This window comes from Granulicoccus phenolivorans DSM 17626 = NBRC 107789 = JCM 15570 (assembly GCF_000423085.1).
Classification (GTDB): domain Bacteria; phylum Actinomycetota; class Actinomycetes; order Propionibacteriales; family Propionibacteriaceae; genus Granulicoccus; species Granulicoccus phenolivorans.
The window spans coordinates 115,344-172,006 of sequence record NZ_AUHH01000002.1 but is presented as its reverse complement, the minus strand read 5'-3'; the positions used below and the strand labels follow the sequence as shown (position 1 = coordinate 172,006).

53 protein-coding genes, 1 tRNA gene, 1 other RNA gene and 1 pseudogene (2 of these 56 cut by a window edge) are annotated in these 56,663 nt (G+C 68.3%); 36 read left to right on the top strand and 20 right to left on the bottom strand.

The genetic code is table 11. From position 1 onward, the window contains the following. Together G531_RS0102130 and G531_RS0102125 are read right to left on the bottom strand one after the other, a co-directional pair. On the bottom strand, positions 1–403 hold the start of the coding sequence (locus tag G531_RS0102130; RefSeq protein ID WP_026925990.1) for an acyltransferase domain-containing protein. The gene continues 815 nt to the left of window position 1, outside the view; only the first 403 of its 1,218 coding nucleotides appear in the window; the start codon lies at positions 401–403; the stop codon falls past the left edge of the window. Between the two features lie 150 nt (positions 404–553). Then, a complete protein-coding gene (locus tag G531_RS0102125) occupies positions 554–1,684 on the bottom strand; it encodes a PucR family transcriptional regulator (RefSeq protein WP_373277276.1) in 1,131 nt (376 codons plus the stop codon). Between the two features lie 122 nt (positions 1,685–1,806). Here G531_RS0102125 and G531_RS0102120 point away from each other — a divergent pair, with 122 nt between their 5' ends. From G531_RS0102120 to G531_RS0102110, 3 genes are all read left to right on the top strand, one after another. After that, a complete protein-coding gene (locus G531_RS0102120) occupies positions 1,807–2,247 on the top strand; it encodes a hypothetical protein (protein WP_026925988.1) in 441 nt (146 codons plus the stop codon). Further along, positions 2,247–3,266, top strand: a complete 1,020-nt coding sequence (locus G531_RS0102115) for a PHP domain-containing protein (RefSeq protein WP_026925987.1) — start codon at positions 2,247–2,249, stop codon at positions 3,264–3,266. The genes G531_RS0102120 and G531_RS0102115 overlap by 1 nt, the downstream gene beginning before the upstream one ends. An 83-nt stretch (positions 3,267–3,349) precedes the next feature. After that, positions 3,350–3,829 carry a hypothetical protein gene (locus G531_RS0102110; protein ID WP_026925986.1) on the top strand — a complete coding sequence of 160 codons (480 nt, stop codon included), beginning with the start codon at positions 3,350–3,352 and terminating at the stop codon, positions 3,827–3,829. 110 nt (positions 3,830–3,939) lie between these two features. Here the strand turns inward: G531_RS0102110 and aceE are convergent, their stop codons facing one another. Next, entirely contained in the window at positions 3,940–6,711 is a 2,772-nt protein-coding gene (aceE, locus tag G531_RS0102105) for a pyruvate dehydrogenase (acetyl-transferring), homodimeric type (protein WP_026925985.1), read from the bottom strand. A 183-nt stretch (positions 6,712–6,894) separates the two neighbouring features. On the opposite strand from aceE, the gene G531_RS0102100 reads away from it, so the two are divergent. From G531_RS0102100 to G531_RS0102090, 3 genes are all read left to right on the top strand, one after another. Further along, positions 6,895–7,317, top strand: a complete 423-nt coding sequence (locus G531_RS0102100; protein ID WP_051214918.1) for a DUF3052 domain-containing protein — start codon at positions 6,895–6,897, stop codon at positions 7,315–7,317. Positions 7,318–7,323: 6 nt separating this feature from the next. After that, positions 7,324–7,785 (top strand): redoxin domain-containing protein, encoded by a 462-nt coding sequence (locus G531_RS0102095; protein WP_051214917.1) that lies wholly within the window; start codon positions 7,324–7,326, stop codon positions 7,783–7,785. 774 nt (positions 7,786–8,559) lie between these two features. Beyond that, positions 8,560–8,633, top strand: a tRNA-Val gene (locus tag G531_RS0102090). Positions 8,634–8,794: 161 nt separating this feature from the next. Here the strand turns inward: G531_RS0102090 and G531_RS27050 are convergent. The 3 genes and pseudogenes from G531_RS27050 to G531_RS25570 all read right to left on the bottom strand — a co-directional run. Further along, a pseudogene (locus G531_RS27050) lies at positions 8,795–8,926 on the bottom strand (tyrosine-type recombinase/integrase); the annotation flags it as partial. Between the two features lie 112 nt (positions 8,927–9,038). Continuing rightward, positions 9,039–10,670 carry a restriction endonuclease gene (locus tag G531_RS26370; protein ID WP_211221746.1) on the bottom strand — a complete coding sequence of 544 codons (1,632 nt, stop codon included), beginning with the start codon at positions 10,668–10,670 and terminating at the stop codon, positions 9,039–9,041. Positions 10,671–11,555: 885 nt separating this feature from the next. Further along, positions 11,556–11,912, bottom strand: a complete 357-nt coding sequence (locus G531_RS25570; protein ID WP_145978558.1) for a hypothetical protein — start codon at positions 11,910–11,912, stop codon at positions 11,556–11,558. 146 nt (positions 11,913–12,058) lie between these two features. On the opposite strand from G531_RS25570, the gene G531_RS0102080 reads away from it, so the two are divergent. Then, complete coding sequence (locus G531_RS0102080) at positions 12,059–12,463, top strand: NUDIX hydrolase (protein WP_026925982.1); 405 nt, start codon at positions 12,059–12,061, stop codon at positions 12,461–12,463. Between the two features lie 20 nt (positions 12,464–12,483). On the opposite strand, the gene G531_RS19820 is transcribed toward G531_RS0102080, so the two are convergent. After that, on the bottom strand, positions 12,484–13,119 hold the full coding sequence (locus G531_RS19820; RefSeq protein WP_051214916.1) for a TetR/AcrR family transcriptional regulator: 636 nt from the start codon (positions 13,117–13,119) through the stop codon (positions 12,484–12,486). A 90-nt stretch (positions 13,120–13,209) separates the two neighbouring features. Between G531_RS19820 and G531_RS19815 the strand changes: the two genes are divergently transcribed. Next, positions 13,210–13,485 (top strand): hypothetical protein, encoded by a 276-nt coding sequence (locus tag G531_RS19815; RefSeq protein WP_060929978.1) that lies wholly within the window; start codon positions 13,210–13,212, stop codon positions 13,483–13,485. A 48-nt stretch (positions 13,486–13,533) separates the two neighbouring features. Here the strand turns inward: G531_RS19815 and G531_RS0102065 are convergent, their stop codons facing one another. Beyond that, the gene (locus tag G531_RS0102065; RefSeq protein ID WP_026925981.1) at positions 13,534–15,123 is read right to left on the bottom strand and encodes a TROVE domain-containing protein; all 1,590 of its coding nucleotides are present in this window, start codon (positions 15,121–15,123) and stop codon (positions 13,534–13,536) included. A gap of 492 nt (positions 15,124–15,615) precedes the next feature. Here G531_RS0102065 and G531_RS19810 point away from each other — a divergent pair, with 492 nt between their 5' ends. The 9 genes from G531_RS19810 to G531_RS0102020 all read left to right on the top strand — a co-directional run bounded on the left by G531_RS19810 (position 15,616) and on the right by G531_RS0102020 (position 25,599). Then, positions 15,616–16,647, top strand: a complete 1,032-nt coding sequence (locus tag G531_RS19810; protein WP_051214915.1) for a hypothetical protein — start codon at positions 15,616–15,618, stop codon at positions 16,645–16,647. Between the two features lie 29 nt (positions 16,648–16,676). Then, positions 16,677–17,078: a cupin domain-containing protein gene (locus G531_RS0102055; protein WP_026925980.1), complete on the top strand. Its 402-nt coding sequence runs from the start codon at positions 16,677–16,679 to the stop codon at positions 17,076–17,078. Beyond that, positions 17,075–17,503: a hypothetical protein gene (locus tag G531_RS0102050; protein ID WP_026925979.1), complete on the top strand. Its 429-nt coding sequence runs from the start codon at positions 17,075–17,077 to the stop codon at positions 17,501–17,503. The genes G531_RS0102055 and G531_RS0102050 overlap by 4 nt, the downstream gene beginning before the upstream one ends. A gap of 16 nt (positions 17,504–17,519) precedes the next feature. Continuing rightward, positions 17,520–19,346, top strand: coding sequence for a hypothetical protein (locus tag G531_RS0102045; RefSeq protein WP_026925978.1), 1,827 nt, complete (start codon positions 17,520–17,522; stop codon positions 19,344–19,346). A gap of 12 nt (positions 19,347–19,358) precedes the next feature. Further along, positions 19,359–20,870, top strand: a complete 1,512-nt coding sequence (locus G531_RS0102040; RefSeq protein WP_026925977.1) for an FAD-dependent monooxygenase — start codon at positions 19,359–19,361, stop codon at positions 20,868–20,870. A gap of 162 nt (positions 20,871–21,032) precedes the next feature. Further along, a complete protein-coding gene (locus G531_RS0102035; protein ID WP_026925976.1) occupies positions 21,033–21,428 on the top strand; it encodes an ArsR/SmtB family transcription factor in 396 nt (131 codons plus the stop codon). Then, entirely contained in the window at positions 21,412–23,346 is a 1,935-nt protein-coding gene (locus G531_RS19805; RefSeq protein WP_081683741.1) for a heavy metal translocating P-type ATPase, read from the top strand. The genes G531_RS0102035 and G531_RS19805 overlap by 17 nt, the downstream gene beginning before the upstream one ends. 176 nt (positions 23,347–23,522) lie before the next feature. Continuing rightward, positions 23,523–25,037: an MFS transporter gene (locus tag G531_RS0102025; RefSeq protein ID WP_035756835.1), complete on the top strand. Its 1,515-nt coding sequence runs from the start codon at positions 23,523–23,525 to the stop codon at positions 25,035–25,037. A 10-nt stretch (positions 25,038–25,047) separates the two neighbouring features. Beyond that, complete coding sequence (locus tag G531_RS0102020) at positions 25,048–25,599, top strand: TetR/AcrR family transcriptional regulator (protein ID WP_026925974.1); 552 nt, start codon at positions 25,048–25,050, stop codon at positions 25,597–25,599. On the opposite strand, the gene G531_RS0102015 is transcribed toward G531_RS0102020, so the two are convergent. Beyond that, positions 25,584–27,488 carry a heavy metal translocating P-type ATPase gene (locus G531_RS0102015; RefSeq protein ID WP_035756833.1) on the bottom strand — a complete coding sequence of 635 codons (1,905 nt, stop codon included), beginning with the start codon at positions 27,486–27,488 and terminating at the stop codon, positions 25,584–25,586. The genes G531_RS0102020 and G531_RS0102015 overlap by 16 nt on opposite strands. Next, positions 27,488–27,847, bottom strand: a complete 360-nt coding sequence (cmtR, locus tag G531_RS0102010; RefSeq protein WP_026926044.1) for a Cd(II)/Pb(II)-sensing metalloregulatory transcriptional regulator CmtR — start codon at positions 27,845–27,847, stop codon at positions 27,488–27,490. The genes G531_RS0102015 and cmtR overlap by 1 nt, the downstream gene beginning before the upstream one ends. A gap of 68 nt (positions 27,848–27,915) precedes the next feature. On the opposite strand from cmtR, the gene G531_RS0102005 reads away from it, so the two are divergent. Then, the gene (locus G531_RS0102005; protein WP_051214914.1) at positions 27,916–29,193 is read left to right on the top strand and encodes an MFS transporter; all 1,278 of its coding nucleotides are present in this window, start codon (positions 27,916–27,918) and stop codon (positions 29,191–29,193) included. Here G531_RS0102005 and G531_RS0102000 read toward each other — a convergent pair. Then, positions 29,150–30,490: an MFS transporter gene (locus G531_RS0102000; protein ID WP_026925971.1), complete on the bottom strand. Its 1,341-nt coding sequence runs from the start codon at positions 30,488–30,490 to the stop codon at positions 29,150–29,152. The genes G531_RS0102005 and G531_RS0102000 overlap by 44 nt on opposite strands. Before the next feature lie 68 nt (positions 30,491–30,558). On the opposite strand from G531_RS0102000, the gene G531_RS0101995 reads away from it, so the two are divergent. The 4 genes from G531_RS0101995 (at position 30,559) to G531_RS0101980 (ending at position 33,313) form a co-directional block, all read left to right on the top strand. Continuing rightward, on the top strand, positions 30,559–31,074 hold the full coding sequence (locus G531_RS0101995) for a winged helix-turn-helix transcriptional regulator (RefSeq protein WP_026925970.1): 516 nt from the start codon (positions 30,559–30,561) through the stop codon (positions 31,072–31,074). 40 nt (positions 31,075–31,114) lie between these two features. Continuing rightward, positions 31,115–31,789 (top strand): organomercurial lyase, encoded by a 675-nt coding sequence (gene merB, locus G531_RS0101990; RefSeq protein WP_026925969.1) that lies wholly within the window; start codon positions 31,115–31,117, stop codon positions 31,787–31,789. 212 nt (positions 31,790–32,001) lie between these two features. Continuing rightward, positions 32,002–32,820 carry a ParB N-terminal domain-containing protein gene (locus tag G531_RS24245; protein ID WP_145978559.1) on the top strand — a complete coding sequence of 273 codons (819 nt, stop codon included), beginning with the start codon at positions 32,002–32,004 and terminating at the stop codon, positions 32,818–32,820. A gap of 46 nt (positions 32,821–32,866) precedes the next feature. Beyond that, positions 32,867–33,313 carry a CoA-binding protein gene (locus G531_RS0101980; protein ID WP_026925968.1) on the top strand — a complete coding sequence of 149 codons (447 nt, stop codon included), beginning with the start codon at positions 32,867–32,869 and terminating at the stop codon, positions 33,311–33,313. Between the two features lie 82 nt (positions 33,314–33,395). Here the strand turns inward: G531_RS0101980 and dmpG are convergent, their stop codons facing one another. The 4 genes from dmpG to G531_RS0101960 all read right to left on the bottom strand — a co-directional run bounded on the left by dmpG (position 33,396) and on the right by G531_RS0101960 (position 37,278). Then, positions 33,396–34,439, bottom strand: coding sequence for a 4-hydroxy-2-oxovalerate aldolase (gene dmpG / locus G531_RS19795; protein ID WP_051214912.1), 1,044 nt, complete (start codon positions 34,437–34,439; stop codon positions 33,396–33,398). Further along, positions 34,436–35,392, bottom strand: coding sequence for an acetaldehyde dehydrogenase (acetylating) (locus tag G531_RS19790; RefSeq protein ID WP_035756830.1), 957 nt, complete (start codon positions 35,390–35,392; stop codon positions 34,436–34,438). The genes dmpG and G531_RS19790 overlap by 4 nt, the downstream gene beginning before the upstream one ends. 165 nt (positions 35,393–35,557) lie before the next feature. Next, entirely contained in the window at positions 35,558–36,400 is an 843-nt protein-coding gene (locus G531_RS19785; protein WP_051214911.1) for an IclR family transcriptional regulator, read from the bottom strand. A gap of 98 nt (positions 36,401–36,498) precedes the next feature. Next, the gene (locus G531_RS0101960) at positions 36,499–37,278 is read right to left on the bottom strand and encodes a 2-keto-4-pentenoate hydratase (RefSeq protein WP_026925967.1); all 780 of its coding nucleotides are present in this window, start codon (positions 37,276–37,278) and stop codon (positions 36,499–36,501) included. 276 nt (positions 37,279–37,554) lie between these two features. Between G531_RS0101960 and G531_RS0101955 the strand changes: the two genes are divergently transcribed. From G531_RS0101955 to G531_RS0101945, 3 genes are all read left to right on the top strand, one after another. Further along, positions 37,555–37,887, top strand: coding sequence for a metal-sensitive transcriptional regulator (locus G531_RS0101955; RefSeq protein WP_051214938.1), 333 nt, complete (start codon positions 37,555–37,557; stop codon positions 37,885–37,887). A gap of 96 nt (positions 37,888–37,983) precedes the next feature. Next, complete coding sequence (locus G531_RS0101950; protein WP_081683739.1) at positions 37,984–40,212, top strand: heavy metal translocating P-type ATPase; 2,229 nt, start codon at positions 37,984–37,986, stop codon at positions 40,210–40,212. Further along, positions 40,213–40,947: a hypothetical protein gene (locus tag G531_RS0101945; RefSeq protein ID WP_026925964.1), complete on the top strand. Its 735-nt coding sequence runs from the start codon at positions 40,213–40,215 to the stop codon at positions 40,945–40,947. A gap of 20 nt (positions 40,948–40,967) precedes the next feature. Here the strand turns inward: G531_RS0101945 and G531_RS19780 are convergent, their stop codons facing one another. The 4 genes from G531_RS19780 to G531_RS0101925 form a co-directional block, all read right to left on the bottom strand. After that, positions 40,968–41,462, bottom strand: a complete 495-nt coding sequence (locus tag G531_RS19780; protein ID WP_051214910.1) for a GNAT family N-acetyltransferase — start codon at positions 41,460–41,462, stop codon at positions 40,968–40,970. A gap of 61 nt (positions 41,463–41,523) precedes the next feature. Beyond that, positions 41,524–41,898: a DUF423 domain-containing protein gene (locus G531_RS0101935; protein ID WP_026925963.1), complete on the bottom strand. Its 375-nt coding sequence runs from the start codon at positions 41,896–41,898 to the stop codon at positions 41,524–41,526. Between the two features lie 18 nt (positions 41,899–41,916). Further along, a complete protein-coding gene (locus G531_RS0101930; RefSeq protein WP_035756829.1) occupies positions 41,917–42,687 on the bottom strand; it encodes an enoyl-CoA hydratase/isomerase family protein in 771 nt (256 codons plus the stop codon). A 7-nt stretch (positions 42,688–42,694) separates the two neighbouring features. Beyond that, positions 42,695–43,153, bottom strand: a complete 459-nt coding sequence (locus tag G531_RS0101925) for a GatB/YqeY domain-containing protein (RefSeq protein ID WP_026925961.1) — start codon at positions 43,151–43,153, stop codon at positions 42,695–42,697. A 128-nt stretch (positions 43,154–43,281) separates the two neighbouring features. Here G531_RS0101925 and G531_RS0101920 point away from each other — a divergent pair, with 128 nt between their 5' ends. The 6 genes from G531_RS0101920 to smpB all read left to right on the top strand — a co-directional run bounded on the left by G531_RS0101920 (position 43,282) and on the right by smpB (position 50,711). Next, positions 43,282–44,976 carry an alpha/beta hydrolase gene (locus G531_RS0101920; RefSeq protein ID WP_051214909.1) on the top strand — a complete coding sequence of 565 codons (1,695 nt, stop codon included), beginning with the start codon at positions 43,282–43,284 and terminating at the stop codon, positions 44,974–44,976. Between the two features lie 168 nt (positions 44,977–45,144). After that, a complete protein-coding gene (gene prfB, locus G531_RS0101915) occupies positions 45,145–46,266 on the top strand; it encodes a peptide chain release factor 2 (RefSeq protein WP_373277269.1) in 1,122 nt (373 codons plus the stop codon). A 139-nt stretch (positions 46,267–46,405) separates the two neighbouring features. Further along, on the top strand, positions 46,406–47,092 hold the full coding sequence (ftsE, locus tag G531_RS0101910; protein WP_026925958.1) for a cell division ATP-binding protein FtsE: 687 nt from the start codon (positions 46,406–46,408) through the stop codon (positions 47,090–47,092). Between the two features lie 21 nt (positions 47,093–47,113). Further along, positions 47,114–48,016 (top strand): permease-like cell division protein FtsX, encoded by a 903-nt coding sequence (ftsX, locus tag G531_RS0101905; protein WP_026925957.1) that lies wholly within the window; start codon positions 47,114–47,116, stop codon positions 48,014–48,016. Between the two features lie 41 nt (positions 48,017–48,057). Beyond that, positions 48,058–50,025 (top strand): peptidoglycan DD-metalloendopeptidase family protein, encoded by a 1,968-nt coding sequence (locus G531_RS26605; RefSeq protein WP_245630412.1) that lies wholly within the window; start codon positions 48,058–48,060, stop codon positions 50,023–50,025. A 206-nt stretch (positions 50,026–50,231) separates the two neighbouring features. Next, positions 50,232–50,711: an SsrA-binding protein SmpB gene (gene smpB / locus G531_RS0101895; protein ID WP_026925956.1), complete on the top strand. Its 480-nt coding sequence runs from the start codon at positions 50,232–50,234 to the stop codon at positions 50,709–50,711. Between the two features lie 33 nt (positions 50,712–50,744). Here the strand turns inward: smpB and G531_RS0101890 are convergent, their stop codons facing one another. Continuing rightward, entirely contained in the window at positions 50,745–51,116 is a 372-nt protein-coding gene (locus G531_RS0101890) for an FKBP-type peptidyl-prolyl cis-trans isomerase (RefSeq protein ID WP_026925955.1), read from the bottom strand. Between the two features lie 155 nt (positions 51,117–51,271). On the opposite strand from G531_RS0101890, the gene G531_RS0101885 reads away from it, so the two are divergent. The 5 genes from G531_RS0101885 to G531_RS0101870 all read left to right on the top strand — a co-directional run. Continuing rightward, on the top strand, positions 51,272–51,985 hold the full coding sequence (locus G531_RS0101885; RefSeq protein WP_026925954.1) for a DUF1707 and DUF4870 domain-containing protein: 714 nt from the start codon (positions 51,272–51,274) through the stop codon (positions 51,983–51,985). Between the two features lie 126 nt (positions 51,986–52,111). After that, positions 52,112–52,479: a transfer-messenger RNA gene (gene ssrA / locus G531_RS25050) on the top strand. 298 nt (positions 52,480–52,777) lie between these two features. Next, complete coding sequence (locus tag G531_RS19770; protein WP_081683738.1) at positions 52,778–54,175, top strand: DNA cytosine methyltransferase; 1,398 nt, start codon at positions 52,778–52,780, stop codon at positions 54,173–54,175. After that, a complete protein-coding gene (locus tag G531_RS0101875; protein WP_026925953.1) occupies positions 54,172–56,073 on the top strand; it encodes a GmrSD restriction endonuclease domain-containing protein in 1,902 nt (633 codons plus the stop codon). Before G531_RS19770 ends, G531_RS0101875 begins: the two co-directional genes overlap by 4 nt. 10 nt (positions 56,074–56,083) lie before the next feature. Further along, positions 56,084–56,663, top strand: partial view of a Z1 domain-containing protein gene (locus G531_RS0101870; protein ID WP_026925952.1) — the beginning only. 2,222 nt of this gene lie beyond the right edge of the window; 580 of the gene's 2,802 nt are visible here — the first part of the coding sequence; its start codon is at positions 56,084–56,086; its stop codon lies beyond the right edge, outside the window.

Below are 56,663 nucleotides of genomic sequence, written 5' to 3'. Positions count from 1 at the left end.
CCGCAGCCATCGAGGTCGGACGGACCGCGGACGCCTCGGCCATGCCGCGGCCGCGCTCGCGGACGAACACCATCGCCTGCTCGGCCGACAGCACCCCGGACGCGGCGGCGGCGGTGATCTCGCCCACGGAGTGGCCCCCACCGACGCCGATCTTGCCGAAGGCGTCGGCCGGGTGCGGGAACAGCGCCAGCGCGGTCACCAGTCCGGCGGCCACCAGCAGCGGCTGGGCCACCGCGGTGTCCTTGATGGTCTCCTCATCGGCCTCGGTGCCGTAGTGGATCAGGTCCAGACCGGAGACGGCCGACAACCACACCAGGCGGTTCTCGAGTTTCGGATCGGCCAGCCAGGGCTTCAGGAAACCGGGTTTCTGGGCGCCCTGTCCGGGCGCAACGATTGCGAGCACCCCTTAACCTTCTCCGGTTTTGCCCGGAACGTCGCGCGTTGCGGGCACAGAATCCACCCTGAGTGTTTTGTAGTGAACCTACAAAAGACTGTCGAGCGGGAGTGTCGCCGGTCACGTTGGCCAGCCTCTGTGCCGTGGCTCGGAACGCGCTCACCGTGCGGCGTAGAGCCGCCCGAGGGTGATCGCGATCCGCAGGACATAGGAATCGCGGGCATTCGACGGGTTGTAGCCGGTCACTTCGGCGATCCGTTTCAACCGGTAGCGCACGGTGTTCGCGTGCACGAACAGGACGCGCGCGGTGCCCTCGATCGACTGCCCCTGGTCCAGGAAGGTGACCAGGGTTTCCAGGAGTCCGGAGCCGGCGCCGAGCAGGGTTTCATAGACCTCCTGGCCCAGGGCCCGGCGGGCGTGCCCGTCCCCGGCCAGCGCCCGCTCGGGCAGTAGATCGGCCGAGGCGACCGGGCGCGGTGCCTCCGGCCAGGCGACCGAGGCCCGCAACCCGGAGGTTGCCGCGCGCGCCGAGACGGCGGCCTCCACGACGTGGTCGACCAGCGGGCCGACCACGATCGGGCCGGGGCCGAAAGCATCGCTGAACTGCTCCAGCACCCGGACCGGGCCGCCGTCGGCCTCCAGCGGCTCACCGCCGGCGATGATCACCAGGCGCTCGCCCTGCACCGCCGACAACAGGTCGATGCCCAGCTTCTGCCCGGCCCGACGCAGGTCCTCCCCGAGGTTCAGGTTCTCGGTGACCGGGGCGGTGCCGACCGCGACGACCACCCCGTGCGCGGTTCGCCAGCCCAGGGTGGACGCGCGGGAGAGGACGGCCTCATCGGTCTCCCCGCGCAGTACGGCGTCGACCACCAGTGCCTCCAGCCGGGCGTCCCAGGCGCCACGGGATTCGGCGGCGCGGGCGTACACCTCGGCGCTGGCGAACGCGACCTCGCGGGAATAGCGCAGCATCGCGGCCTGGACGATCGGGCGGTCGCCGCGGGGGAGCAACTCCTGGGTCTTGGCCTCGACCACCTCGATCGTGGTGCGGACCAGTTCGACGGTCTGGTGCAGGCTGATCCGGCGGGCCAGGGCGCGCGGGGCGGAGCCGAAGACCTCCAGGCCGGTCGCCGACGCGTCCGCCTCGGAGAACCAGTGGGTGAAGGAGTCGATCCCGGCGCGGGCGACCACCCCGATCCAGGAGCGGGTGCTGGCGTCCAGCCCGGCGAACCAGCCGTGCCGGCGCTCCATCTCCGCCAGCGTCGCGGTCGCGATGTCGGGCGCCAGGGCCACCAGGCGGCGGGTGATCGCGGCTCGGCTGCGCGGCGCCAGCTGGGGGGATCGGGCCCCACGTCCCTCGGTACTGCGCTGATCGCCGCTCATGAGCGACGAGCGTACCGGGGTAATCTGACGCCGTGGACCCGATCAGAATTCAGACCCCGCCCAACACCATCGCCGGCCGCCGCATGATCGTGGCGGCCATGGGGATCGGGAGCGTGGTCCTGATCGTGTGGGCCATCGTGCAACTCACCACCGCACGCACCCCGATGAACATCGGCGCCCTGGTGCTCGGCATCCTGCTGGTGGGTGGGGTGTACGGGATCGCGAAGGATCGGCTGTGCAACGCGTACGTGGACGGGAAGGTGCTGCGCTTCGAGGTGGGCAAGCACACCTATGAGTACACCTGGGACCAGGTGCGGGCGCTGAACGTCGACCGGGCGGCGTCGCTGCGCTCGATCACCCTGGATACCGACACCGGCAGGCACGTCTTCTGGGTGCCCAACGGCGAGGACGACCTGCTCACCCGGCTGCAGCGCCGCGGCCCGAAGGGGCTGCCCCGAACGCTGGAGGGCTGATGGACCCGGTCGCGGCCCTGCGGGAGATCGGCTACTGGCTGGAACGCGCGCGCGCCGACACGCACCGGATCAAGGCGTACCGGCGGGCCGCGGAGACGCTGACCGAGCTGAGCGGGGAGCAGCGGGCCGCGCACGAGCGGGCCGGGGACTGGGGCACCCTGGCCGGGATCGGCCCGAAGACCGCGACGATCATCGGCCAGTCCCTCGCCGGCGACGTGCCGCCCTATCTGGCCGAGCTGCGCGAGGCCGGCGCCGTCCCGCTGGCCACCGGCGGGGAACAGGTACTGGCGGCCCGACGCGGCGAACTGCACATGCATTCCACCTGGTCCGACGGCGGCTCGTCGCTGGAGGAGATGGCGGTCACCGCGGCCGGGCTGGGCCTGGAGTACGCCGCGATCACCGATCACTCCCCGCGGCTCAAGGTCGCCCGGGGCCTGAGCGCCGCACGGCTGCGCGAGCAGGTGGCGTACGTGGACGATCTGAATGCGGCGCTGGGGGACTCGTTCCGGTTGTTGCGCGGGATCGAGGTGGACATCCTCGATGACGGCGCCCTGGACCAGGCCGCGGACCTGCTCGCCGAACTGGAGGTGGTGGTCGCCAGCGTGCACTCCAAGCTGCGGATGGATTCGGAGTCGATGACCCATCGGATGGTCGGGGCGATCGCGAATCCGCGGGTGAACGTGTTGGGGCACTGCACCGGACGGCTGGTGGAGGGGGAGCGGGGCACCCGACCGCAGTCGGTGTTCGACGCGTCGGTGGTCTTCGAGGCCTGCCGGCAGTTCGAGGTGGCCGTCGAGATCAATGCCCGTCCCGAGCGCTGCGACCCGCCCGACGACCTGCTCGAACTCGCGATCGACACCGGCTGCCTGTTCGCGTTGAACACCGACGCCCACGCCCCCGGGCAGCTGGATTTCGCCCAGTACGGCGCCACTCGGGCGCAGCGGCTGGGGCTGGACCCGGACCGGATCATCAACACCTGGCCGGTACAGGAGTTACTGGATTGGTGCCGGGTTTCCTAGGCCCCCACCCGGAAACCGATGGCACTGATTAGTGTGTACCCCATGACCACCGCGAAGACCGGGGCTGGGGGTGTGGGGGACCGATGAAGTTCTTTCGCCAGATCAACAATGGCGTCCCTACTGCCATCAACGACGTTCCCCGCTATGACTCGATCGAGAATCAGCTCAAGCGGCTGCTGAATCTGCTCAACGGGACCAAGCGGTGGGCGTTCTCCCTGTCGCCGGTGCCGTTCGGGCTGGATCTGGCCCATGCGCCCCAGGCCAAGCTGCTCGCCGCGCCCTATCTGCGGGCCGCCGGGACCGCGCACGCGATGACGCTGGAGTACGCGCACTACGAGGACTCCACCCGGGTCCGGGACGCGCTGGGTCGCGCGACCCCGGAGCTGGCCACGCCGACGGTGCCGATCACCTTCTCCCTGCACCGCCACATCGCCTTCGCCGAGGAGGTCTTCACCGCCGAGCAGGCGCTGCCGATCTTCATGCACTTCTTCCGCAAGCAGGCCGTCGTGCCGGCGGAGTATCACCTGCGCCGACTCCCGGCCAAGTCCTCCCAGTTCGCCTGAGCCACCGGCTCGCAACGCCACAGCCCCCGCCGGGATGATCCCGGCGGGGGCTGTCGTACGCGGTGGACCTGTCGAACGCGGCGAACCTGTCGAACGCGGGGCCACCGGCGTCAGGCGCCGGCGCCCTCCTGCTGGATCGAGGCGACCGCAGTCGGATCATCGATCCGGTAGCGGCGGAACGCCTCGCCCGGCGCCTCGCGGCGGTACTTGCCCTCCCGGGCCAGGGCGTCCAGCGTCGCCACGACGATCGACTCGGCATCGACCCGGAAGTAGCGCCGGGCCGCGGCCCGGGTGTCGGCGAAGCCGAACCCGTCGGTGCCCAGCGAGCGCCAGGTGTGCTCCACGTACGGCCGGATCTGGTCCTGGACCGCGCGCTGGTAGTCGCTGACCGCGATCACCGGACCCTCGGCACCGGCGAGCTTCTCGGTGATGTAGGGCACCTTGTTCGGCTCGTCGGGGTGCAGCAGGTTGCGGTCCTCGACCTGCATGGCCTCGCGGGCCAGCTCGTTCCAGGAGGTCACCGACCACACCGAGGCGTCGACGTTCCATTCCTCGAGCAGGATCTGCTGGGCCTTCAGCGCCCACGGGACGCCGACCCCGGACGCGAGCAGCTGCGCCTTGGCGAAGCCGTGATCCTTGCTCGGGGAGACCAGGTGGATGCCCTTGAGGATGCCCTCGATGTCGACGTCGTCGGGCTGTCCCGGTTGCTCGATCGGCTCGTTGTACATGGTGAGGTAGTACATGACGTCCTCACCGAAGGGGTGCTCCTCGTTCAGCCCGTAGCCGTACATCCGGCGCAGGCCGTCGCGGACGATGTGGGCGATCTCGTAGGAGTACGCCGGGTCGTAGTGCACCACCGCGGGGTTGCTGGCCGCCAGCAGCGGCGAATGGCCGTCGGCGTGCTGCAGGCCCTCGCCGGTCAGGGTGGTCCGGCCCGCGGTCGCCCCGCACAGGAAGCCACGGGTGAGTTCATCGGCGGCCGCCCAGATGAAGTCGCCGACGCGCTGGAACCCGAACATCGAGTAGAACATGAACACCGGGATCATCGGCTCGCCATGGGTGGCGTACGCCGTCCCGGCCGCGGTGAACGAACACAGCCCGCCGGCCTCGGAGATGCCCTCGTGGAGCAACTGGCCGGTCTTGGACTCCGACCACTTCAGCAGCAGCTTGCGGTCCACCGACTCGTAGGTCTGCCCGTTCGGGTTGTAGATCTTGTTCGTCGGGAACATCGAGTCCATGCCGAAGGTGCGGTACTCGTCGGGGGCGATCGGGACGATCCGGTGCCCGATCTCGGGGTCGCGCATCAGTTCGCGCAGCAGCCGGACGAAGGCCTGGGTGGTGGCCACCTTCGGCACCTTGTGCCCCTCGGCGGGGCGGGCCAGCAGCGGGGCGTACGGCTTGTCGCCGGGCAGGGTGAGGATCTTCGGTTTGACCCTGCGGATCGGGGCGTAGCCGCCCAGGCTCATCCGGCGCTCGATCATGTACTGGATCACCTCGGAGTCCTTGCCCGGGTGGTAGTACGGCGGGTTGTAGGCGTCCTCGAGGTCCTTGTCCGGGATCGGCAGATGGATCCGGTCGCGGAAGACCTTGAGATCCTCCGAGGTCAGCTTCTTCATCTGGTGGGTGGCGTTCTTGGCCTCCAGCGCATCGATGGTCCAGCCCTTGACCGTCTGGGCCAGGATCACCGTCGGCTGCCCGACATGGTTGGCCGCCGCCTGGAAGGCCGCGTACACCTTGCGGTAGTCGTGCCCACCCCGGGGGAGGTTCGACTCCAGGTCGTGGTCGGTCAGGTGCTCGACCAGCTTCTGCAGCCGCGGATCGTCGAACAGGGTTTTGCGGATGTAGGCCCCGGACTCGGTCGCCAGCGTCTGGAAGGTGCCGTCGGGGGTGGTGTTCAGCTTGTTCAGCAGGACGCCGTCGGTGTCGGCGGCCAACAGCGGATCCCACTGCCGGCCCCACAGCACCTTGATGACGTTCCAGCCGGCGCCGCGGAAGATCGACTCCAGCTCCTGGATGATCTTGCCGTTGCCGCGGACCGGGCCGTCCAACTGCTGCAGGTTGCAGTTGATCACGAAGGTCAGATTGTCCAGGCCCTCGCGGGTGGCGACGTTGATCGCACCGAGCGACTCGGGTTCGCCCATCTCGCCGTCGCCGAGGAACGCCCAAACGTGCTGGTCGGAGGTGTCCTTGATGCCGCGGTTGGCCATGTACCGGTTCATCCGGGCCTGGTAGATCGCGTTCATCGGGCCGATGCCCATCGACACCGTCGGGAACTCCCAGAAGGTCGGCATCGAGCGGGGGTGCGGATAGGAGGACAGGCCGGCGTGCGGGCCCCGGGAATGCTCCTGGCGGAACCCGTCGAGGTCCTGGGCGGACAACCGGCCGAGCAGGTACGAGCGGGCGTAGATGCCGGGGGCCGCGTGCCCCTGGACGAAGATGTGGTCGCCGCCGCCGGGGTGGTCCTTGCCGCGGAAGAAGTGGTTGTAGCCGACCTCGTAGAGGCTGGCCGCCGAGGCGTAGGTGGCGATGTGCCCGCCGACCTCCAGGCCCTTGCGGTTGGCCTTGGACACCATGATCGCGGCGTTCCAGCGGATCGCCCGGCGGATCTTGCGCTCGATCTCCTCATCGCCGGGGAACCAGGGCTCGTCCTCGGGCGCGATGGTGTTGATGTAGTCGCTGGAGCGCAACGAGGGGAGTCCCACCTGCCGCTGCCGCGCCCGGTCCAACAGCTTCAGCATCACGAAGCGGGCCCGGTTCTGACCGCTGCTGTCCAGCAGGCCGTCGAAGGACTCCAGCCATTCCTGGGTCTCCGCAGGATCAATATCGGGCAGTTGGAAGGCCGTGCCCTCAGCAGTGATTGCCGGTCGGTCGCCGTTGGCCATCAAGACTCCTTCACACGTTTTGAGCCCCCATCCTTTCACTTTGCCCCGTGCCCCGATCAGTGGGGGCTCGGGCGTGGTACGGCGCGCCGTCGGATTCCAATCCGGGGGCGTCCCCCCGAACCGGGGCGGAGTCTGGCACGATTTGGTACATATGCCGCCGACAGCGAACCGAACGGAGGAGTCGTGGGAAGCACAGCGGGGCCGAGCAGGGCCAGTGCGGCCGAGAAGCTGGGCCTGTCCAAGGGCAACGTGGTCCAGGAGTTCGGATGGGATGAGGACTGCGACGACGAGTTGCGGTTCGCGATCGAGGATGCGATCGATTCCGAACTCATCGAGGATGCCGTGGAGGCGGTCGATGCGGTGCTGCAATGGTTCCGCGATGACGACGGGGACCTGACCGATGTGTTGGTGGACGCGCTGGCGGATCTTGCCCCCAATGGGCAGATCTGGCTGCTGACGCCGAAGGTCGGTCGCGAGGGCACTGTCGATCCGGCCGACATCTCCGAGGCGGCGCTGACCGCCGGCCTCTCGCTGACCGGGGGTGCGTCGGTCTCCGCGGACTGGACCGCCAACAAGCTCGTCCGACCCAAGGGTGGACGGAAGTAGCGCGCGATGACCCATCCGGAGATCGGTGAGCGGATCGAGCCCTTCGACGCCACCAATCAACTGGGCCAGACCGTGCGCCTGCCCGGCGATTCCTGGTGGCTGCTGGTCTTCTACCCGTACGCCTTCACCGGCATCGGATCCGGGGAACTGCGGGTGCTCAAGGCGTTGCGCCCGCAGTTCGACGCGCTCGGCTGCCGGATTGCGGCGATCTCGTGCGACTCGCCCTTCGCGCTGCGGGTGTTCGCCGACAGCGAGGGGTTCTGGTGGTCGATGATCTCCGACCACTGGCCGCACGGGAAGATCGCCAAGCGGTTCGGGGTGTTCGACGAGAAGCTCGGGATTGCGCAGCGGGCCTCGTTTCTGTTCGATCCGCAGTCGCGGTTGCGGTGGCTGGCGGCGTACGACCCCTCGCGGCCGCGGGACCTGCAGGCGCACCTGGATGCGTTGCGGCGGTTGCGCGCGGAGTAGCAGGCCGGGACTCTCGGGGTGGGACGTTGGGATCGCGCCGCGGGTCCGGGGGCGCGGGCTTCCCGCGATGGGTTCGGCTTCGCGCGATGGGAGCGTCGGTCGGGGTGGTTCCCGCGGTGGCAAGGGTAGTTCCGCGATAGAAGATTCGTCGTGCACCCGTTGCAACACCCCGCGGGAAGCGTTTGGCGTCGCGGCACGCTCAGAGCTGTCGCGGGAAGCCGCGCCCCTGTGGTAGCTATCGCGGGAAGGGGCCGGCCCGGGGGTCGGGGTGGTGGCCATGGTGCCGCCGGGCCTGGTCTCGGTGGGGTGCGAGCGGGTGAGTGTTCCGATCCTGCCGCCAGACAGCGGAATTGGGCGGGTTCAGGTCGATTCGGGGCTGCTGGTGGCAGGATCGGCCCACGTTCGGCTGGGTACCAGGTCTCGCGATGGGTTGGGCTTCGCGCGATGGGTTGGGCTTCCGGCGATGGGTTGGGCTTCCGGCGATGGGAGCGCCGGCCGGGGTGGTTGCTGCGATGGTAGGGGTCGCTCCGCGATAGAAGATTCGTGGCGCACCCGTTGCAACACACCGCGGGAAGCGTTTGGCGTCGCGGCACTCGCGGAAGGATCGCGGGAAGGCCCTGCGCTGCACGATCCGTCGCGGGAAGGCCCCGTCGGGACGGAAGCGTCGCCCGAAGCAGTCCGTCCGGGAGTGGTCGCGGGTCTGGCGGCCGATCGCCGACCGTACGCGGGCGAAATCGGTAGCTCGGACAAAGTGCTGCTAGTGTTTACCGCTGCGGGCGCATAGCTCAGTTGGTTAGAGCACCTGCCTTACAAGCAGGGAGTCGGGGGTTCGAGTCCCTCTGCGCCCACCCCGTCTGACTAGGCGAAACGTTTTTGGCCTTCCTGGTCGGTTTCGCCAGGAGGCCCCTTTGCCTGACGAAACACTTCCGGCGCTGGTGCCCAAATGTGGGAAGACCAGGTCCATCGCGCCCGCGCCGGCCTGGAGTACCGGGCGCAGTTCGTGGCGATAGACCAGTTCGGTGACAGCTGTTCCGGCGTGCCCCATCAGCCGCGAGATCTCTTCGATGGGTACGCCGCTCTGCGACAGGATCGAGACGAACGAATGCCGCAGGTCTCTCGGCGTCCAGTCCTCCGGATCCACGCCGGGGTTACACACCTTGGCCGGGACAAGCGGGAATCGTCAAGTTGGGGTCGCAGAATAAGTGGAACTCTCGGCATGAATATTCCAACGACCTGAAGCGAATGCTGGCTGATTAATCACTGATTGCCGATGCTGACCGTAGACCAAATTGGACCACGAGATGCGGTTTCTGGGACAGAAGCGTACTCAGTCGGGCCTCGGGCCACATGTCGATCCTTGGCCTTCCTCCGTCATGGTTGTGCTTCTCGATCCACGCAACTGCGTCTGGCGAGAAATGACCACTGGTTGCTACGATGTAGACGTCTATTGGTGGCGGCTCCCAAAGACGGATCCTTGTCAGGCCACTGTGAATCTCTTCGGGTGGGACGGATTTCGATCGCCAGTGCTTGTCCTGCACGATGACTCGGTCAGTTCTAGTGCCCCCGGCACCGTCATCGTAGGCGTACTCCGCCGATAGATCGCGCCCACGGTCCGCGGCCCTCGTCTTCATAAGTAGCTGAACGTTCTGATACCCCGGCAGGCCTAGTAGCAATTCGTAGAGAAGTCGTTCGAATCCGGTGTCGTCGAGCAGATCCCAATTGAGCGCTGTGGAAGCAGGTCCTTTGGGCTTGCTCGCGGCCAAGTGTGCCAAATCGACCCCTGGAGGGATAGGCAGCGGATCAACCTCGGAAAAGCATGCAGCTTCAATGTCTACCTTGACGCTTGGCCAATCCAATTCGTGGATGTCGTGCCAATCGTGTCCTTCGCTGAAGCGAATATGGCGGTGCAGGTGTCCCCAGCGACCGACTCTGGCAGCCGTGTCGCCCATAAGCCGCTCAATTTCAGTGATCGAACGAGTTATCTCTTCGATACGGGAATCATTTACCGGGGTCGAATCATCAGGCGCCCCATCAAGAATTTGGGGAAGTAGCGTGTCAACTATTCCCACAAGATCCTGAAGACGATCTCGGATCACCACTCTGCGTGCCTTCGCGAGCCTAAAACGATACTCGTCGAGATCCTTCTGCGGTCCCTGGGCGATATGCTCAAATACGGAATACGCTGGTTGGTCTTCCTCGGCGTCGGCCGAGTAGAGAATTCTCATCTCATCCATTGATGGAGGAGTCTGCGTTATGGTCCATCCTTCAATCGGAGGCAAGCCAGAGATCAACGTGCCCCATGCCCGCATCAGGTCATCATACTCGGGATCGGAGCCCCGAGCGGGCGCCGTCGGCAGCATACGTGACGCGCGCTCCCACACCTTCTGGAGCCGGTCGAGGTTGGCTGAGGCTGCGTCCATAACCGCTAGCACGCCATCTAGGTCCACTGGGAAGGTGGAGGCCAAATGATCCTGTTCCGGTGCATACAGTTCTCCGTGAAGAAGTGGCTCGTGCTCTGCCAGCCACTGTGGGAGATTCAGCATTTCCTCCAGGACGGGTAGTTGCGTTGGTGTCACAACGGACCCGTTGAACGGAATGAAATTAGTCTTCAGGCCGAGCAACGAGCCAACAAAGTCACGAACGGCTGCGTCATACTCGTCATCTTGCCACTCCATTCGATCAACAATGACATCAAGAAACGTCTCGTCCGTGTGGACGGATTTGATCAGTTGATCCGTGCCTGTTGCTTGGGCGATATCGCGCCACTTCGAGGTACTATCCATCTGTGCGCGAAGCGCTTTTGTGACCGCCAGTTTTAGGCGGTACAGGCTTGCGTCTGACCGCAACGCGCTACCAGCAGGCACCTTCAGGACAGGCTCGCTCATGGACGTGGAGTCTAACTGCCTCCGCATCGAGTAGGTGCTGACCACTCCGGGCTTGTACGTCGATTCCGGGGGTCCCCAGGCTAGGTCGACCCCCGGAGCACGCCTAGGCGGGCAGCTGGGACTTCTGACCCGCGATAATCACGGACGCATAGTCAAAGCCGCAGGACCGATGCTGGCGCGAAACCTGTCAAGCCGATCGTGATGCGAGAGCGTCTCAAGCTGGTGTCGACACAGGACAGGTTGTGCCAGGTCGATTGGGTGAGCAGTTTCCTCGCGTGGCTCGAGGCGCCTTCGGCGCCGCTGCCCTGGCGCCGGCGGCCGGCCGCACCCCGGGGCCCCGGCTCGCTGGCGCTCGCCACCCCGGGGACCCCGCGACCTCACCACCGGCCCAGGGCAGCAAGAAGGGGACGCAACCGGCTGTGGTTACGTCCCCAGAACTTCTCACCAACGGACCGTCGCCCCGCTACCCGACGATCTTGCTACCCCGTACCGCGTCAAGGGCGCTTCGCGTCCTTCGGATCTTCGACCCTTGACCCGGCACGACTCCGCAAGACAAACGGGCAGCTATCGGGGCGGCGGCCCTCCCCTGGGCAGTGCACCGAAAGGCCCTGACGGGACGGCCTTTGAAACCGTGTCGTCAGGCAGTTCGTCAGGCAGCCGAGTGAGGTCAGGCAGGTGCCCACCCGCAAAAGGCTGGCCAAACGCGACTCAGGGGTCACTTACAAGCAAGGAGTCGGGGGTTCGAGTCCCTCTGCGCCCACCCAGCCCGACCAGGCAAAACGCTCCTGGCCCTGCCGCCGGCCGTCCCGGCGTGCCGCCACCGCCGCGAGACCTGTCGCTTGGTACCCCGCTGTGCCAGCCCATTCCTCGCACACGCCGTCCACCCTATTTCTCAGTACGGCGCGCTCGGCGATGCGGGGGATCCAGAGCGTCCAGCGTTCCGGTAGGCATTTGCATATCGAGAACCGGCTCGCTGGTGGGTGGTTTGGGCCAAAGAACGAACGTGTCCCAGTACACGATGTAGGACCCGGACAGTTCGCGCGCCACTTCCCGGGCAAGGACCCACGCGTCGAGGTAGCTTCGACGCCGAATCTCGGGGTCGCTTTCCAGTTCGTTGTAGGAGCCCCGTTTTGCTCTTATTTTCGCTCGGAGCATTTCGGTCAGCGGTAAATCACTGGGCTCCACGTACCAGGACTCTCTACCATCACGGTCATAGATCCTCAGATCGAAGGCCTCAGACATATGGACTTCCCTGGCGTTATCTCGTGACATGCGTTCCACTTCCAAGATTTGAACAGCGATATGCGCGAGCCGGAATCGCACCCTACCCCAGCCAATTGGGCTCCTACCTGGCTGCGAGCGAGCACGCCACCTACTACGGTGGAGCCATGCGCCCCATCCTTGCGGCCAGTACCGTCATCACCGACCACCGGGGTCGCGTGTTGCTCGTACGCCGGGGCCGCGAGCCGGGCAAAGGGCTCTGGTCAGTGCCGGGCGGCAAGGCCGAACCCGGTGAGACTGCGGCCGAGGCAGCCGGCCGGGAAACCCTGGAGGAGACCGGACTGCGGGTCCGGGTGGGCGCGCAGTTGTGGGTGGTCGAGATCCCGACCGGCGACGGTGGAGTCTACGAAGTCCACGACTTCGCCGCCGAAGTGCTCGGCGGCGACCTCCGCGCCGGCGACGACGCCGATGACGCGCGCTGGGTCACCCCCGAGGAGCTCGAGACGCTCCCGCTGACCGACGGTCTGGCCGGCTACCTGCGTCGAGCCGGGATCATCCCCGCCGCGACCTGAGCTCCGGCAGGAGGGTTCTTTCAACCATTCAACAGTTCCCGCGCCAGGACCGCACCGAGCCAGACAGTGAAGCGCGAAATGTCCCAGCCGGCGTCCCGCACCAGCGAGTTATACGTTCCGGCGCTTCCGTACATCAGCATCAGATCCAGAGCCTCGGCCATATCCAGCCCCGGCCGGAGCCAGCCACGCTGCTCCACCACGGCCAGGATCTCGGCATACCCACGTCGGCGAAGTTCCTCGTTGAACTCCCACACCTGGTTGGCCTCCGGCTCGTGCCGGGCTGCCCGGACAACGTCGGCGAGCCCCGCAATCCGCGCCTGAATCGCGGTGTTCCCCTCCGCAAAATGCCGAAAGAACTCTTCCCCCGTCGGTGCGGCCAGCATTGCGGAATAGAAGGGCTGCTCTTGCGGAGGCCGCGGATCGTCCTGGCCCTTCACGGCGTCGACATAGCAGGCCTGAAGCAACTCGGGTTTGGAGTGAAACACGAAGTACACCGTCTGCACCGCAAAACCGGATTCACGTGCGACGTCGGCCATTCGGGTGCCGGCGTACCCGCGTTCGCAGAACAGGCGGTGGGCCGCCGCCGCGATGGTACGCCGAGTTTGGGCGGCCTTGTCGCGCCGACTCAATGAGCCGGAATTCCCCTCATCGGACATCTTGACGCACCTCTTTCCACAGTCGCAGAATGATGGTAACGCTCACTAGAGACAATCTCTAGTGAGTCTCTCCAGAATCAGGTGAGTCCCATGGCAGTTGTGCTGGTTTCGTACGTCCCTTCCCGGACGGTTTACGACTCGGTGCCGGTCAGTCTGGATCCCCGGCCTGCCGGTTTGATCGTCCATGCCGCCGGCGAAATGCCCGACGGCCGGATCCAGATCGTTGATGTGTGGGAGAGCAGTGAGGATGCCCGGTCCTTCGAGGCCGGCCCGCTGCAGGCAGGCTTCGCCGAAGTCGGCATGGCACATCTCATCACCGACGCTGATCGCCCGCAGTTCATCGAGACCTTCGATCTCGTTCGCTGAGCCCGTAGTGCCCTCCCGCCGCGAGGGCGGGAGGGCACCCGGACAGCGTCACAGGCCGCGGGAGAACGACGAGATCAGCGACGGTACGCCGGCATCGAAGCCCGCCACATCCAGCATTCCCGGATCATCCGGATCGGCGATCGAGCACTGCGTCGCGGTCATTCCGACCACGATCATCCGCGCATCGATGCCCATCTTCTCCCGGTACTCCCGCAGCGCCTGGTGCGGATGCGTACGCCCGGCCCACGTCTCGTTGTCGGTGTAGACCACGAACGTGTCCACCGGGGTCCGCGACGCCAGCGCCTCCTGGACGGGGAGGGCACAGTCGGTCGCCCCGAACGGCAGGTCCGACACCGCCCGGACCGCATCCGCCAGCCGCTGCCGCGGGCTGATCGTCAAGCGCTGCAGTCCGGACTCCCGAAACGAGCCCTGGGCGGTGAACCCGACCACGTCGCACTGCGGCTCGGTCGCCACCTGGACCAGGGCCAGCGCCGCCGAGGCCTCCCGGCACGACAGCGGCAGACCGGAGACCTGCTGCGTCATCGAACCCGACACGTCCAGCGCCAGCATCGTCCGCTTCCCGGCCGGCTCGACCGCCCCGAACGCGGCATAGAACGCCGCATCCAGCGCGTCCACGATCTGCCGGGTCGGCCGCCAGGTGGACTCCCCGCGCAGCGAGGCCCCCGAGGCGTACGTCCGCTGGGCGATCAGCACATTCACCGGGTGGACCCGCGCCGACCGCAACCGGTCGGAATCGGCCAACCGGGCCGCGACCTCCGCGGTCCGCCCGCCGAGCGCGGGCAGCAGACCCAACCGGGTCAACCGCGGCAGTTGACGCAGCAACGCCGTCTGCGGCATCCCACGATCGAGCAACGCCTCCCACACCGCCGGATCAGCCAGCGCAGAGTCCGGCAGCATCTCCCACGACAGACCCGACTCACCGACGAGGGCGGGCACATCCGCACCCGGCTCCTGGGTCCGAACGAACGCCCCGATCAGGGCCGGAGTGTCCGCCCCGACCGTCTCGTGGCAGATCCAGTCGAACACCGCCCGCGTGGCCGGGGAAACCGCCTGCGGGTGACTCAGGCGGAGCAGATCGCGGTGCGACCAGCCCTCGCGCTGCCGGTACTTCGCCGCCTGGTACGCCAACGCGGCGGCGTCCCGCTCGGTGTACCACGCGGCCACCGCGCGACGCAGCCCACGGCCCCAGCCACGGAACTGCTCGATGTAGCGCGCGAACAGGAACAGGTGGGTTCCGGTCCGGCACACCCGCGGCAGCACCGACAGGGCGTACGCCCGCGCGTCGGCATCACCATGGGCGGCGGCCACCGCCAGCGCGAAGATCGCCGGATTCTGCCGCGGCGCCAGGCCACCCTCGGAGACCTCGACGATCTGGTCCACCAGGGTCCGGTGATCGGTCTCGGCGAGACGGAACAGCACCGCCGCGTTGTCGCGGGTCAGTTCCACATCACGGGTGTAGTAGGTGCCACCCTCCGAACCGAGCGTCAGGAACCGGCGCAGCCGGGCCGCATCATCGACGCGGAAGGTGTACCCACCCGCGGCGTTACGGACCTGCTTGGGCGAGGCCGGCAGCAGCTGAGGGGTCTGCCGAAGGTTGAAAAGGGTGTAGCTGTCCACGTCGGTTCCTCTCTGTGCTCGGGGGGCCGAAGGCGGGTGCGAACGTGTGTGCTGCGACCGAAAGTTGGCAGAGTTAACCGATCGCATCCGGCTCGCACCCGCCCGCGGTGAGGGCGCAGCCAGCGGGGCGGTCATGTAGTGACGACCGGCAGTAGTGCTCTGCCATGAGCTACCGACGGTGACCGCCGACCCGGAATCGAACCGGGAACCTCTCCATCAAATTGGTAACCGACCGTCTCCGGCCCGCCCCTGTGCTGCATGGTGCTGGGGTCAACTCTAGGCGACCGAGTGGTTCGGCCGCAGGGAATATTCGACCCGCCGGGCGCCGGCTGATCGCACTGGCCGAATCTTTCCGGCCGGTTTAGAATCGACAACAGGCAGGTCTGCAGTCGCGAAGATCGCCATGTTTGCCAAGGCGCCGATCGGCGCCAGATTCTGCTGTCCGGTCGCCCGGGCGGCGAGGTCCTGGATCACCGTCGTCCCGGAGGAACCGTGGCGAATTCCAAGGCAACAGACATTCAGCGGGCGACCCCGACCCGCCGCCGGCAGGGCCGACTGCGATTGATCGTCGGCTACCTCGCCATCGCCGCGATCCTGCCCTACTTCCTGGTCAAGCTCGCCTGGGTCGCCGGGTCGAGCGTGGGCATCAACGCAACCTCGGCGGTGGACCAGTCGGTGGTGCGGGGCGGCAACCTGATCACGATGGCGATGGAGGTGATCGCAGCCTTCATCATCCTGGCGTTCACCCACTCCTGGGGCCTGCGGGCCCCGGCCTGGCTGGTTCTTGCGCCGGCCTGGGTGGGAACCGGTCTGCTGGCGCCCTTCGTGATCACCGGGCCGGTAGTGGCCGGGTCGGTGGCCAGTGGGACCTCCTCTGTCGGCGACGGGTCCCTCGCGGCCTGGGTCGGCCCCCTGGTCTACCTCGGCTTCGGCGCACAGGCCGTGGGCATCGGCCTCTCCTTCATTCTGTACGTCCGGGCGCGCTGGCCCGGGGTACTGAGCGGTCGGCTCGCCGATCATCCGGTAGGCCCGTACCAGCCGGCGTACGTGTTCCTGCTGGGGGTGATTCTGGTCCTGCTGACCGTGGTGTTCGCGGCCCGACTGCCCTGGGCGTTGGGTTCGACCGCGGGGCTGTCGGAACACCTGGTGCGCAGTCGGGGGATCGCCGATCAGGTGGCCGACGCGGGTACTGCCCTGTTCGTGGTGGCAGCCGCGGTCGGCATGGTGTTGCTGGTGCAACGTCGACGGCAGGTGCGTACCTGGATCCCGCTTGCCCTCGCCTGGATCGGCGGGGGCGCGGTGTTCGGCACCGGCCTGTACCCCTTGGTGCTGCTGCTGGTCGCGGTGGCCGGGCTGGGCGGTGACCTCGACCGCGGGCTGGTCCCGTTCATCGACCTCACCCAGACCATCGTCGGCACCGTGATCGCGGTCACCGGGATCTTCCTGATCCTCGAGCTGACCCTGCCGAAGGTCCCCACCGGCCGCAGTCACACCGTGACGCCGGATCTCACGCCTTCAGGGTGAGCATCTGCTCATCCATCAAGGAGGAAATCATGCCCAGTGCAGCCCGCTCGACCACCCCGGTCGGGATTGACCTGCCCATCATCGAGGGCCGGTACGCCGAACTCGCCGATTACACCGTCGCCTTCGAGACCTACCCCGAGGACGTGAACCCCGCGCCCTATTTCGTCGGTTTGCCCGGCGACGCGTGCGTCTGCGAACACCTCGGTTACGTCACCGCCGGACAGATCACGTTCCGGTGGCCCGACCATGCGGAGACCTACGTGGCCGGCGATGCCTATGTGGCCCCGCCGGGACACCTTCCGTTGATCGCGGCCGGCACCTCGATCGTGGAGTTCAGCCGCACCGCCGACCTGCAGCAGGTGATGGCGGTCATCGGTGGACACCTCGAGGAGCCGGACCCGGACGTCGCCGAAACCGGGGCTCGGTCATGACCGGTGTCGAGTCCCCGACGGACACGACGGCCCGAGTCGGTGAACTCGCCGACGCCCTGATCGGCTGGTTCGAGACCGGGGCGCGTACCCCGGGCCTGTTCAGCGCCGAGGTGCTGACCGACCTCACCGTCCCGCAGTGGCGGTTGCAGACCACCGGCGAGGAGGGCACCTACCGGCTGCGCGAGCGGCATCATCCATACCCGGGCACGGTCCGGGTGGAGCGACTCGAGAGCACCGAGCACGGTCTGCTGCTCCAGTTCGAGGAGCGCTGGACCGACGGTGGCCAGCACTGGTACTGCCGGGAACTGCTGTACGCGAGGATCACCGGGGGAGCGATCAGCGAACTCGTCGTCTATTGCACCGGTGACTGGGACGAGGTCCAGCAGCAACGCCACGCCCGGGAGGTGACCCTGGTGAAGCCGTGAGCGGTACTGTCGAGGCATGAACGGCGAGCCGTCGGCGGAGTCGCTGCTGGCCCGCGCGGAGCAGGCCTGGACCGGTGGCGACGGCGCCGCGGCCCACCTTCTCTACGAGCAGGCGTACGCCGCGGCCGAAGCTGCCGCGGACCTGCCGCTGCGCGCCCGGGCCGTGCTCGGCCTGGCTCGGGGCCAGGAGTACAACCTGGTCCCCGGGACGCTCCCGGTCCGACTGCACGCGGTCTATCAGTCGGTTCAGGAGCCGGCGCTGCGGGCCCGCCTGGCCGCGGCCCTCGGTCGCTGCTGGGCGTACGCCAACGAACCGCGGCGGGCCGGCCCGTTCGCGCTGGAGGCCCTGGACCTGGCGGCCCGGACCGATGATCCGACACTGGTGGCCGACGCCCTCGACGCTGCCCTCGCCTCGCACTGGGGCCCGGACGATCTGGCCCGACGGCGCGACTGGGCGGTCCGGCTCGGCGACACCGCTGCGCACCTGCCCGATCCCGACGCCCGGCTCCAGGCCCAGTTGTGGGCGCTGTCGGTGGCCTGGGAGGTGTTGGACCTGCCCGCCATGCATCGCGCGCTCGGCGCAATCGAAGGGCTGGCTGCGGAGTCGGTGCGGGCGGAGTTCTTTGCCGCCAGTCGTCGGCTGCCGGTGGAACTGCTGCGCGGGCGCCCCGACCGCGCACCCGACCTGATCCGACGGGCCACCGCCGCGGCGGCAGCGGTGGCAATCCCGGACAGCTTCGCGGTGCTGCATTCGATGGCCGGCTATGCCGCCCTCTTCGGCGATGACCCGGCCGGCTGTGCCGCCCGGGCGCCGGAGTTCGAGGCGTACGCCATCGAGTTCGGCGTGGCGGTGGTGCAGGCGGAGGCGGCGCTGATCTGGCTCGGCGCCGGACGACCGGACAAGGTCGCGGAGATGATCGGCCCCTTCAGCGCCGAGGTACTCGCCGGGCTGCCCCGGGACTCGGACTGGCTGCTGACCCTGCAGTGTCTGCTCGAGGGCGCCCTGTTCGTCGGTGATCGTCCGGTGGTCGAGGCAGTCGTGGCGCTGCTGGGGCCCTACGCCGGCCGGTCGGTGGTCAACGCCGGAGCCGTGATGTGGCACGGCGTGACCGATGACACCCTGGCCCGGGCCCACGCCCTGCTCGGCGACCCGGCAGCGGCGCAGCGGCATCGAGCGGCGGCCCTGGCGACCTATCGGCGGATCGGGGCGACGTGGTGGCGGGACCGCCTCCTCCGCCAGCTCCCGGCCGAGACGGGGGAGAGTGTTGCCGGCGGCGATTCGCGGGTGACCACAGTTCATTTGCACCAACAGCCCGGGGGACTGTGGCTGGTCGGGCGGGAGGGCGCGACCTTCGTGCTGCCGGCAATGCGCGGGCTCACCCACCTGCACACGCTGCTCGAACACCCCGAGGCCGACGTGCCCGCCCAGACCCTCGCCGGCGCCCTGGTGGAGCAGGGCGACCTGGAAGTGCTCGATGAGGAGAGCCGACACTTCCTGCAATCGCGGCTGGCCCGGCTCGAGACCGAACCGGACCTCGCTGAGCGGGAAGATCTGCGGGAGGAGCGCGAGGCGATCCTGACCTATCTGGGCCACGGCACCGGCCTCGGCGGCCGACGCCGGGTCACCGGATCGGCCGCCGAACGGGCCCGGGTTGCGGTCCGCAAGGCCGTGGTCGCCGCACTCGCCCGGATTGCCGACACTGACCCCTGGCTGGCCCGACACCTGCGCGACCACGTGCACACCGGCTTCGGCTGCAGCTACCGAGCCGATCCGGATCATCCCGTGCGCTGGATTCTTACCTCGGCGCCCGGTCCACTCCCGGAGCACGCGGAGACTCGGTGAGACCATGGAACGGTGAGTGAGCCGACAACGCGCACCGACGTTCTAGTGGTCGGTGCCGGTCCCAGCGGCCTGATGGCCGCGGTGTGTCTGGCCCGGCTGGGGGTCGAGGTGACGGTGGTCGACGCCAAGTCCGGGCCCACCCGGGAGTCGCGCGCCCTGGCCCTGCAGGCCCGCTCGATGGAGATCTACGACCAACTCGGGCTCGTCGATCGGGTCCTTGCCGAAGCTGATCGGGCCCCGCGCATCGTCACCGGGTACCGCGCGCGGACCTTCGCGCCGATCAGCTTCGACCGCTTCGGCCGCACCCTCACCCCGTATCCGGGGATCTACATCCTGGAGCAGTCCCGCAACGAGCGCATCCTCAGCGACGCCTATCTCGCCGGCGGCGGCGACCTGCGCTGGCAGCACCGAGTGACCGACCTGCGGACCGACGGGCCGCAGCCACGACCGGTCCGGGCCACTCTCGAATCCCCGCAGGGCACCAGCAGCATCGAGGCCCGGTGGTGCATCGCCGCGGACGGGGCCTCCTCGTGGATCCGCGAGCACCTCGGCCTCGCCTTCGAGGGATCGACCAACCCCCTGCGGTTCTACGTCGTCGACGCGGTGGGCACCACCGGCCTGGTCGAGGGGAGTGTGAACCTGCGGGTCAGCCCGAGCCGGTTCCTGCTCGCCTTCCCGATGGGAGCGCCGGGACATCACCGACTGATCGGGGTGGCCGCCGACGACCCCGATGACCGGCGCCTCGAAGCCACCGTCCGCGCCGGCCTGGCCGCCGACTTCGCCGTGGCGTACGACCGATCGGACTGGTTCTCCAGCTACCGGGTCCATCACCGGCTGGCCGACCGGTTCCGCGAGGGCCCGGTGTTCCTGATCGGCGACGCAGCCCACGTGCATTCCCCGGTCGGGGGCCAGGGGATGAACACCGGACTCCAGGATGCCCACAACCTCGCCTGCAAGCTGGCCGATGTCCGCGCCGGTCGCGCCGACCCGGCCTTACTCGACCGCTACGAGGCCGAACGCCGACCGGTGGCGCAGCGGCTGGTGGGCACCACCGACGAGGTGTTCGCCCGGGTCACCTCCGCGAGCCGGATCGCCGGGTTCGTCCGCGGCCGGGTCGTCCCCTGGCTGGGCCCGGCAGCCGTACGCCTGGTCCCGGCACTGATCGGCACCGGGCGGATCTACGGCTACCTCGGCCAACTGCGGATCCACTACTGGAGCGACCCGGGGGAGCGGGCCCGGCGGCAGGGCCATCGCGACCCGGTGGTGGGGCGCCGGCTGCCCTGGTCGGGGGACAACTTCGCCGCGCTGCAGTCGATGAGCTGGCAGGTGCACGGCTACGGCGTCCCGGCTCCCGCCCTCGACCGGGTCGCGCGCAGTCTCGGCCTGGAGCGGCATCGCTTTCCGCCCGACCGCTACCGCCGACTCTCACCCGACCTGCTGTACCTGGTCCGCCCGGACGGATTCGTCGCCGCCGCGGCGGCACCCGATCGGGCCGCCGACGAATTCGCCGCCCGGCTCGGGTAGCGCCGCCGGCACGTAGCGGCCGTCCCGATGAGGTGGCGGCTGTTCGGTGAGCCCCCTCTTGGGTGAGCCACGCGGTACCTCGGATCCGCCGGACTGCAGCAGCGCCTGCTTCTACACCCGCCCGCAGTTGGTTCTCGACCAAATCTTCCCTACTATCTAAGCATGGGTGAAGATACTAAGAAATGCACATTCGGGCCCGAGAGCCAGTACGCCGACTTCGCCGCCGAGGTGTTCACACTGCTGTCCGACGCGACCCGCGTACGCATCATCCTCGCCCTGCGCGAGGGGGAACTGTCGGTCAACGAACTGGCCGAACGGGTCGGCAAATCACCCACCGTGGCTTCCCAACATCTGGCCAAACTGCGCTGGGGCAAGATCGTCGCCTCCCGGCAGGCCGGTAACCGGGCCTACTACAGCCTGATCGACGAGCACGCCCGGGAGCTGGTCACCCATGCCGTCTTCCAGGCCCAGCACGTCGTCGACACCGCACCGGTCCACCACCGCACCACGGACGGCCGGATCACCACCGAGGAGACCGATCATGACCCTGCAGACTGACCCCACCGGGACCGCACCGGTTTCCGGGCCGAGCGTGTGGCGCCGGATCGACCGCGCCGATCTGGCTCGGACCCTGTTCGTCGCGGCCTGCGCCATTGCGGTGGCGCTCGGGCTCACCGGTCCCTGGCCGCGAGTTCCGGTACTGGCCGTGGTCGGCCTGGTCGTGGGCTGCTGGCCGATCCTGACCGAGGCGTTCGCCGACCTGCGCCGGCGCCGGATGAGCATGGAACTGTCGATGCTCATCGCGATCATCGCCGCCGCCGCGATCGGCGAATGGGTCACCGCGCTGGTGATCACCGCCTTCGTCCTGGCCGCCGAGATCCTCGAAGACCTGTCGATGAGCCGCGGGCGGGATGCCCTTACCGACCTGATGTCCTTCCTGCCGCAGACCGTCCGGATCCGCCGCGGCACCGACCTGATCGACCGCCCCCTGGCCGACGTCGTGCCCGGGGACATCGTCGTCATCGCCCCCGGCGGCCGGACCCCGGTCGACGGCACCGTCGTCGCCGGCTCGTCCGCGGTGGATCAGTCCCGGATCACCGGGGAATCCATGCCCGTGGAGATCGGCGTCGGCGACCAGGTGTACGCCGGGTCGACCAACCAGGTCGGCGCGGTCGAGGTGCGCGCCGAGCGGGTCGGTACCGAGTCCTCCTACGGGCAGATCATGGCTGCGGTCGCCCGGGCCCAGGACTCCGAACCGCCGGTGCAACGGCTGGCCGATCGGCTGGCCGCCTGGCTGATCTATCTGGCCATCATCGGTGCGGTGATCACCTTCGTCCTCACCCGCGATCTGACCGCGACGATCGCCGTGATCGTGGTCGCCGGTGCCTGTGGGATCGCCGCCGGTACGCCGCTGGCCGCCCTCGGCGCGATCGCCCGGATCGCCCGCAATGGCGCCTTCGTCAAGGACGGCGCGCACCTGGAGGCGCTGTCCACGATCGACACCGTCGTGTTCGACAAGACCGGCACGCTCACCACCGGGACCCCCACCGTGATGTCGGTCCGCGGCGTCGGTGGCATCACCCCGGCTCGGCTGCTGACCCTGGCCGCCTCGGTGGAGGCGTACTCGGAGCATCCGCTCGGCGAGGCCGTGGTCGCCCATGCGCGGGATCGGGAGTGTCCGATCGCGCCGGTGGCGGAGTTCGGCTACCGGCCGGGGCTCGGGGTGACCGGGCTGGTCGACGGGATCCGGGTCACCGCGGGCAGCCGCGGGTTGGTGCCCGATGCCCCGGCCGACGCCGAGGCGACCGGCAGCGCGACCGCGATCCATGTCGCCCTCGACGGGAAGTACGCCGGCACGATCCTGCTCGCCGACGCGGTCCGCGACGGCGCCCGGGCGGCGGTGGCCGAACTGCACCGGCTCGGACTGCGCACGATGATCATCACCGGCGACCGGGAGGTGACCGCCCGCGCCGTCGCCGACGAACTCGGCATCGACGACGTACGGGCCGGTCTGCTGCCGGAGGAGAAACTGGCGGCCATCGACGCCGAACGGGCGGCCGGGCACCGGTTGGCGATGGTCGGCGACGGCGTCAACGATGCCCCCGCCCTGGCGCGGGCCGACGTCGGTATTGCGATGGGGTCGGGGACCGAGATCGCTCGGGAGAGCGCCGATGTGGTGCTGATCAGTTCCGATCTCGGCGACCTGGTGCACACGGTGCAGGTGGCCCGCCGGGCCCGTCGGATCGTCCTGGTCAACTTCGTCGGCACGATCGTGGTGGACCTGGTCGGTATCGCGCTGGCGGCGTACGGGCTGCTCTCGCCGATCCTGGCGGCCTTCATCCACGTGGGCAGCGAGACCGCGTTCATCCTGAACTCCGCCCGGCTCATTCCGGTGTCCCGGACGTCGGCCGCGCGGCGTACGCCCACCCCGCGCGGAACCGTCAGGCAGCGGTCAGCAGGCGACCGGCGATCGTGACCCCCGACCACGGCCGCAGCGAGACCACGGCGCAGCTGCGCGTGTCTCGCTGCGGGCGAGGGAGTCTCTGCTCGCAGCGGTAGGCAAGGTTCTTGATCGGGCCGCTCACCCCGGATCGTAACTATACCGGACGTAAGGTATAGTTATCCGGGTTGAATCGACCGAAGGAACGTGGAATGACGACGATGGTGCAGCCGACGGGACTGTCCGTGCGCCGCCGGTGGGCCCTGCTGGCCACCGTCGGCACGGGCCTGCTGCTGATTACCCTGGACAACTCGATCCTCTACACGGCCCTGCCGACCCTCACCACCGAGCTCGACGCCTCCGCGGCGGAGAGCCTGTGGATCATCAACGCCTACCCGCTGGTCATGGCCGGTCTGCTGCTCGGCAGCGGCACCCTGGGGGACCGGATCGGGCATGCCCGGATGTTCCTGGCGGGCCTGGCCATCTTCGGCCTCGCCTCCCTGCTGGCCGCCTTCGCGCCGAATCCCGAGGTGCTGATCGCGGCCCGGGCGGTGCTGGCGATCGGTGCCGCGGCGATGATGCCGGCCACCCTCGCGCTGATCCGGACCCACTTCACCGTCGAACGCGAACGCAATTTCGCGATCGCGGTCTGGGGCAGCATCGCGGTCATCGGAGCAGCGGTCGGCCCGATCCTCGGGGGACTGCTGCTGGAGTTCTTCTGGTGGGGCTCGGTCTTCCTGGTCAATGTTCCGGTGGTCGTCGTCGCCTTCGTGGTGACCGTGGTGATCGCCCCCAAGGACGTGCCGGACCGGTCGAAGCGCTGGGATGCGATCTCCTCGGCGCAGATCATGGTCGGCCTGGTCGGGACGACCGTGGCTATCAAGCAGTTCGGCCACCTGCCGCCCTCCCCGTGGATCCTCGGCGGCGCCCTGCTGGCGGCGGTGGCCGGGTTCACCCTGTTCGCCCGGCGGCAGCGACGCCTGGCCGACCCGCTGTTGGAACTTTCGGTGTTCCGCAACCCGGCATTCACCGCGGGCGTCCTGGCGGCGGTGATCTCGATGTTCGCCATCGCCGGGATCGAACTGTCCACCACCCAGCGCTACCAGCTCGTGGCCGGCTTCACGCCGATCCAGGCCGGGCTGCTGGTCGCCATGGTCGCGATCGGGTCGCTGCCCACCGCGCTGCTCGGTGGCGCGTTCCTGCATCGCGTCGGTCTGCGTACGCTGATCGCCGGGGGCTTCGGCCTCAGTGTGCTCGGCATCGTGATCACCGTGGCCGGCTTCGGATCGAACTTCGCCGTCCTGGTCGGCGGACTGCTGATCACCGGTGCCGGCCTGGGCGCGGTGATGTCGGTGGCCTCGACGGCCATCCTCGGGAATGTCCCGGTCCGTCGGGCCGGGATGGCCTCCGGGGTCGAGGAGGTCTCCTACGAGTTCGGCAGCCTCAGCGCGGTGGCGATTCTGGGCAGCCTGCTCACCCTGGTCTACAGCGCCACCGTCGTCCTGCCGCCGGGGGCGCCGGCGGCGGCGGGGGAGAGCCTGTCGGCCGCCGTCCACGCCACCGCGGATCCGGCCACGCTGGCCGCGGCCGCGACTGCTTTCGACGGCGCCTATCTGATCGTGCTGGGGGTCATCGGCGCAGTCCTGGCCATCGGCACGGTGACCACCGGGATCCTGCTGCGCCACTACGGCCCGGGGACCCGCTCCCAGCTGTACTCCGACCACTGACGGGAACCCCATGCGCTCCAGCAAACGTGACCACATCCTCGATTCCGCGCTGCGCGTGGTCGAGGAGCAGGGGGTGACCGCCCTCACCTTCGAGTCGGTGGCGGCCGCCGCCGGGCTGACCAAGGGCGGCCTGCTCTACCACTTCCCGACCAAGGAGGCGATGCTGCGCGGGCTGCACGAGCACGTCGCCCAGCGGTGGGACGCCGAACTGTGCGAGGCCCTTGGCGGTGACCCGGAGCAGGCCACCCCCGAGGAGTTGGTGGCCGCGTACGCCCGGGTCAGCGTACGCGGCGCGACCGGTCCGGAACTGCTGCTGATGCTCGAGGCCCGCACCGACCCCGAGCTCAGCCGGATCTGGTCGACGGCGATGGCCCGCTGGACCCCCGATCCGGCCACCCTGTCCCCGGACGATCCGGACACGCTGCGGCGCCTGGTCGCCTACTTCGCCGCCGACGGGCTGTGGCTCAGCGACTCGCTGGGATCCTTCGCCCTCCCGGCCGGGATGCGCCGGGCGGTGGCCGAACAGATCGTCAACTCGGTCCGGGATCAGCCGAGCGACTGAGGCGTCCGGGTCCGGGCCGCGCGCAGCCCGTTCAGGATGACCACCACCTCGGCGATCTCGTGGATCAGCACCACGGCCGCGAGCCCCAGGACTCCGAAGATCGCCAGGGGCAGCAGGATGGCGATGATCAGCACCGACAGCACCACGTTCTGGTTCATGATGCCGCGGGCCCGGCGGGCGTGATCCAGGGCCAGCGGGATCAGCCGGAGGTCGTGGCCGGTGAACGCGATGTCGGCGGACTCGATCGCGACATCGGAGCCGGTGGCCCCCATGGCGATCCCGACATCGGCGCGGGCCAGTGCCGGGGCGTCATTGATCCCGTCCCCGATCATCGCGGTCGGTGAGGTCCGGGCCAGTTCGGCGACGGCCCGGGCCTTGTCCTCGGGCAGGAGTTCGGCGCGGACGTCGGTGATCCCGGCCTGGGCGCCCAGCGCCGCGGCGGTCCGGGCATTGTCGCCGGTGAGCATGGTGACCCCGACGCCCCGGTCCTGCAGGCCGGCCACGACCTCGGGCACTTCCGGCCGCAACTCGTCGCGGACGCCGATCGCGCCGACCGGCTCGTCGTCGACCCGGACGATCACCGCGGTCATGCCGTCGCCCTCGAGTTCGGTGACCTGCGTACGCAGCGCCCCGGCGTCCAGCCAGCGCGGGCTGCCGACGGTGACCTGTCGGCCCGCCACTTGACCTTGTACGCCGTGCCCGGCGGTCTCGGTCACCGTGTCGGCGTCGGGGGCCTGCGGGCGGGCGGCCGAGATGGCGGCCGCGAGCGGGTGGGTACTGTGCCGCTCGACCGCGGCAGCCAGATCCAGCACCTGCTCGGTGCTCACCCCCGCAGCGGTCAGCACCCGACTGACCTCGGGCCGGTTGCGGGTCAGCGTGCCGGTCTTGTCGACGGCGAACCGGCGTACGCCCCCGAAACGTTCCAGCGCGGCACCGGATTTGATCACGATCCCGAACCGACTGGCCGCCCCGATCGCGGAGACCACGGTCACCGGGACCCCGATCGCCAGGGCACAGGGGGAGGCGGCGACCAGCACCACCAGGGCCCGGGTGATCCACACCGCCGGGTCGCCGAACACCGAGCCGAGCACGCCGACCAGGACCGCGAGAATCAACACTCCGGGCACCAGGGGTCGGGCGATCCGGTCGGCCAACCGGGCCCGGGCGCCCTTGTCGGCCTGGGCCTGCTCGACCAGCGCGACGATGGTGGTCAGCGAGTTGTCGGTGCCGGCGGCGGTGGCGGTCAGCTCCAGGACGCCGGAGACGTTGATCGACCCGGCCGACACCGCATCCCCGGGGCCGACCTCGACCGGAATCGATTCCCCGGTGATCGCGGAGGTGTCCAGGCTGCTGCGGCCGACCCGCACCGTCGCGTCAGTGGCCACGCGTTCCCCGACCGCCACCAGCAAGACATCGCCGACGGCGAGCTCGGGGACCGGAATCGTCTGGTCCTGCCCGTCCCGGCGTACGGTCGCGGTCTGCGGCACCAGCCGCAACAGCGCGCGCAACCCGGACCGGGCCCGGTCCATCGCCTTGTCCTCCAGGGCCTCGGCGATCGAGTAGAGGAAAGCCAGCGCGGCCGCCTCCTCGACATACCCGAGAATCACCGCCCCGGTGGCACTGATCGTCATCAGCAGGCTGATCCCGAGCCGGCCGCGGGTGAACAGGTCGCCCAGTGCCCCGGGGACGAAGGTGGCCGCGCCCAGCAGCAGACCGACCCAGAACAGGACCAGCGCCGCCACGGGGGCCCCGGTCCACTGGCAGATCAATCCGGCGAGGAAGGCGACGCCGGAACCGATCGGCAGCAGCACCTCGGGATCGCGCCACCAGGGGCCGTCGTGGTCGTCGTCGAGATCGGGGACGGGCGCGGTGGTTTCGGTGAGCGACATCAGGCGTCCCGCCCCGGCTCGCTCGGCGTACAGGTGGGGCAGTCGGGTTCGACACAGGGTGCGTCCGCATCCACCGCCAGGGTCACCTGCAGCAGCGCGGTCAGCGCCCGGGCCAGATGAGGATCGGCGATCTCGTAACGCATCTGCCGCCCCTGCGGCTCGGCGACCACGATCCCGCAGTCGCGCAGGCAGGTCAGGTGATTGGATACGTTCGGGCGGGTCAGCCCCAGTTCGCGGGCCAGGGCGGCGGGGTACGCCGGCCCGTCCAGCAGGGTCAGCAGGATCCGGGACCGGGTGGGATCGGCCATCGCCCGGCCGAGCCGGTGCATCGCGTCCAGACGGGTGGTAAGTGTCAGCACCCGCTGAACTGTACAGCACCTACTGAACTGTTCGAAGCGGCATCCGTGCCGGTGCAAGAATGATCGGTATGGGCGAACCGATCACCCAGCAGGTCGCGGCGCCGGTCGGCGCCCGGGTGCAGCGGCGGACCATGGTCGTGCTGGTGCTCAGTCAGATCGTCGGGACCGTCGGCGTGGGAATCACGCCCTCGATCGGCATTCTGCTGGCCGGTCAGGTGACCCACAGCGATACCTTGGCCGGTCCGGCCCGAGCGGCCGGCACGCTGGGGGCGGCCCTGCTCGGCCTGCCGCTGGGTACATTGGCGGCCGCCCGGGGGCGTCGGGTGGCGCTGAGCCTCGGGTGGGCGATCGCGGCGGTCGGCGGCGCCCTGCTGGTGCTCGCCGCTCAGGCCGACCTGGTCGTGCCGCTGTTCCTCGGACTGCTGCTGATCGGCTCCGGGGCGGCGGTCAGCCTCCAGTCCCGCTTCGCTGCCACCGACCTGGCCGAACCGCACCACCAGGGCCGGTCCCTGTCGTTGATTGTCTGGGTCGGGACGATCGGTTCGATGCTCGGGCCCAACCTCGGGGTACCGGGCCAGTTCCTGGGGGATCGGATCGGCCTCAACGTGTACGCCGCCGCGTTCCTGATCGCCACGGTCTGTCTCGCGGTCGCCAGTCTGCTGATCTGGATGCTGTTGCGGCCGGACCCGTTGCTGGTGCGGCAGCGCAGCGCCGGGCTGCCGTCGACGGATCACCCTCGAGCGGGCGCCCCGCGCCGGGGCCGATTGCGGGCGGTGTCCACCGAACTCCGGGTCAACTCGATCGCCCGGTTCGCCGTGATCGCGATCCTGACCGCCCAGTTCGTGATGGTGGCGGTGATGACCGCGACCCCACTGCATCTGGTCAATCAGGGCGGGTCGATCAGCATCGTCGGGATCACCATCAGTCTGCACATCGTCGGCATGTACGCCCTGGCTCCCGCGGTCGGCTTCCTGTGCGATCGGCTCGGGGCCCGGATCACGATCGGCGCCGGAATCGGCATCCTGGCGGTGGCGCTGGCGTTGGCAACCTGGCAATCGGATCGCACCGGCTGGGTCATCGCGTCGGTGATCCTGCTCGGCCTGGGCTGGGCCTTTGTCAATGTGGCCGGCTCGACCCTGTTCAGTTCCGTGGTCTCCGACAGCACTCGGGCCGCCGCCCAGGGCGGGGTGGACACCCTGGCGAATCTCGCCGGGGCCGTCGCCGCGTTCGGGTCCGGCCCGCTGCTGCTGCTCGGCGGGTTCGGCGGGCTGGCTGTGATCTCCCTGCTGTTGCTGGTGCCGCTCACCCTGCTGACGGTGCTGACTCCCCGGGCGCCGCGCGACTGACCGGCGCGTACGCCTCGCGCGGCACCCGGCGCCGCACGCGTACCGCCACCGACAGCACCGCGGCGATCCCGCACAGCGCCGCACCGCCCCACCAGGCATAGGCGTAGGTGCCGAAGCTGTCCCGGATCAGGCCCGCACCGAAGGCGGCCAGGGCCGCCCCGATCTGATGGGCGGCGAACACCCAGCCGAACACGATCGTGCCGCGATCGCCGAAGATGTCGCGACACAGTCGTTCGGTCGGCGGCACGGTGGCCACCCAGTCCAGCCCGTAGATCACCACGAACACCACGATGCTCGGATGGATGCTGTCCGACAGCAGGGACGGCAGCACGAGCAGGCCGACGCCGCGGAAGGCGTAGTAGGCCACCAGCAGCTTCCGGGGGTCGAAGCGGTCGGTGAGCCAGCCCGAGGCGATCGTGCCGACGATGTCGAACACGCCCACGGCCGCCAGCAGCCCCGCGGCCGTGGGCGCCGGCATCCCATGGTCGTGGGCCGAGGGGATGAAATGGATGCCGATCAGACCATTGGTGGTGGCCCCGCAGATCGCGAACGCCAGCGCGAGTGCCCAGAACGCCCGCTGCCGCACCGCGTACGCCAGCCCGCCCAGGGCGCGCTGCAGCGCCCCGCCGGTCGCTCGCGCCGGCGCCTGATACGTCGCCGGATCGGCGCCATAGGGAACCGTGCCCCGGTCGGCCGGGTAGTCCCGGATCACCAGCACCACCAGCGGGACCGCGGCCAGGGCCACCGCGGCGATCACCAGCGACGCCGGCCGCCAGCCGACGTTCTCGGCCAGGGCGGCCACCGGCGGCAGGAGGACCAGTTGCCCGGCCGCCGAACCCGCGGTGAGCACGCCCATCACCAGTCCACGCCGGCGCACGAACCAGCGGTCGGCGATGGTGGAGGCCAGGACCAGCGCCATCGAGCCGGTGCCGGCTCCGATCAGGATGCCCCAGAAGATCACCAACTGCCACGATGCGGTCATCACCACACTGCCGCCGGCTCCCAACGCCACCAGGGCCAGGGCGGTGGCGACCACCCGGCGGATCCCGAAGCGCTCCATCAGGGCAGCAGCGAACGGCGACACCAGCCCGTACAGCAGCAGATTCACGCTGACCGCCAGCGAGATCACGCTCGTCGACCACGCGAAATCCTGCTGCAGCGGAACCATCAGCGCACCCGGGGCGGCCCGGAACCCGGCGGCCGAGAACAGGGCCAGGCCGGCGACGGCGGCGACCCAGAAGGCTGGATGCACGCGCCGGGAGCGTCGGGTCGGGTCGGCGGAGGTGGTACGCGACATCTCACGCTTTCTTGAGAGAAGTTATATGCTGGCGTCACCCTAACCGATTCCGAGCGGAGTGAGAAGACATGCCCCTGCGGTCCGACTGGTCCACCGAGCTCTGTCCGATCCGTCGCTCCCTGGACGTGCTCGGCGACGGCTGGGTGCTGCTGATCGTCCGCGACGTGCTGCAGGGCTACGGCCGCTTCGATCAGCTCCGCGACAGCCTCGGCATCTCCGAGGCGGTCCTCAGCCGACGGCTGCGCGCCATGGTGGAGGCCGGCCTGCTCACCCGGGTGGACTATGTCAGCGGCGGCCGCACCCGGCAGGGGTACGCCGCCACCGAGGCGGCCGCGGAGTTGCTCCCGATCCTGCAACAACTCGCCGTGTGGGGCGAGCGGCACACCGCCACGCCCGAGGCCGGGGGGCACATGGCCCTGATCCATGACCGCTGCGGCCAGGAGACCACCCAGGGGCAGGTCTGCAGCGCCTGCGGGGAAGTCCTGGTCGTGGAGGAGATGACCTGGGACAAGACCTGGCGCGGGCGGCAGGCCAAGCTCGTGCCCGCCGGTGTCCTCGGCGACCCCGACCCCGACCCCGCCTGAGGCACCCGGATCGATCGCCCGAACCGACGAAAGGACCCCCATGAACCCCGAACAACGCCGCGTCCGCGACCTGGTGTACGCCACCTTCGCCGAGCAGGGGCGAGCGCCCTCGCCGGCCGAGTTGGCCCGGCGTACCGGCACCTCACGCAGTGACACCGACCGAATTCTCGGTGAACTCGCCGACGCCCATGCCGTGGTCCTCACCCGCGACGGGGACGCGATCCGAATGGCGCACCCCTTCTCCGCAGACCCGATGGCCTTCGTGGTCACCCCGCGCGACGGCTTCGACGACCGGCGCTGGTGGGGCGGCTGCGCCTGGGACTCCTTCGGCATCAGCGCCGCGCTCGGGCTGGAGGTGCAGATCGACACCGCCTGTCCCTACTGCGGCACGCACCTGAGCTACGCCGCAGGACCGGCGACCCCGCCGCCGGCGGAGTTGGCCGTACGCTTCCCGCGCCCGGCTGCGCAGTGGTGGCCGGACGTGGTGGCCACCTGCACGATGATCCGCACCTTCTGCACCCACGAACATGCCGCCAGCTGGGACACCGAGCACGGTGGCGGGGGCTACCTCGCCCCGGCGACCAGCGTGTGGCAGCTGGCTCAACCCTGGTACCGCGACCGGCTCGACCGGGATTTCCGGCCGCACACCCGGGAGCACAATCAGGGACTGCTGGACGCCTGCGGCCTGCACGGGAGCTTCTGGCAGCTGCCCTGATCCGGGGTCGGTGGGCGCACCGTCGGCCCGCGGTGGCGCACCCACCCGGGCGACGGTGGGCTCATCGAGCGTCCCGCGGGTGAGGTGTTGCTGTGCCCGGTGAGGCCCGTGTGAAAAGAGGGATCGACAGTGCGGAAAACCTCACTCACGGGGCCCGAATCGGGCGGCGTGCCTACCCCGGATACGGGAGCGATTTTTCTAGAGTTCGGGCCATGGCGCGGGTGACTCATAAGACGATGCAGGTAGAACCGGAACAGGCCCAGAAATGGCTCGAACGAAACATCGCCAACCGAACTGTCCGTCCCTCCCGGGTGCGGGAGTACGCGACGGCGATGACCGAAGGGCGGTGGCTGTACACAGCTGACCCGATCCGCTTCGACGAGGACGGCAAGCTGATCGACGGCCAGCACCGATTGATGGCGGTGGTGAAGGCCGGCGTACCGGTCGAGATGCATGTGGTACGCGGGTTGGCCCGCAACGCTCAGGACGCGGTGGACACCGGAGCGATCCGGACCGCCTCCGATGCGCTGAAGGTCCGCGGCTTCAAGCACGGCACCAAGCTGGCCGCCACCGTACCGATCGTGAACTGGCTGTTGCGCGGCGGCGGGTTCGCCGCCAGCTACTCCCGCGATGACATCGTGTTCTGGATGGGGGTGCACGAGGGCCTGGAGGAGATCGTCGATCAGGCGAACCGGGATCGCAACCTGCTGCCGTGCCAGCTGGCGCCCTATTCGGCCGCGTACTACGCCGCGCGCCAGGTCTCCAAGGATGTCACCCGGACCGATACCTTCTTCGTCGAGCAGATGGTGAACACCATCGGGCTGACCTCGGGTTCCCCGGCGCTGGCGACCCGCAAGTACCTGCTCGGACTGCGCGAGGACAAGCGGCCGAACAACAAGACCGCCAAGGCGGCGACGGTGCTGGCGCTGCTGGAGGGCTACCGGGGCTTCCTCGCCGGCGACTTCATGATGAGCCTGCGCGCCCCGCGCGGCGGCTGGAACGTCGACGAGCAGCCCGTCCTGCCCGTGTGAACCGTGCGGCACCGGGCCGGCTTGAGCCGTGTGTGACACTGGCCCGGTGACCGCACCGACGCTCAATGACCCGATCTCGATCCGCGAAGCCCTGCTCACCCCCGGCACCTGGGCGGTGGTGGGGCTGTCCGATCACCCCACGCGCACCGCGTACCGGATCGCCGGCTGGCTGGCCGACCATCTGGGTCACACGATCATTCCGGTGCACCCGAAGGCCGAGACGGTCTTCGGCCAGACCGGGTACGCCTCGCTCAGCGCGATTCCCGACGGCACCAGGGTCGATGTCGTCGACTGCTTCGTCCGCTCCGAACTGGTCGGTGCGGTCGTCGACGAAGCCATCGCCAATGCCGACCGCCTGGGCATCACCATGGTCTGGCTGCAACTCGGGGTGATCGACGAGGCCGCCGCCGAACGCGCCGCGGCAGCCGGGCTGCAGGTCGTGATGGACACCTGCCCGCGGATCGAATACCCCAAGCTGGTGCCGGCCGAATGAGCCGGACCGGGTAAACACAGAACGGGCGCCCCGCAAAGGGGCGCCCGTTCGTGTTCCCGCGCCGATCAGCGCGGGACAGGGGTCACTTGGTCGCGACCAGGTCCTCGGCGGACTGGTTCTGCTGCGCGGCGAGCGCCACGGCGACGTCGATGATCATGTCCTCCTGGCCACCGACCAGACGACGCCGGCCGACCTCCTCGAGGATCTCGTGGGACGGGACGCCGTACCGCTCGGCCGCCCGCTGGGCGTGGAACAGGAAGGAGTTGTAGACCCCCGCCTTGCCCTGGACGATCGAGTCGCGGTCCATCGCCGGCATCCGCGGGATGAACGGCTTGGCGACCTCCTCGGCGGCGGCCAGCAGGCCGTAGGTGTCCACTCCGGTCGGGATGCCCAGCCGGTCGAAGGCGGCCGCGACGACCTCGGTGGGGGTGTTGCCCGCACCGGCGCCCAGGGCGCACAGGCTGCCGTCGATCTGCTTGGCGCCCGCCCGAACGGCCAGCACCGAGTTGGCCACCCCGAAGGACATGTTCTGGTGTCCGTGGTAGCCGATCTGGGCGTCGTCGCCGAGCTCTTCCTTCAGCGCCTTCACCCGGTCGCTGACGTCCTCCAGGATGAGGGCGCCGGCGGAGTCGACCACGTAGACACACTGGCAGCCGGCGTCGGCCATGATCCGCGCCTGCTTGGCCAGTTCGGCCGGCGGGGTCATGTGCGACAGCATCAGGAACCCGACGGTCTCCAGGCCCATCTCGCGGGCGGCCTGGAAGTGCTGGATCGAGACGTCGGCCTCGGTGCAGTGGGTGGCGATCCGGATGATCTGGATGCCGCGCTCCTTGGCTTCCTTCATGTCGTGGATCGTGCCCAGCCCGGGCAGCATCAGCGCGGCGATCTTGGCGTTCTTGGCCTCGTCGACCGCGACCTCGATCAGGTCGAGGTCCGGCACCAGGGAGAAGCCGTAGTTGAAGCTGGACCCGGCCAGGCCGTCACCATGGGTGACCTCGATGACCTCGATCTGCGAATCGTCCAGCGCGCGGACGACGTTGCGGACCTGCTCCTTGGTGAACTGGTGGCGCATGGCGTGCGAGCCATCGCGCAGCGTGGTGTCGGTGAGACGGATCTTCTCGCTCATGCCCGCGCTCCTTCGAACTCGTGGGTGCCTTCGGTCTGCTGAGCCTCGATGCGCCGAACCAGCATGTCGCCGGTGCGGGCTGCGGCCGAGGTGATGATGTCCAGGTTGCCGGCGTACTCCGGCAGGTAGTCCGCGGCACCGGTGACCTGCACCAGGCAGGTGACCCGGCCCCAGCCGTTCCACTCCGGACGGGCGTGGTCGAACTGCGGGGCGGCGGTCAGCTTGTACCCCGGCACGTAGTCCTGGACGACGGTGACCATGCGCTCGATCGAATCGACGATCTTGTTCTGCAGGTCACCGGGCTCGGCGGCCTCGGCGGGCAGCGAGCAGTACACGGTGTTGCGCATCATCACCGGCGGATCGGCCGGGTTCAGGATGATGATCGCCTTGCCCTTCTTGGCGCCACCAACGACCTCGAGGGCCGCCGAGGTGGTCTCGGTGAACTCGTCGATGTTGGCGCGGGTGCCCGGGCCGGCGGACTTGGAGGAGATCGAGGCGACGATCTCGGCGTAGTCGACGGGAACGATGCTGGACACCGCGCTCACCATCGGGGTGGTGGCCTGGCCACCACAGGTGATCATGTTGACGTTCATCACGTCGGTGACCGACTCCAGGTTCACTGGGGGGCACACGTACGGGCCGATTGCAGCGGGGGTCAGGTCGACGGCGTGGATACCGGCTTCCTTGTACCGCGGCGCGTTGGCGGCGTGGGCCTTCGCGCTGGTGCATTCGAAAACGAAATCGGGCAGGTCGTCCTGGGCAAGGAGCCAGTCGACACCCTCGGCGGAACTGGTGAGGCCCAACCGGGAAGCCCGGGCCAGGCCGTCGGACGCAGGGTCAACACCGATCATGTACGTCGGCTTGATCCGGTCCGAGCGCTTGAGCAGCTTGAACATCAGGTCGGTGCCAATGTTGCCCGGACCGACGATGGCCGCTGTGTAAGTGCGGGACATAGTCCTTACCTCTTCCTGTGGAAATAGTTGTCGGACCGGTGCCGCGGGCGATCGGCTCTCCCAGCCATCGCTTCTCGCGTGCACAGCACGGTCGACGTACGCCGACCTGGTCCTGACCGATCAGCCGGTGCTGACGGTTAACCACGAGTAGGACTGTAAGCCGGGTCACACCTGCGCGGTATTTTCTGTGCCGGAAGACGAAACGGGGTTGTTCGTTGCCTTCCGTTCACTGCGACGTCGCGCCGCGTACGCTTTGGTGGCCTCGTTGCACACTTCGCGGAGCGTCCCGGCCAGGGTCCGCGGGTCGTAGCGTCCGTTGCGGCCGGACACCGACAGCGCGGCCAGGGGTTGATTCATCACGTCGAAGACCGGTGCGGCGACACAGATCAGGCCCACCGAGAGTTCCATCCGGTCGTACGCGACGCCCTCCTTGCGGATCTGGGCCAGCTCGGCGCGCAGCACTTCCGGATCGGTGATCGTGTGCGGGGTCCAGGGCGCGAGCTCCTGGCCGAGCACCTCCTCGATCACCGGGGCGGGGGAGTAGGCCAGCATCGCCTTGCCGACCGCGGTGCAGTACGCCGGCAGGTGCCCGCCGATCCGGGAGGGGGAGGGGAAGTTGTGCAGCCCGTGCAGCTTGTTGAGGTAGGCGACGTTGACCCCGTCCAGGATCGCCAGATGCACTGTCTGCCGGGTCCGCTCGTACAGGTGGGCCAGAAAGGGGGTCAGCACCTCCCGGATCCGGTCGATCTCCGGGGACTCCGCCGGGGTGGCCAGATCGCCCAGCAGCGGGCCGAGGCGGTATTTGGTCCCGGCCCGCTCGACGGCATTGTTGTTCTCCAGCATCGCCAGCACCCGGAAGGCGGTGGACTTGCTCAGGCCGGTCCGTCGCGCCAACTCCGTCACCCCGACCCCGGAGGAGGCGTCGGCACCGAAGGCCCCCAGCAGTGCCAGGGCCTTGTCCACGGCGGTACGCGAGTCGCGGGTCGGAGTAGTCGGCGGTTCGGTCATCGGGGCAACCTCGTCACTGGTCAGGGGATCTTGTTGAGCCTACAACGGGCCGGCACCCCCAGGGGGCCGGCCCGTCGCGCTGCCCAGTGGGCCCGAACTCAGAAGGTGAGGGTGATCGACCCGAGCTCACCGAAGTCGGCGGTGGCGTTGTGGCCGTGCTCCACCACGAAGGCCGAGGTGAACGAGCCGGTCATCACGACCTGGCCGGCCTCCAGGGTGATCCCGCGCTCCCCGAGCAGGTTGGCCAGCCAGACCATCGGCTGGATCGGGTGGCCCATCACGTCGGTGCCGACACCGCTGGCGACGACCTCGCCGTCCAGCCGCAGCGAGCACTCGACCTTGTCCAGGTCCGGGATCGGAACGTCGATCGGCTCCAGGGCGTAGGCGATGCCGCCGCTGGAGGCGTTGTCGGAGACGGTGTCGACCAGACTGATCTTCCAGTCCTCGATCCGGGAGTCGATGATCTCGATCGCGGCGTACGCCCCCGCGGTGGCCTCGATGGCCTGCTCGAGGGTGACCCCGGGGCCCTTCAGGTCCTTGCCCAGCACGATGGCCAGTTCCGGCTCGACCTTGGGCTGGATGAACGCGTCGGGGGCGAAGGTGTGGTCGCCACGGCTGACCATCGACGCGGTGACGAAGCCGAAGTCGGGCTGATCCACCCCGAGCTGCTGCTGCATGGCCAGCGAGGTCAGGCCGATCTTGCGCCCGACGACGGGGTCGCCCTTGGCGACATAGGCCTTTTCCTGCAGCAGCTGGATCTCGTAGGCGTCATCGAGGGTCATCCCCTCGATCTGGTCCCGCAGCGGCGGGATCGGGGTCTTGGTGACATACGAGTTGAGAAGAAGGTCAGCAAACTTCTGGTGCTGGTCATTGCTCACGGGCGTACTCCTGTCGTGGTTGGTCCGACTCTAGGCCCCGGCCGCGCACCGCGTCACGGGGGATCGGGGACCCAGATCTTCCGGTGAACGTATCGCGTGGCCCGCGGCACCTCGGTCCGAGGTCCCAGGGTGCGGGACGTTGCGTCCCGTCAAGTTTCGGAATAAACCCCCTAGGGGTATAGTTGGGCTATCGGAACCGCGAAGGGAGGGAGCGTTATGACCGCTCTCGACAAGAAGTCGGCCGAGCCTGCCGGGCCCGACGCCGAGGAAGTCCTGGTGGACGTCGACTCGGGCCAGGCCTGCTGCGCTGCGGCCGGCACCGAACACCACCACGGCTACATCTCGGCCAAGGACAACTACCTGCGTCGGCTGCGCCGCATCGAGGGTCAGGCCCGCGGCCTGCAGCGGATGGTCGATGAGGAGGCCTACTGCATCGACATTCTCACCCAGGTCTCGGCGATGACCAAGGCCCTGCAGTCGGTGGCCCTCGGCCTGCTCGACGATCACATGAGCCACTGCGTCCTGGAGGCCGCCCGCGAGGGGGGTCCGCAGGCCGAAGAGAAGATCCAGGAAGCCTCCGAGGCGATCGCTCGCCTCGTGCGCAGCTGACCCGGGCGTACGCCCCGTCCCACCACTCCATTCAGTCAGGACCGTTTCGTCCGCTCCGGCCCACGCAACGGTCCTCCACCCGAGGAGAAACCCACTATGGCTACCCAGCCAACCACCACCCCGACGCCCGGTCTTGAGTTCATCGACCGCCGGGAATCCATCGAACTCGACATCGACGGGATGACCTGCGCCTCGTGCGCGGCCCGGATCGAGAAGAAACTGAACAAGGTCGACGGCGTCACCGCCAGCGTCAACTACGCCACGGAGAAGGCCAAGGTGCTGGCCCCGACCGGAGTCAGCGCCCAGGACCTGATCCAGGTCGTGGAGAACACCGGGTACGCGGCGAAGCTGCCCGACCCGGTCATCAAGCGTCCCGACCGCGCCGCCGAGTTGGAGAAGGACCTGACCCTGTCGGTGATCCTGTCGGTGCCGGTGATCGCGCTGGCGATGATCCCGGCGCTGCAGTTCAGCGGCTGGACCTGGTTCTCGCTGCTGCTGGCCACCCCGGTCTACTTCTGGGTCGGCCGGCGTTTCCACCGCTCGGCGCTGGTGAATCTGCGCCACGGGGCCACCACCATGGACACCCTGATCTCGATGGGCACCACTGCGGCGTACTTCTACTCGGTCTGGGCGCTGTTCTTCACCCACGCCGGATCGCTGGACTACACCCACGGGTTCGAGTTCACGCTGGAACGCGGCGCACAGGGCGGCGTCTACTTCGAGGCCGTGGTCGGGGTGATCACGTTCATCACCGCCGGCCGCTGGTTCGAGGCGAATGCGCGGACCAAGGCGTCCGAGGCGTTGCGCGCCCTGCTGACCCTTGGCGCGGCGGAGGCCACGGTGCTGCGCGACGGCGTCGAGGTACGGATCCCGGTCGAGCAACTGGCCGTGGGTGATGAGTTCATCGTCCGGCCCGGGGAGAAGGTCGCCACCGATGGGGTGGTGGTCTCGGGGACCTCGGCGGTGGATGAGTCGATGATCACCGGTGAATCCCTCCCGGTCGACAAGGCGCCCGGGGACAAGGTCGTCGGCGCGACGGTGAACGCCAACGGCCGGCTGATCGTCCGGGCCACCGCGCTGGGTGCGGACACCGAACTGTCCCGGATGGCCCGGATGGTCGAGGAGGCGCAGACGCGCAAGGCTCCGGTGCAGGCGCTGGCCGACAAGATCTCCGGTGTCTTCGTGCCGATCGTGCTGGCGATCGCCCTGGTCACCCTGGTCGGGTGGCTGCTGGCCGGCGAGTCGGTGCTGTTCGCCGCGACCGCCGCGGTCGCGGTGTTGATCATCGCCTGCCCGTGTGCCCTCGGCCTGGCCACCCCGGTCGCCCTGCTGGTGGGCACCGGCCGCGGTGCGAAACTCGGCATCGTGATCGGCGGACCCGACGTGCTGGAACAGGCGCGAGCGGTGAAGACGATCGCGCTGGACAAGACCGGCACCGTCACCAACGGTGACCTCAAGGTTGTCTCGGTGAACCCGGTCGACGGCGTGACCTCCGACGAACTGACCCGCTGGGCGGCCACCGCCGAATCCGGCTCGGAACACCCGCTGGCCCGCGCCATCGTGGACGCCGCCGGGGAACTGGGTGAGCTGACCGAGTTCACCAACCTGCCCGGCGAAGGAGTCCGGGCCCTGGTCGACGGGGTGCCGGTCGCGGTCTCGCGACCCGACGCGGTCACCGAGCTGCCCGCCGAACTGGATCGGGTCGTGGACGCGAGCCAGGCCCGCGGGGAAACCCCGGTCGTGGTCTCCCGGGCCGGTACGCCGGTCGGCGTAATCAGCCTGGCCGACACCATCAAGGAGACCTCGCAGCAGGCCATCGCGCGGTTCATCGAGCTGGGGCTCACCCCGGTGCTGGTGACCGGCGACAACGAGCGGGCCGCTCGGGCAGTGGCCGCCAAGGTCGGCATCACCGAGGTCCGGGCCAATGTCCGGCCGGAGGGCAAGGTCGCGGTGGTCCGCGAACTGCAGACCCACGGTCAGGTGGCGATGGTCGGGGACGGGGTGAACGACGCCGCGGCACTGGCTGCCGCCGACCTCGGCATCGCCATGGGGTCGGGTACCGACGCGGCCAAGGAAGCGGCGGGGATCACCCTGATGCGCTCGGATCTGATGCTGGCCGTCGACGCGATCCGGCTCAGCCGGGCCACGCTGCGGACGATTCGGACGAACCTGTTCTGGGCCTTCGCGTACAACACCGCGGCGATCCCGCTGGCCGCCCTGGGCTTCCTCACCCCGATGATCGCCGGTGCGGCGATGGCGTTCAGCTCGGTCTTCGTGGTGGCGAACTCGCTGCTGCTGCGGCGGTTCAAGCCCGAGGCCCGCTGAATGATCCGGCGACTGCTGCACGCACTCGGCCTCGGCGCGACCGCGCCGCGGGCCGGGTCTGCGCCGCAGTCGCCGGAGCCCCCCCAGCCCACCGAGCCCCCGCAGTCGCCCGAGCCCCCGCAGCCCACCCCGGCCGAGGTCGCGTTCGTCGAGCAGTGCTGGGCCGATTTCGCGGCCGTCGGGCTGCGCTGGTCCGGGGGCGTACCCCGGCTGTCGGCGGCTGAGTGGGCGCGGGCGACCCTCGCGGGGATCGGGGCCCACGGGGGTGCGGCTCCAGCGGAGAACCGGATCGCGGCGCTCCCGAATCCGGTGCTGACGGTGCTGTGGCAGGAGGATGAGGAGAGCGGCGAACCGCTCTTCGACAACGCCCGGATCATCGTCGACCACGTCTTTGACGGGGCCGCTGAAGCCGACCTGGCCGACACCATTGCGGCCGTGCTCCACCTGGCCGATCCGGAGTTCGCGGCTGCGGCGGTCTCGGTGACCGGGCCGATCGGGCGGGACGAGCGCTATCTCGTCCGGGTGTCCGGCCCCCTCTCCGCCGAGTTCGGGCTGCGGCAGAACAAGGACTTCGACTGGTCGCTGATTGCCCGGCTCAACGAACACCTCCCCGACTCCGCGACCGGCCGCTTCGGGTGGATCGGGGACGGGGGATCGGTGCTGGTGGCCTACCTCCCGCCGGCGCAACTTGCCGCGCTCGGCACGCTGGCCGGGTTGCCGTTCGATCAGGGCTGATCCGGCGTCCGGAGTCGGGACTAGGCCGAATCGGCCTGCCGCGTCCATTGCGTCGGACCGACGTAGAACAGCATCCGGTAGTCCGCGCCGGGCTCGATATTCACAAAGCCGTACCGCTCGTAGAAGCGTCGGGTGTCGGCGTCGATCTCGTCGACATTGATGTGCATCTCGGGGGAGCCGGCCTCGGTGGCGATCCGCCGGATCAGGGTCAGCAGCCGGGTGCCGATGCCCTGGTCGCGCAGGTCGGGGATGACGTAGAACTCCTCGAGTTGGGCGACCGGCCCGTCGAACCAGATCGCCGGGCGCAGCGTGACCAGGCCGAAGCCGACCGGTTCCCCCTCGTCCTCGGCGATCACCGCGAAGACGCCCTCCTCGCGCAGGATCCGGTCGAACCGTACGCCCAGCACATCGGCCGGATCACCCGGGGTATCGAACTCGGTGCCGAAATCGTGTTGCATCCGGCCCAGGGCGACCGCATCGTGGTGGGTCGCCCGGCGTACCTTGATGTGATCCATGTCACAAGATTACGCCACGCCCACCGTACGCCGTGGCGCCGCTCCCGCGGTCGGGCCCGGCTCAATCCGCCGTCGGGCGGGACCGCCACGCGGTGAGCGCGGCCAGGCACAGCCCGACGATGATCGCGACCCCGCCCAGCGGGGTGATCGCCCCCAGCCACCGGGCGCCGGTCAGCGTCATCAGGTACAGCGACCCCCCGAACAACACGATGCCGGCCACCAGCAGCCACGGGGCCACCTTCTGCGGTTTGCCGGGCAGGACGCCGATCACCATCATCGCCAGCGCGGCGTACATGTGGTAGCGCACCCCGGTCTCCCAGTTGGCCAACATCGCCGGGTCCACGATCGCCTTGAGGCCGTGCGCGCCGAAGGCGCCCAGACCGATTCCGGCGGCCGCGAGGACCGCTCCCAACGGGAATGCAAAACCGATGCGCATGCCCGCCACCGTACCCACTCAGCCGTGCGGGCGATGCCAGGTGAACTGCGCCGGACGCTTCTCGGCGAAGGCGCGCATCCCCTCGGCCAGGTCCGGGCCGGCCATCGCCTGCGCGGACCAGTCCCCGGCCAACGCGGCCAGCGCAGCCGGTTCCTGCCCGCTCGCGATCGCGTTGACGATCTCCTTGGCGGCCTGCACCGTCAGCTGGGAGCGTGAGGCGATCCGGGCCGCCAGCGCCTGCCCGCGGTCGCGAAGGAGCTCGGGCGCCACGACCTCATCGACCAGACCGATGTGCAGGGCTCGGATCGCGTCGATGGGTTCGCCGGTGAACATCAGGTACTTCGTCGCCGCCGGACCGATCACCGAGACCAGCAGTTGGGTCGCCGGCAATGGATAGACCACCCCGAGGTTCGCCGGCGGGACGCTGAACCGCGCCCCGGTCCCGGCGATCCGCAGGTCACAGGCGGCGGCGAGCTCGCAGCCGCCGCCGAAGCAGATGCCGTTGATCGCGGCGATCGTCGGCTTGGGGCAGTCCCGGATCGCCATCTCGGCGACCGTGGGGAGCTGCCCGGTGCCCAGCAGCTCCAGCGCGGCGATGTCGGCGCCGGCGCTGAAGTGCTCTCCGGCGCCGGTCAGCACGATCACCCGGACGGCATCGTCGGCGGTCAGCGCGGCGTACACCCGGGGGAGTTCCTGCCACATCGCCACGGTCAGCGCATTGCGTTTGGTGGGGTTGTCGATGGTGACCGTGGCGATCCGGTCCTCGATCGTGGTGCCGATGCCCGCCATCGCGGTCTCAGGAGGCCTGGCCGAGCTTCTGCTTCACCAGTGCGGCGACCGCGGCGCCGTCGGCGCGGCCCTTGGCCTGCTGATTCACCGCACCCATCACCTTGCCCATCTGCTTCAGCGAGGGCTCCTCCAGCTTGGCGATCTCGGCGTCGACCAGGGCAGTCAGTTCGGCCTCGGTCAACGGGGCCGGGAGGTAGCGGGCGAGCACGTCGGCCTCGGCCAGCTCGGCCTCGGCCAGTTCCGGCCGTCCCCCCTCGGTGTAGGCCTGCGCGGAGTCCTTGCGCTGGCGTACCTCCTTGGTGACCACCGCCTGCTCCTCCTCGGTGGTCAGGTCGTGCGCCTCGCCCTCGACCTCCTTGACCCCGATCGCGGCCAGCGCGGCCCGGATCGCGCGCAGGGTGTCCTTGTCCTTGGCCTTCATCGCGGTCTTCATGTCGGCCTTGAGCTGGTCCTTGAGTTCGGCCATCGTGGATCCCTCCTGCTGCCGGGCCTGTACGCCCCGATCGGTCTGTGTGCAGGCCCATCCTTCCACGGGTGCGTGCTCAGCACCCCGGAGTTTCTGCCGGGTACGCCGAGGTATGGCACTATTCGCGCGTGAGCAGAATTGAACGGCTGCGTACCTGGTGGTTCGACAAGATCTGGAATCGCCTGCACCCGACCGCACTGTTCTTCGCCCTGGCATCGCTGTGGATCGCGATCTCCCCCAGCCTGATCACCCGCGACTGGTGGATGAACCTGGCCAACATCGGTCTGTGCATGGGCTTCGGCTATCTGGTCGGGCGGACCGTGGGCTACCTCGGCTCCCGGCTGGCCCAGCTGATCGGTCTGCAGGTCACGCTGAAGCCGGGGGTGGGACGCATCCTCACCCGGGTCTTCCAGATCGGGCTGACCATCGGCACGCTGGTGTGGTGGGTCATCTCTCTGCGCGAGCAGGACAAGATCGCGGTGCTCACCGGGATGGTCCCCAATGCCGCGGTGAACCAGAGCATCGGCCTGATCACCGGTCTGATGCTGTTCGGGCTGTTGGTGATGCTGGGGCGGGCGATCGCGGCCCTGGTCAACCGACTCAGCGGCTGGCTCGGTCGGATCCTGCCGGCCGGGATCGGGAGCATCATCGCGGTCCTGGTCGTCTTCGTGGTCTCGGTGGTGCTGACCAACAACGTCCTGGTCACCGGGGTGCTCGACGGTGCCTTCCGGTCGGCGACCGCGACCAACGAAACCACCCTGCCGGGCCGGTCGCAGCCGCTGCAGCCCGAGCGTTCGGGGTCGGCGCAGTCCCTGGAGCCGTGGAACACCCTGGGCGCCCAGGGGCAGGCGGTGGTCTCCGACGGGCCCCGGGCCGCCGACATCAGCCGGGCCACCGGGCGGCCGGCCAAGGAACCGATCCGCGCCTTCGCCGGGATCCGCGAGGGGCGCGACGTGTACGGCACCGCCGACGCGGTGGTTGCCGAACTGCGCCGCACCGGTGCCTTCGAGCGCAAGTACCTGGTCGTGATGACCTCGGCGGGCAAGGGCTGGCTGGAGGAGTGGAACCTGTCCGCGGTGGAATTCCTCGCCGACGGCGACTCCGCGATCGCCTCGATGCAGTACTCCTACATGCTCAGCCCGTTCGCCTACATGGCCGACCGGACCATCGCCCCGCGGGCCGGGCAGGCCCTGTTCAACGCGGTGTACGCCGCCTGGTCCCAGCTGCCGGCCGACCACCGCCCGATGCTGCTGGCCGGCGGCACCTCCCTGGGGTCCTACGGCGGCCAGGCCGCGTTCGCCGACGAGCAGGAGATGATCGCCAAGGTCGAGGGTGCGGTCTGGGTCGGGACCCCGCGGTTCACCCCGCTGTGGAGCAAACTGACCGAGCATCGTCGGCCGGACTCCCCGGAGATCGCCCCGGTGTGGGACAACGGGCGCAACATCCGGTTCGTCACCCAACCCGCCGAACTGCGCCGGGACTTCTACGGCGGTCCCTACGACCCGTGGGACGGCACCCGGGTGATCTACCTGCAGTACGCCTCGGACCCGATCGTGTGGTGGAACTGGGACGTGCTCTACCGGGAACACGACTGGCTGAAGGAACGGGTGGGCCGGGACGTCAGCGACGGCGTGCGCTGGGTGCCGTGGGCGACGTTCTGGCAGTTGGCCTGCGACATGGCGGTGGCCCAGTCGGCCGGGGACGGCCACGGCCACGAGTACAAGGACGACCTGGTCCCGGTCTGGGCCGAGGCGATGCGGATCACCGACGCCAACATCCCGGCGATCCAGCAGGGGATCCGGCCGCTGATCAAGGCACGCTGACCCGCCGATACCCGGGTACGCCGACAGAAACGTCGTTTCGGGTGCAGCAAACCGGCGTGAGACACCGGCAACTGTGCGCTGACTGAGCTGCGTCGAATTCTGCTGCACCGAAAACGACGGTGCCACCGATCGAACCGGTCCGCAGCGGCCGCTCCCGGACGGGTATCGTTGTCGTTTGTGGCTTCTGTTGACTTTTCCTCCGCGCTGACCGACCTCGATCGGTCGCTGACCTCGATCGAGGCGGTCGTCGATCCCGAGTCCAAACGGGCCGAGATCGCCGACCTCGAGCAGCAGGTGGCCGCCCCCGACCTGTGGGACGACCAGGACAATGCCCAGCGGGTCACCTCCCGGCTGTCCCAGTTGCAGGCCGAGCTGGACCGCATCGGCGGCCTGCGCTCGCGCCTGGAGGACATCCAGGTGATGGTCGAACTCGGCAACGAGGAGAGCGACGCCGAGGTGCTCGCCGACGCCGAGACCGAACTGCACAGCCTGCAGACCGACATCTCGGCGATGGAGGTACGCACGCTGCTGTCGGGGGAGTACGACGACCGGGACGCCCTGGTCACCGTCCGGGCCGAGGCCGGTGGGGTCGATGCCTCCGACTTCGCCGAGCGGCTGATGCGGATGTATCTGCGCTGGGCCGAGCGGCACGGCTATCCCACCGAGGTCTACGACACCTCCTTCGCCGAAGAGGCCGGGATCAAGTCGGCCACCTTTGCGGTCAAGGCCCCCTACGCCTACGGCACCCTGTCGGTCGAGCAGGGCACGCACCGGCTGGTCCGGATCAGCCCGTTCGACAACCAGGGCCGCCGGCAGACCAGCTTCGCCGGGGTGGATGTGCTGCCGGTGACCGAGGAGACCGACCACATCGACGTGCCCGAGGGCGACATCCGCGTTGACGTGTTCCGCTCCTCGGGGCCGGGCGGGCAGTCGGTGAACACCACCGACTCCGCTGTGCGGATCACCCACCTGCCCACCGGCATCGTGGTCTCCTGTCAGAACGAGAAGTCCCAGCTGCAGAACAAGGCGGCCGCGCTGCGCGTCCTGCAGTCCCGCCTGCTGGAGAAGGCCCGCAAGGACAAGGAGGCCGAGATGAACGCGCTGAAGTCCGACGGCAACTCCTGGGGTTCGCAGATGCGCTCCTACGTGCTGCATCCCTACCAGATGGTCAAGGACCTGCGTACCTCCTACGAAACCGGCAACCCGGACGCGGTCTTCGACGGCGACATCGACGGCTTCATCGATGCCGGCATCCGCTGGCGCAAGCAGGAAGAGACCGCCGACGCCTGATCCCCGCCGGGCTCGCCGGGGGCAAATCCCCGGCGGCTTGGGGTCACCCGCCTACACTCACTGAAGGCCGTCCCCTGCTTGTGCCGGGGCATGCGTACGCCTCGGCGCCGCATGTAATCGATCCCGGCCGCCCACGCCTGTGATCCGTTTTGAGAATGTCTCCAAGACCTACGAGGGACAGCATCGGGCCGCATTGAAGGATGTCGATGTCGAGATCGAGAAAGGCGAATTCGTCTTCCTGGTCGGGGCATCGGGGTCCGGCAAGTCGACCTTCATGCGTCTGATCCTGCGCGAGTACCGACCCACCACCGGTCGGATCTACGTCGCCGGCAAGGACATCAACAAGCTTCCCGGGTGGAAGATCCCGGGCCTGCGGCGCCAGATCGGCACCGTCTTCCAGGACTTCCGGCTGCTGCCGGGCAAGACCGTCTCCGAGAATGTCGGGTTCGCCCTGCAGGTGATCGGGAAGAAGAACTCCGAGATCCGCAAGGCGGTACCGGAGACCCTGGAGTTGGTCGGCCTGGCGAACAAGGGCGACCGGCTGCCCGAGGAGTTGTCCGGTGGTGAGCAGCAGCGGGTGGCGATCGCCCGCGCGTTCGTGAACCGGCCGCAGATCCTCATTGCCGACGAGCCGACCGGAAACCTGGACCCGGCCACCAGTGTCGGCATCATGAAGCTGCTCGACCGCATCAACCGCGCCGACACCACCGTGGTGATGGCCACCCACGACTCCACGATCGTGGACCAGATGCGCAAGCGCGTGATCGAGCTGGTCGACGGGGACGTCGTCCGAGACCAAAGCAAGGGCGTCTACGGCTACCAGTGAGCCGTGGACCGGAGGAAACTGATGCGACATACCTTCTCTGAAACGTGGTCCGGCATTCGCCGCAACGGGTCGATGACCATCGCTGTCATCGTCACGATGTGGGTGTCGCTGACCCTGTTCGGTGCCGGCCTGATGGTCAACCAGCAGGTCAATCTGATGAAGGCCGACTGGTACGACAAGATCGAGGTCCGGGTCTTCCTGTGCAACGCCACGACCCCGGGCGACAACTGCGACGCGGGTCAGGAGGTGACCCAGGAGCAGAAGGCCCAGATCGAACAGACGTTGCGGTCGAACCCCGAGGTCGCCGAGGTGACCTATCAGTCCAAGGAACAGGCCTTCGCGGAGTTCCGCGCCGCGTACGCGAACACCCCGACCGCGGACTACCTGACGGTGGATCAGATGCAGGAGTCCTACTCGGTGCGACTGAAGAACCCTGAGGAGTATCAAGGGGTCGTCAGTTCCGTGCAGGGGCTGAAGGGTGTACAGAACGTGCAGGATCTGCGCGGCATCCTGGACGGGCTGTTCGAGTGGATGAACCTGGCGCAGTGGGGGACGATCATCGCCGCCGCACTGCTGCTGCTCGCGGCGGCGCTGCAGATCGCGAACACGATCCGGATGGCGGCCTTCGCCCGGCGCCGGGAGATCGGCATCATGCGGATGGTCGGCGCCAGCAACTGGTACATCCTGGCGCCATTTCTTCTGGAGACACTCTTCGCAGCTGTCATCTCAATCGTTTTAACATGTGTCACACTGGCCGCAGGACACTACTTCCTTATCGTCCAAAAGGCTCAAGTCTTGATTCAAGGTTCACCTTGGATTGGCTGGTCCCACGTAGGTATCGCCATGTTGGGGGTTGCGGTCGTCGGTGTCCTGCTTTCTATCATTCCAACGCTGATAGCCACGCGAAGGTATCTGAGGGTCTGAACACCTGAGGAGCCTTCCTCAACAGACTTTTGGAGACAGCTGTGAAACGGGACCTTCCCTACGCCCCGCCGGGCGTCCCGCGCAACAGCGAAGCGCCTTTCCGACGCCTCGCGACCCATGTTGTTCGGGCGACGGTGGTCAGTGCATTGACGATCGCCGTGACGTTCGGCGGGCTCTCGGCGGCGAACGCCGACCCCCTCAGCGACCAGCGCGACAAGGTTGATCAGCAGATCAGTTCGACCAAGTCCAAGGTGTATGAGTCCAGCAACGAACTCGATGCCGCCACCGCCAAGGTGCGCGACGCCGAGAAGGCGCTGGCCACCGCCCAGAACAAACTCGACCAGACCCGCAAGGATCTCGACGCGGCCCAGCAGCAGGACCAGGCGATGGCCCTGACCCTGGCCAAGGCCCGCGAAGACCTCGAGGTGGCCCGCGCCGCGGTGGCCGAGGGGCAGAAGAACGTGGACGCCAAGCAGCAGAAGCTCGGCGAGGTGGCCCGTCAGCAGCAACAGCAGCAGACCACCCTGGTCAGCTACGGGATGCTGGCCAACGGCAAATCCTCCGCAGACATCAGCAACCGGATCCAGTGGGCCCGCAATGCGTACCTCAGCACCGATTCCGAGCTCTCCGCACTCAAGCAGGAGCAGACGAAGCTGACCGCGGCGCGGGAAGCGCAGGCAGCCATCGAGCAGCAGGCGTCGACCGACCGGGAGACGGCAGCGAAGAACCTGGAACGCACCCAGGCGCTCAAGACCGCGGCCGATCAGCAGGCCAAGGAAGTCACCGCCCTGGTGGAGCAGAACAAGCTGGCCGAGGCCGCCGCGCGCAGCCAGTACGAGGCCGACCAGAAGCAGCTCGCCGGGCTGAACGAGGAACGCGACGGCGTCGACCAGCGGATCAAGGACCGGATCGCCGAGCAGCAGGGGGCAGAGGTCGCCTCGGCCAAGGCTGCTCGCGAAGCCCGGGAGAAGGCGGCCGCCGAGCGCGATGCCCAGTCCGCTGCCCCGAGCACGACCCCGAGCCCCAGCGGTACGCCGAGCGCCACCGCGAGCCCGAGCAGCACCGCACCGGCGACGCCCTCGGCCACGGCCCGGCCGGAGACCTCGGCCACCCCCTCGGCCAGTGGTACGCCGTCGGCCAGTGGTACGCCGTCGGCGAGCGGTACCCCCTCGGCCAGTGGTACGCCGTCGGCCAGTGGTACCCCCTCGGCCAGTGGTACGCCGTCGGCCAGTGGTACCCCTTCGGCCAGTGGTACGCCGTCGGCCAGCGGTACGCCGTCGGCCAGCGCCACCCCGTCGGCCGAACCCACCGGGTCGACCGCCGGCAAGGCCCCGACCGCCTCGGCGAACAACCAGGCCAGCAGCGACCCCGACGCGAGCAAGAAGGCCGCCGCGGAGCAGGAGGCCATGCAGAAGCGGGCCGCCGAGAAGGCCGCGGCCGAGAAGGCTGCTGCCGACAAGGCCGCCGCGGAGAAGTCCGCCGCCCAGGCCGCAGCGGCGCAGAAAGAGGCCGCCGCCAAGCGGGCCGCTGACGAGAAGGCTGCCGCCGAGGCCGCCGCGAAGAAGAAGGCGGACGAGGAGGCCAAGAAGCTGGCGGCCGATTCGGCCAACCACGGCTTCGCCTACCCGGTCGCCGGTCCGATCACCTCCCCGTACGGCATGCGCGTGCACCCGGTGACCGGGGTCTACAAGCTGCATGACGGCACCGACTTCGGGGTCGGCTGTGGTACCCCGATCAAGGCGCCCTACGACGGCAAGGTGACCGAGAAGTATTACAACGGCGGCTACGGCAATCGCCTGTTCATCGATCACGGCAAGGTGGACGGGCGCTATGTCACCACCTCGATGAACCACGCGACCAGCTACACCGTCAACGTGGGCGACACGGTCAAGAAGGGACAGGTCATCGGGTACGTCGGCAGCACCGGCTACTCCACCGGCTGCCACCTGCACCTGATGGTGTGGTTGGACGGCACGATGGTGAACCCGCAGACCTGGTACACCAGCTGATCGGGTCCGATTCGACGCCGGTGGCCCCGGCCCTCCACGGAGGGCCGGGGCCCGTTCTGTTGGGCTATGGCGGTTGGGCTACGGCGGTTGTGCCACGGCGGTCGCGCGGCGGCGGTCTGCGCCGTCGGATATTGGCCGGGACAACGGCCCGCAGTGGCTAGACTGAACCGTTCATGCACGGGGCCAAAACCCGGGAAGGAGGACCGATGGTCAAGGAGAAGGGGCGCAAGCTGATCGCCCAGAACAAGAAGGCGCGCCACGACTATCACATCGGTGACACTTTCGAAGCGGGCATGGTGCTGACCGGGACCGAGGTCAAATCGCTGCGCCAGGGGCGAGCCAGCCTGGTCGACGCCTTCGCCACGGTGGACGACTCCGAGGTATGGCTGCGCAACGCGAACATCCCCGAGTACAGCCACGGCACCTGGACCAACCACTCCGCGCGGCGTACCCGCAAACTGCTGCTGAACCGCCGGGAGATCACCAAGATCGAGCGCGAGCTGACCAAGGGCGGGACGACGCTGATCCCGCTGTCGATCTACTTCAACGACGGGTACGCCAAGGTCGAGATCGCCGTGGCGACCGGTAAGCGCGAGTTCGACAAGCGGGAGACCATCCGCAAGCGCGACGACAATCGCGAAAAGGAACGCGCGCTGGCGGCCCGGAGCCGGGGCGAGCGGGGCTGACCCCGGCCCGGCGCGCTCAGCGTACGCTCGGTGTCACTGCACCGCGACCAGGTCGCAGATGAAGATCAGGGTCTCCCCGGGCGCGATCACGCCGCCCGCGCCCCGGTCGCCGTAGGCCAGCTGCGGCGGAATGACCAGCTTGCGCCGGCCGCCCACCTTCATGCCCTGGACCCCCTGGTCCCAACCGGCGATGACCCGACCGGCGCCCAGCGGGAACGCCAGCGGGGCGCCCCGGTCCCAGGACGCGTCGAACTGCTCGCCGCTGGAGTAGGACACCCCGACGTAGTGGACGTGGACGACCTGACCGGCGGCGGCCTCGGGACCGTCGCCCTCGACCAGATCGGTGATCTGCAGCTCGGTCGGGGCCGGGCCCTCGGGGAAGTCGACTTCGGGCTTCTCGCCCATGTTCTGATTGCTCATGGGCGCCAGCCTAGTGGGGCGTGCCGCCCGGGGCGGCCGGTGTTCCGGGGGCGGCGGGGGTCCGGTCGAGGGCGAGGTTCAGGGGAGGGCAGGGGATAAGCCCTGATGTCCGGTTGGGTCCGGCAAGGCACAGTAGAAGCATGAGCACGCACGATTACGCCAACCCTCACAGCACTGATCCGCAGTCCTCGTTCCCGCAGTACGCCGACTACGGCCAGCAGACCACGCCGATCAGCACTGCCGAGCGGGATCGCGCCGTGGACATGATCTCCCAGGCCTACGCCGAGGGACGCCTCAACGAGACCGAACTGGACGCCCGCCTCAATCAGGTGATGACGGCCCAGACCCGTCCGGAACTGAACCAGGCTCTCTACGGTCTGGTCGATCCCTACCGCGACACCTATGCCGCCGGCTACCCGCAGGCCGACCCGTACGCCGGCTACCAGCCCGGATACCCGGCCTACCGGGCCACCGATCCCAGCGGGTACGCCCCGACCGGGCAGCACCTGGCACCCTACGGGCAGCTGTCGCAGTCGGAGCGGACCGGTGCCGGGCTCACCCACCTGTCCGGGCTCGCGGCCGGACCGGTCGTCCCGGCGATCGTGTACTTCACCAGCGATCGCGGCTCGGTGCTGCGGGCCGAGGCGGCCCAGGCGTTCAACTTCCAGCTGTTCGGCGTCTTCGCCACCATCGCGATGGCGATCATCGGGGGCATCGTCGACCTCCCGCTGGCCGGCATCGTCGGCCTGGCCTGGTTCATCCTGACCGTGATCAGCGCGGTGAAGGCCTTCCAGGGCGAGCGCTGGGAGAACCCGGTCACCAAGCGGATCAACTGGAAGCCGCTGCGCGGCTGAGCCCGCGTGGGAATATTCGTCGCAGTCGCGGTGTAGTATGGATATCTGCCCGGGTTCCCCGGAACCTGGGCAGCTGTTCCCGGCTCGTCGGCTCAGGTGACCGACGGAACGGGTGACAACGCAACAGGGGGTGATCGGTTTCGACTTGGGGCGGTAGTCCCAGGGGAAGCGGGTCGAGGACCCACAGTTATCTCGTAAACGCTCTGTGGAAACCAATAAGTGCCAACTCTAAGCGCACTGACTTCGCTCTCGCTGCCTGAGCAGTGATCGAAGGGTCAGCCCGGATGTGCCTTCCGTCCGGTTCCTGGCCTCATTCAGAAGGCTTGCTTCACTGACCGTGCTCGGAGGTCAGTGAGGGACTTTTCCTGAGCTGGGCTTGGCTGCAACATGCTGACGTGAGTGCAGGAGCCGAGAAAACCGTCTAGTCGGCTGCACCCGGAGAAGTCCTGCGTCACCCTTCGAGGACCGGGGTTCGATTCCCCGCACCTCCACCCCCGTGCAGAAATGCCCCGCTCCGGCGGGGCATTTCTGCGTTCTGCGCGTCGTCGGCTGTGGGCCTCACGGGGAGAAGTGCACCCTGACGAAGAACCAAAGTCAGAACCTCCCAGAATCGATACCTGCCGGCACCTGCTCCATCGCACCGTGAAAGCGAATCGGGGAACCAAGAGGCCATGTTGCGTTCAATATTGTCAGTGGGAGTTGGCAGACTGAGGATCAAGGCGAGAATGGATCGCTCGGCCTGCTGAGTGCGCAGCAGGGAGTGCGGATGGACTAGGGGGCGAGGGTGTGGGGATGAAGTCACCGACCTTCGGTTTCGTCGACCTCTTCGCGGGGCTCGGCGGATTTCACGTGGCGTTGGAGAATCTGGGAGGCGAAGCTGTCTTCGCTGCAGAGTGGGAACCCACGCTGAACAAGCTCTACACGGCGAACTACGGACTGCCCGCTTGGACTGACATCAACGGGCTCGAGACCGACGACGACATCCGCCGGGAGGTGCCCGACCACGCGGTCCTTGCTGCCGGATTTCCGTGTCAACCGTTCTCCAAGGCCGGAGACCAGTTGGGCTTCGCCGACACTACCCAGGGGAATCTGTTCTTCAAGGTCCTCCAGATCCTCAAGGTGAAACGGCCTGGTCGATTGATACTGGAGAACGTTCCCAACATCCTCAAGCACGACGGTGGACGAACCGTCGAAACGATTGTCGCCGAGTTGCGTGCGCTCGGCTATGACGTGGACATCAGACATTTCTCGCCACATGAGTTTGGCATCCCCCAGGTGCGTGACCGCGCCTACTTCGTGGGCTCCCTGGACGGCCTCGACACCTTCACCTGGCCCAAGAAGCACAAGGAGGGCACGGACATCACGTCGGTGGTGCGCCGGGACGTGCCGACTACTCGTCCCATCCCGGAGTTGACTCTCAAGGCCATCGACATGTGGGGTGACTTTCTCAAGCGCTCCCCCGCGTCGCTGAAGATGCCGTCGTTCCCGATCTGGTCTATGGAGTTCGATGCCACGTACCCATATGAGGAGGAGACGCCCCCGGGTGTTTGGGCACGCCGTAGCAGGTACGGGCTGAGCGGGATGCGCTTCAAGGGCAGCTTCGGCTTCGCTCTTGACGGCCTGAGGATCCCCGAGCAATACGAGTTGATCCCGAGCCACGCACGTCGCGAAGGGGACTTCCAGTTCCCGCGCTGGAAGCAGACCTTCATCCGACAGAACCGCGAGTTCTTCCGGGACAACGCCTCTTGGATTACCCCGTGGCTGAACGAGTGGCAGCCGTGGACCTTCCCGTCGAGCTTCCAGAAGATGGAGTGGAATGCGCAGGGCGAGGTGCGCGACATTGACAACTTCGTGCTTCAGGTGCGCGCCTCGGGGCTACGCATCAAACGTCCGACGACGGCGCCCAGCCTTATCGCGTTCACCCAGACTCAGGTGCCAATCTTGGGGGCCAAGCTCGCCGGCCTGCGCCGGTACATGACTCCGCGTGAGTGTGCCGAACTCCAGAGCCTCGGCGACATCGAACTGCCTGGGAGTGACCTTGACGCCTACAAGGCCCTCGGCAACGCCGTCAACGCCAGGGTTGTGGAAGCGATCGCCAAACCCTTGTTGACGGGCCTCCCCGGACCGGTGACAACCTTCCGTACGTCGAAGATCAACCCGACCCGTGAACCGCTTGGAGCCATCACATGAATCTCGACATCGAAGACCTCGACTTCGAGGAAGACACCAGGTCCCAGATGTGGGAGAGCATCGGGGATGGGCTCATGACGCTATCGGAGTCACCACATGTCCCAGAGGGGGTCTCCGTGACCGCTTCCATGTTCAGTCGTGATGACGTGGACTTCACCACCGACGGGTGGACTCACCGTCTCAGCGACGTGCAGGGCTGGCTTGCGTTCGACGGGGATCTGCCCTCCGAGTCCTACGGCGACTTCATCGAAGCTCTGGCCGACGAGCTCGGGGTTGAGACGGCCGATGCTTTCGAGGTCGGCAGCGGCACAAAACAGCTCTCGCCCCGGTCAGTTGAGAAGCTCCACCACCGGGTTGAGACGGCGGTGCGCCTCCAGCAGAAGTTCGTCGAGGACATCGACACCACCGGACTCAGCCGGGCTGACGCGACCAACTCTTGGTCCGAGGCCTGGGCGGAGGAGGAGGACGCGGTCGCCGAGACCGACAGCCTGAAGCCCGTGTCGGCCAAGGCTGCTGTGTGGTACATACTTCAACTCACCAAGAAGAAGCTGAACCTGACGCCCTCCTACCAACGAGGGGACGTGTGGCGAACCGGTGACCGGCAGGCGCTCATCGAGTCGATCTTACGAGGCATCCCACTGCCGTCTCTGATCCTGCTGCGCACCGAGGGCGCGACGACGCACGAGGTTGTCGACGGGAAGCAGCGCCTCACAGCGATCCTTCGCTTCGTGGGGATGCATCCACGCGCGTTGGAGAAGGTCAAGGAAGCAGACAACCGCCACAAGGACAAGCATCTGTCCACCCTGTTCACCCGGGATTACCCGGCCTTCAAGCGAGCGTGGAAGGTCCTTGAGAAGGAGACGCTCACCACCAAGCTCGAAGACGAGTACTATTTCCCGTTCAAGCTGCGCAACAACGCCGAGGGCGGGCTGGCCGGGGAGTACCTCGAATCGCTCCAAGGGAAGTACTACACCCAAATCCGCGATAAGCGGATCAGGGTGTCGGGTCAAGTGATCGACGTCGAGGAACTGTTCGAAGGCGCCCCCGACTACCAGATCCCTGTGATCGAGTATCTCGAAGCCACCCAGCGTCAGATCCACGAGGTGTTCAAGCTTTACAACAAGCAGGGCGTACATCTGAATGCGGAGGAGATCCGCAATGCGGTGTACCACGAGGTGACCTTGATGCCTGCGACGCTGTTCGCGGCCGGTGACGCCGCCCCCGGGACTCGGGCCGACCAGATCGCGAACGGGGCGCTCGTGGGCGTCGCAGGCCTCGAAAAGCTCGGCAAGACCTTGAAGGACTACGGGTTCGGCGACTTGCGTTACAAGCGTACAAAAGTGCTCTCGTGGATCCTGGCGGTGCTCCTGCGTGACACCAAAGGAAAGCCGTTGACATCCACCGCCAAACACATCGACCAACTTCTGGAAGAGGTCGGTGGCGCGGACAAAGACCCGAACCATCCGCTCCGGCACAACTCGACCTTGGCGACGCTGTTCAAGTGGATCTCAGACGTCGTCGAGATGCACATGCGTCATGACGAACTCTGGGCTCCGGCGTTCAAGGATGGTGATAGGGGCGTTAAGTGGCAGGAACTGCAGTTGGTCGGGTCCTTGGTCGGCCTGTCGTTCGCCATGGCGGCGTCCCCGGCAGACATTGAGGATCGGATCGAGGCGAACGCGGACGCGATCTTCAACGCGAGCAAGACCCAATGGAAGCGCATCGCGAAAACCCAAACTAAGACGCAGTGGGACTACATCGCCCGCATCGCCACCGAACTCGTCGGCTTCCTCGGGATCGACCCCGCCGTGGCCTCGGCCGCTGTTCGGAGCCAGTTCGGTTCCTCGGGGTTTGAGTCGCTCCGGTCCATGATCATCCCTCCCGGTTCCAACGACTAACGGAAAGATCATGCAGGCAACTCCCGGAACCGAACGCGTCTACTTCGATCCGCCACCTTCTGAGCGGCTGGTGGAGGGCTGGTGGGCGCGATACTCGAAGGCCCTGATGTGGCTCTCTCCGACTGCGCGGGCAGCGCTCGAAGCAGACTCCAGGTACATACTCCAACGAGGCATATTGGGGGATGGGGAGCCCGACGAGCACACCTGGCCGATCAGCCGCGTGCGCACCGGCTTGGTGATGGGGTCGGTTCAGTCGGGCAAGACCGCGTCGATGCTCGGCGTAAGCGCCTTGGCCCTCGACGCAGGTGTCGATGTCCTGGTTGTCCTCGCCGGGACCCGGCTGTCGCTGTGGCGTCAGACCTTCGAGCGCTTAGCGACCCAACTGGACGGGGGCGAGTTCAATGCCCAGAAGGTTTCTCGACGACTGCTAGTCCCGACCCCTGACGTGGTCCTGGCCGAGGAGCCTTTGCCTCTGGCCAGCACCTACCAGATGGCGTCCGCAGCGGTCCGACGCCGGTTTGAGGATAACAATCCAATCATCGTCGTGGCGATGAAGCACACCGACCACCTCCACACCCTCGGACGGGCAC

Bases quoted from the DNA above. Each gene is read 5' to 3' on its own strand.
- G531_RS0102115 (WP_026925987.1), top strand. From the start codon at position 2,247: ATGGACCCGGTCGCGGCCCTGCGGGAGATCGGCTACTGGCTGGAACGC.
- G531_RS0102110 (WP_026925986.1), top strand. From the start codon at position 3,350: ATGAAGTTCTTTCGCCAGATCAACAATGGCGTCCCTACTGCCATCAAC.
- aceE (WP_026925985.1), bottom strand. From the start codon at position 6,711: ATGGCCAACGGCGACCGACCGGCAATCACTGCTGAGGGCACGGCCTTC.
- G531_RS0102095 (WP_051214917.1), top strand. From the start codon at position 7,324: ATGACCCATCCGGAGATCGGTGAGCGGATCGAGCCCTTCGACGCCACC.
- G531_RS26370 (WP_211221746.1), bottom strand. From the start codon at position 10,670: ATGAGCGAGCCTGTCCTGAAGGTGCCTGCTGGTAGCGCGTTGCGGTCA.
- G531_RS25570 (WP_145978558.1), bottom strand. From the start codon at position 11,912: ATGTCTGAGGCCTTCGATCTGAGGATCTATGACCGTGATGGTAGAGAG.
- G531_RS0102080 (WP_026925982.1), top strand. From the start codon at position 12,059: ATGCGCCCCATCCTTGCGGCCAGTACCGTCATCACCGACCACCGGGGT.
- G531_RS19820 (WP_051214916.1), bottom strand. From the start codon at position 13,119: ATGTCCGATGAGGGGAATTCCGGCTCATTGAGTCGGCGCGACAAGGCC.
- G531_RS19815 (WP_060929978.1), top strand. From the start codon at position 13,210: ATGGCAGTTGTGCTGGTTTCGTACGTCCCTTCCCGGACGGTTTACGAC.
- G531_RS0102055 (WP_026925980.1), top strand. From the start codon at position 16,677: ATGCCCAGTGCAGCCCGCTCGACCACCCCGGTCGGGATTGACCTGCCC.
- G531_RS0102050 (WP_026925979.1), top strand. From the start codon at position 17,075: ATGACCGGTGTCGAGTCCCCGACGGACACGACGGCCCGAGTCGGTGAA.
- G531_RS0102045 (WP_026925978.1), top strand. From the start codon at position 17,520: ATGAACGGCGAGCCGTCGGCGGAGTCGCTGCTGGCCCGCGCGGAGCAG.
- G531_RS0102035 (WP_026925976.1), top strand. From the start codon at position 21,033: ATGGGTGAAGATACTAAGAAATGCACATTCGGGCCCGAGAGCCAGTAC.
- G531_RS19805 (WP_081683741.1), top strand. From the start codon at position 21,412: ATGACCCTGCAGACTGACCCCACCGGGACCGCACCGGTTTCCGGGCCG.
- G531_RS0102025 (WP_035756835.1), top strand. From the start codon at position 23,523: ATGACGACGATGGTGCAGCCGACGGGACTGTCCGTGCGCCGCCGGTGG.
- G531_RS0102020 (WP_026925974.1), top strand. From the start codon at position 25,048: ATGCGCTCCAGCAAACGTGACCACATCCTCGATTCCGCGCTGCGCGTG.
- G531_RS0102015 (WP_035756833.1), bottom strand. From the start codon at position 27,488: ATGTCGCTCACCGAAACCACCGCGCCCGTCCCCGATCTCGACGACGAC.
- G531_RS0102005 (WP_051214914.1), top strand. From the start codon at position 27,916: ATGGGCGAACCGATCACCCAGCAGGTCGCGGCGCCGGTCGGCGCCCGG.
- G531_RS0102000 (WP_026925971.1), bottom strand. From the start codon at position 30,490: ATGTCGCGTACCACCTCCGCCGACCCGACCCGACGCTCCCGGCGCGTG.
- G531_RS0101995 (WP_026925970.1), top strand. From the start codon at position 30,559: ATGCCCCTGCGGTCCGACTGGTCCACCGAGCTCTGTCCGATCCGTCGC.
- merB (WP_026925969.1), top strand. From the start codon at position 31,115: ATGAACCCCGAACAACGCCGCGTCCGCGACCTGGTGTACGCCACCTTC.
- G531_RS24245 (WP_145978559.1), top strand. From the start codon at position 32,002: ATGGCGCGGGTGACTCATAAGACGATGCAGGTAGAACCGGAACAGGCC.
- dmpG (WP_051214912.1), bottom strand. From the start codon at position 34,439: ATGAGCGAGAAGATCCGTCTCACCGACACCACGCTGCGCGATGGCTCG.
- G531_RS19790 (WP_035756830.1), bottom strand. From the start codon at position 35,392: ATGTCCCGCACTTACACAGCGGCCATCGTCGGTCCGGGCAACATTGGC.
- G531_RS19785 (WP_051214911.1), bottom strand. From the start codon at position 36,400: ATGACCGAACCGCCGACTACTCCGACCCGCGACTCGCGTACCGCCGTG.
- G531_RS0101950 (WP_081683739.1), top strand. From the start codon at position 37,984: ATGGCTACCCAGCCAACCACCACCCCGACGCCCGGTCTTGAGTTCATC.
- G531_RS0101945 (WP_026925964.1), top strand. From the start codon at position 40,213: ATGATCCGGCGACTGCTGCACGCACTCGGCCTCGGCGCGACCGCGCCG.
- G531_RS19780 (WP_051214910.1), bottom strand. From the start codon at position 41,462: ATGGATCACATCAAGGTACGCCGGGCGACCCACCACGATGCGGTCGCC.
- G531_RS0101935 (WP_026925963.1), bottom strand. From the start codon at position 41,898: ATGCGCATCGGTTTTGCATTCCCGTTGGGAGCGGTCCTCGCGGCCGCC.
- G531_RS0101930 (WP_035756829.1), bottom strand. From the start codon at position 42,687: ATGGCGGGCATCGGCACCACGATCGAGGACCGGATCGCCACGGTCACC.
- G531_RS0101925 (WP_026925961.1), bottom strand. From the start codon at position 43,153: ATGGCCGAACTCAAGGACCAGCTCAAGGCCGACATGAAGACCGCGATG.
- ftsX (WP_026925957.1), top strand. From the start codon at position 47,114: ATGCGACATACCTTCTCTGAAACGTGGTCCGGCATTCGCCGCAACGGG.
- smpB (WP_026925956.1), top strand. From the start codon at position 50,232: ATGGTCAAGGAGAAGGGGCGCAAGCTGATCGCCCAGAACAAGAAGGCG.
- G531_RS0101890 (WP_026925955.1), bottom strand. From the start codon at position 51,116: ATGGGCGAGAAGCCCGAAGTCGACTTCCCCGAGGGCCCGGCCCCGACC.
- G531_RS0101885 (WP_026925954.1), top strand. From the start codon at position 51,272: ATGAGCACGCACGATTACGCCAACCCTCACAGCACTGATCCGCAGTCC.
- G531_RS19770 (WP_081683738.1), top strand. From the start codon at position 52,778: ATGAAGTCACCGACCTTCGGTTTCGTCGACCTCTTCGCGGGGCTCGGC.
- G531_RS0101875 (WP_026925953.1), top strand. From the start codon at position 54,172: ATGAATCTCGACATCGAAGACCTCGACTTCGAGGAAGACACCAGGTCC.